At 67.3% G+C, this 53,709-nt stretch carries 52 protein-coding genes and 1 pseudogene; 35 read left to right on the top strand and 18 right to left on the bottom strand.

What is annotated here, in order from left to right; all coding sequences use genetic code 11:
• Window positions 1-256: 256 nt before the first annotated feature.
• From AC5P9F_RS18205 to gspH, 3 genes are read right to left on the bottom strand one after another with little or no spacing between them, the layout of a single operon-like run.
• The gene (locus AC5P9F_RS18205; protein WP_495232013.1) at window positions 257-871 is read right to left on the bottom strand and encodes a prepilin-type N-terminal cleavage/methylation domain-containing protein; all 615 of its coding nucleotides are present in this window, start codon (window positions 869-871) and stop codon (window positions 257-259) included.
• Window positions 868-1,218, bottom strand: coding sequence for a type II secretion system minor pseudopilin GspI (gspI, locus tag AC5P9F_RS18200; protein WP_171974439.1), 351 nt, complete (start codon window positions 1,216-1,218; stop codon window positions 868-870). The genes AC5P9F_RS18205 and gspI overlap by 4 nt, the downstream gene beginning before the upstream one ends.
• An 8-nt stretch (window positions 1,219-1,226) precedes the next feature.
• Window positions 1,227-1,673, bottom strand: coding sequence for a type II secretion system minor pseudopilin GspH (gspH, locus tag AC5P9F_RS18195; RefSeq protein WP_274849869.1), 447 nt, complete (start codon window positions 1,671-1,673; stop codon window positions 1,227-1,229).
• Window positions 1,674-1,788: 115 nt separating this feature from the next.
• Here gspH and AC5P9F_RS18190 point away from each other — a divergent pair, with 115 nt between their 5' ends.
• Complete coding sequence (locus tag AC5P9F_RS18190) at window positions 1,789-2,238, top strand: general secretion pathway protein (RefSeq protein ID WP_108269890.1); 450 nt, start codon at window positions 1,789-1,791, stop codon at window positions 2,236-2,238.
• Between the two features lie 130 nt (window positions 2,239-2,368).
• On the opposite strand, the gene AC5P9F_RS18185 is transcribed toward AC5P9F_RS18190, so the two are convergent.
• Window positions 2,369-2,704: a hypothetical protein gene (locus tag AC5P9F_RS18185; protein WP_308678777.1), complete on the bottom strand. Its 336-nt coding sequence runs from the start codon at window positions 2,702-2,704 to the stop codon at window positions 2,369-2,371.
• A 201-nt stretch (window positions 2,705-2,905) separates the two neighbouring features.
• Between AC5P9F_RS18185 and AC5P9F_RS18180 the strand changes: the two genes are divergently transcribed.
• The 6 genes from AC5P9F_RS18180 to AC5P9F_RS18155 all read left to right on the top strand — a co-directional run bounded on the left by AC5P9F_RS18180 (window position 2,906) and on the right by AC5P9F_RS18155 (window position 9,686).
• On the top strand, window positions 2,906-4,522 hold the full coding sequence (locus AC5P9F_RS18180) for a ShlB/FhaC/HecB family hemolysin secretion/activation protein (protein ID WP_044570317.1): 1,617 nt from the start codon (window positions 2,906-2,908) through the stop codon (window positions 4,520-4,522).
• 38 nt (window positions 4,523-4,560) lie between these two features.
• Window positions 4,561-6,345 (top strand): DUF2341 domain-containing protein, encoded by a 1,785-nt coding sequence (locus tag AC5P9F_RS18175; protein ID WP_308678776.1) that lies wholly within the window; start codon window positions 4,561-4,563, stop codon window positions 6,343-6,345.
• Window positions 6,346-6,355: 10 nt separating this feature from the next.
• A complete protein-coding gene (locus AC5P9F_RS18170) occupies window positions 6,356-6,769 on the top strand; it encodes an ExbD/TolR family protein (protein WP_005409874.1) in 414 nt (137 codons plus the stop codon).
• Window positions 6,770-6,808: 39 nt separating this feature from the next.
• On the top strand, window positions 6,809-7,471 hold the full coding sequence (locus tag AC5P9F_RS18165; RefSeq protein ID WP_308678775.1) for a TonB family protein: 663 nt from the start codon (window positions 6,809-6,811) through the stop codon (window positions 7,469-7,471).
• A 42-nt stretch (window positions 7,472-7,513) separates the two neighbouring features.
• Complete coding sequence (locus AC5P9F_RS18160; RefSeq protein WP_062607220.1) at window positions 7,514-9,259, top strand: putative porin; 1,746 nt, start codon at window positions 7,514-7,516, stop codon at window positions 9,257-9,259.
• A 97-nt stretch (window positions 9,260-9,356) separates the two neighbouring features.
• Complete coding sequence (locus AC5P9F_RS18155; RefSeq protein WP_005409871.1) at window positions 9,357-9,686, top strand: hypothetical protein; 330 nt, start codon at window positions 9,357-9,359, stop codon at window positions 9,684-9,686.
• A 42-nt stretch (window positions 9,687-9,728) separates the two neighbouring features.
• On the opposite strand, the gene AC5P9F_RS18150 is transcribed toward AC5P9F_RS18155, so the two are convergent.
• The 4 genes from AC5P9F_RS18150 to AC5P9F_RS18135 all read right to left on the bottom strand — a co-directional run bounded on the left by AC5P9F_RS18150 (window position 9,729) and on the right by AC5P9F_RS18135 (window position 12,526).
• On the bottom strand, window positions 9,729-10,127 hold the full coding sequence (locus tag AC5P9F_RS18150; RefSeq protein ID WP_005413631.1) for an OsmC family protein: 399 nt from the start codon (window positions 10,125-10,127) through the stop codon (window positions 9,729-9,731).
• An 84-nt stretch (window positions 10,128-10,211) separates the two neighbouring features.
• Window positions 10,212-10,853, bottom strand: coding sequence for a hydrolase (locus tag AC5P9F_RS18145; protein WP_065183962.1), 642 nt, complete (start codon window positions 10,851-10,853; stop codon window positions 10,212-10,214).
• 53 nt (window positions 10,854-10,906) lie between these two features.
• Window positions 10,907-11,587 (bottom strand): hydrolase, encoded by a 681-nt coding sequence (locus AC5P9F_RS18140; RefSeq protein ID WP_005409868.1) that lies wholly within the window; start codon window positions 11,585-11,587, stop codon window positions 10,907-10,909.
• A 72-nt stretch (window positions 11,588-11,659) separates the two neighbouring features.
• Window positions 11,660-12,526, bottom strand: coding sequence for a pirin family protein (locus tag AC5P9F_RS18135; RefSeq protein ID WP_005409867.1), 867 nt, complete (start codon window positions 12,524-12,526; stop codon window positions 11,660-11,662).
• Between the two features lie 151 nt (window positions 12,527-12,677).
• On the opposite strand from AC5P9F_RS18135, the gene AC5P9F_RS18130 reads away from it, so the two are divergent.
• From AC5P9F_RS18130 to AC5P9F_RS18080, 11 genes and pseudogenes are all read left to right on the top strand, one after another.
• Window positions 12,678-13,604 carry a LysR family transcriptional regulator gene (locus AC5P9F_RS18130; protein WP_329750843.1) on the top strand — a complete coding sequence of 309 codons (927 nt, stop codon included), beginning with the start codon at window positions 12,678-12,680 and terminating at the stop codon, window positions 13,602-13,604.
• A gap of 185 nt (window positions 13,605-13,789) precedes the next feature.
• Window positions 13,790-14,293 (top strand): RNA polymerase sigma factor, encoded by a 504-nt coding sequence (locus AC5P9F_RS18125; protein ID WP_044570308.1) that lies wholly within the window; start codon window positions 13,790-13,792, stop codon window positions 14,291-14,293.
• A gap of 82 nt (window positions 14,294-14,375) precedes the next feature.
• Window positions 14,376-15,331 (top strand): annotated as a pseudogene (locus AC5P9F_RS18120) (FecR family protein).
• A 182-nt stretch (window positions 15,332-15,513) separates the two neighbouring features.
• Entirely contained in the window at window positions 15,514-18,636 is a 3,123-nt protein-coding gene (locus AC5P9F_RS18115) for a TonB-dependent receptor (RefSeq protein WP_065183961.1), read from the top strand.
• A gap of 53 nt (window positions 18,637-18,689) precedes the next feature.
• Window positions 18,690-19,454, top strand: coding sequence for a Slam-dependent surface lipoprotein (locus AC5P9F_RS18110; protein ID WP_024956511.1), 765 nt, complete (start codon window positions 18,690-18,692; stop codon window positions 19,452-19,454).
• 90 nt (window positions 19,455-19,544) lie between these two features.
• Window positions 19,545-20,999: a surface lipoprotein assembly modifier gene (locus tag AC5P9F_RS18105; RefSeq protein ID WP_308678773.1), complete on the top strand. Its 1,455-nt coding sequence runs from the start codon at window positions 19,545-19,547 to the stop codon at window positions 20,997-20,999.
• A gap of 136 nt (window positions 21,000-21,135) precedes the next feature.
• A complete protein-coding gene (locus AC5P9F_RS18100; RefSeq protein ID WP_024956513.1) occupies window positions 21,136-21,540 on the top strand; it encodes a response regulator in 405 nt (134 codons plus the stop codon).
• Window positions 21,541-21,549: 9 nt separating this feature from the next.
• Window positions 21,550-23,145 (top strand): sensor histidine kinase, encoded by a 1,596-nt coding sequence (locus tag AC5P9F_RS18095; protein WP_308678772.1) that lies wholly within the window; start codon window positions 21,550-21,552, stop codon window positions 23,143-23,145.
• 70 nt (window positions 23,146-23,215) lie between these two features.
• Window positions 23,216-23,557 carry a type II toxin-antitoxin system prevent-host-death family antitoxin gene (locus AC5P9F_RS18090; RefSeq protein ID WP_005413623.1) on the top strand — a complete coding sequence of 114 codons (342 nt, stop codon included), beginning with the start codon at window positions 23,216-23,218 and terminating at the stop codon, window positions 23,555-23,557.
• A gap of 3 nt (window positions 23,558-23,560) precedes the next feature.
• The gene (locus tag AC5P9F_RS18085) at window positions 23,561-24,187 is read left to right on the top strand and encodes an ATPase (RefSeq protein ID WP_024956515.1); all 627 of its coding nucleotides are present in this window, start codon (window positions 23,561-23,563) and stop codon (window positions 24,185-24,187) included.
• Between the two features lie 105 nt (window positions 24,188-24,292).
• Window positions 24,293-24,907, top strand: coding sequence for a hypothetical protein (locus AC5P9F_RS18080; protein ID WP_005409856.1), 615 nt, complete (start codon window positions 24,293-24,295; stop codon window positions 24,905-24,907).
• Window positions 24,908-24,991: 84 nt separating this feature from the next.
• Here the strand turns inward: AC5P9F_RS18080 and proP are convergent, their stop codons facing one another.
• Window positions 24,992-26,479 (bottom strand): glycine betaine/L-proline transporter ProP, encoded by a 1,488-nt coding sequence (gene proP, locus AC5P9F_RS18075; protein ID WP_308678771.1) that lies wholly within the window; start codon window positions 26,477-26,479, stop codon window positions 24,992-24,994.
• Window positions 26,480-26,959: 480 nt separating this feature from the next.
• Between proP and AC5P9F_RS18070 the strand changes: the two genes are divergently transcribed.
• From AC5P9F_RS18070 to AC5P9F_RS18060, 3 genes are all read left to right on the top strand, one after another.
• Window positions 26,960-27,376 (top strand): host attachment family protein, encoded by a 417-nt coding sequence (locus AC5P9F_RS18070; protein WP_308678770.1) that lies wholly within the window; start codon window positions 26,960-26,962, stop codon window positions 27,374-27,376.
• Between the two features lie 5 nt (window positions 27,377-27,381).
• Window positions 27,382-27,705 carry a thioredoxin family protein gene (locus tag AC5P9F_RS18065; RefSeq protein ID WP_012480421.1) on the top strand — a complete coding sequence of 108 codons (324 nt, stop codon included), beginning with the start codon at window positions 27,382-27,384 and terminating at the stop codon, window positions 27,703-27,705.
• A 96-nt stretch (window positions 27,706-27,801) separates the two neighbouring features.
• Window positions 27,802-30,153, top strand: a complete 2,352-nt coding sequence (locus tag AC5P9F_RS18060; RefSeq protein WP_495232014.1) for a GH92 family glycosyl hydrolase — start codon at window positions 27,802-27,804, stop codon at window positions 30,151-30,153.
• Window positions 30,154-30,405: 252 nt separating this feature from the next.
• Here AC5P9F_RS18060 and AC5P9F_RS18055 read toward each other — a convergent pair whose 3' ends face one another.
• Window positions 30,406-31,788, bottom strand: a complete 1,383-nt coding sequence (locus AC5P9F_RS18055) for a sensor histidine kinase (protein WP_308678769.1) — start codon at window positions 31,786-31,788, stop codon at window positions 30,406-30,408.
• On the bottom strand, window positions 31,781-32,455 hold the full coding sequence (locus AC5P9F_RS18050) for a response regulator (protein WP_005413615.1): 675 nt from the start codon (window positions 32,453-32,455) through the stop codon (window positions 31,781-31,783). Before AC5P9F_RS18050 ends, AC5P9F_RS18055 begins: the two co-directional genes overlap by 8 nt.
• A gap of 62 nt (window positions 32,456-32,517) precedes the next feature.
• Here AC5P9F_RS18050 and AC5P9F_RS18045 point away from each other — a divergent pair, with 62 nt between their 5' ends.
• Genes AC5P9F_RS18045 through AC5P9F_RS18035 form a run of 3 tightly spaced genes read left to right on the top strand, consistent with a single transcriptional unit; the run spans window position 32,518 to window position 38,008 of the window.
• Window positions 32,518-33,765: a TolC family protein gene (locus AC5P9F_RS18045; RefSeq protein ID WP_099561433.1), complete on the top strand. Its 1,248-nt coding sequence runs from the start codon at window positions 32,518-32,520 to the stop codon at window positions 33,763-33,765.
• Window positions 33,762-34,934: an efflux RND transporter periplasmic adaptor subunit gene (locus AC5P9F_RS18040; RefSeq protein WP_227843222.1), complete on the top strand. Its 1,173-nt coding sequence runs from the start codon at window positions 33,762-33,764 to the stop codon at window positions 34,932-34,934. The genes AC5P9F_RS18045 and AC5P9F_RS18040 overlap by 4 nt, the downstream gene beginning before the upstream one ends.
• Complete coding sequence (locus AC5P9F_RS18035) at window positions 34,931-38,008, top strand: efflux RND transporter permease subunit (RefSeq protein WP_111687339.1); 3,078 nt, start codon at window positions 34,931-34,933, stop codon at window positions 38,006-38,008. Before AC5P9F_RS18040 ends, AC5P9F_RS18035 begins: the two co-directional genes overlap by 4 nt.
• Before the next feature lie 100 nt (window positions 38,009-38,108).
• Here the strand turns inward: AC5P9F_RS18035 and AC5P9F_RS18030 are convergent, their stop codons facing one another.
• On the bottom strand, window positions 38,109-38,852 hold the full coding sequence (locus AC5P9F_RS18030) for an SDR family oxidoreductase (RefSeq protein WP_043033339.1): 744 nt from the start codon (window positions 38,850-38,852) through the stop codon (window positions 38,109-38,111).
• Window positions 38,853-38,958: 106 nt separating this feature from the next.
• On the opposite strand from AC5P9F_RS18030, the gene AC5P9F_RS18025 reads away from it, so the two are divergent.
• Window positions 38,959-39,912: a LysR family transcriptional regulator gene (locus AC5P9F_RS18025; protein ID WP_495232012.1), complete on the top strand. Its 954-nt coding sequence runs from the start codon at window positions 38,959-38,961 to the stop codon at window positions 39,910-39,912.
• 19 nt (window positions 39,913-39,931) lie between these two features.
• Here the strand turns inward: AC5P9F_RS18025 and AC5P9F_RS18020 are convergent, their stop codons facing one another.
• From AC5P9F_RS18020 to dkgB, 4 genes are read right to left on the bottom strand one after another with little or no spacing between them, the layout of a single operon-like run.
• Window positions 39,932-40,255 carry a MoaF-related domain-containing protein gene (locus AC5P9F_RS18020; protein WP_049471694.1) on the bottom strand — a complete coding sequence of 108 codons (324 nt, stop codon included), beginning with the start codon at window positions 40,253-40,255 and terminating at the stop codon, window positions 39,932-39,934.
• On the bottom strand, window positions 40,252-41,190 hold the full coding sequence (locus AC5P9F_RS18015) for a cyclase family protein (RefSeq protein WP_005413604.1): 939 nt from the start codon (window positions 41,188-41,190) through the stop codon (window positions 40,252-40,254). Before AC5P9F_RS18015 ends, AC5P9F_RS18020 begins: the two co-directional genes overlap by 4 nt.
• A gap of 19 nt (window positions 41,191-41,209) precedes the next feature.
• The gene (locus tag AC5P9F_RS18010) at window positions 41,210-42,157 is read right to left on the bottom strand and encodes a TIGR03571 family LLM class oxidoreductase (RefSeq protein ID WP_274849861.1); all 948 of its coding nucleotides are present in this window, start codon (window positions 42,155-42,157) and stop codon (window positions 41,210-41,212) included.
• Window positions 42,158-42,168: 11 nt separating this feature from the next.
• The gene (dkgB, locus tag AC5P9F_RS18005) at window positions 42,169-42,972 is read right to left on the bottom strand and encodes a 2,5-didehydrogluconate reductase DkgB (RefSeq protein ID WP_012480407.1); all 804 of its coding nucleotides are present in this window, start codon (window positions 42,970-42,972) and stop codon (window positions 42,169-42,171) included.
• A 118-nt stretch (window positions 42,973-43,090) separates the two neighbouring features.
• On the opposite strand from dkgB, the gene AC5P9F_RS18000 reads away from it, so the two are divergent.
• Window positions 43,091-43,993, top strand: a complete 903-nt coding sequence (locus AC5P9F_RS18000; protein WP_005409836.1) for a LysR family transcriptional regulator — start codon at window positions 43,091-43,093, stop codon at window positions 43,991-43,993.
• A gap of 268 nt (window positions 43,994-44,261) precedes the next feature.
• On the opposite strand, the gene AC5P9F_RS17995 is transcribed toward AC5P9F_RS18000, so the two are convergent.
• Window positions 44,262-44,735: a MerC domain-containing protein gene (locus tag AC5P9F_RS17995; RefSeq protein ID WP_049469593.1), complete on the bottom strand. Its 474-nt coding sequence runs from the start codon at window positions 44,733-44,735 to the stop codon at window positions 44,262-44,264.
• A gap of 32 nt (window positions 44,736-44,767) precedes the next feature.
• Between AC5P9F_RS17995 and AC5P9F_RS17990 the strand changes: the two genes are divergently transcribed.
• The 8 genes from AC5P9F_RS17990 (at window position 44,768) to AC5P9F_RS17955 (ending at window position 51,390) form a co-directional block, all read left to right on the top strand.
• The gene (locus AC5P9F_RS17990; protein ID WP_099523628.1) at window positions 44,768-45,301 is read left to right on the top strand and encodes a ZrgA family zinc uptake protein; all 534 of its coding nucleotides are present in this window, start codon (window positions 44,768-44,770) and stop codon (window positions 45,299-45,301) included.
• Window positions 45,298-45,993, top strand: coding sequence for an ATP-binding cassette domain-containing protein (locus tag AC5P9F_RS17985; protein WP_308678766.1), 696 nt, complete (start codon window positions 45,298-45,300; stop codon window positions 45,991-45,993). Before AC5P9F_RS17990 ends, AC5P9F_RS17985 begins: the two co-directional genes overlap by 4 nt.
• Window positions 45,986-47,239: an ABC transporter permease gene (locus tag AC5P9F_RS17980; protein ID WP_308678765.1), complete on the top strand. Its 1,254-nt coding sequence runs from the start codon at window positions 45,986-45,988 to the stop codon at window positions 47,237-47,239. Before AC5P9F_RS17985 ends, AC5P9F_RS17980 begins: the two co-directional genes overlap by 8 nt.
• Before the next feature lie 2 nt (window positions 47,240-47,241).
• The gene (locus AC5P9F_RS17975) at window positions 47,242-47,793 is read left to right on the top strand and encodes a DUF3299 domain-containing protein (protein ID WP_308678764.1); all 552 of its coding nucleotides are present in this window, start codon (window positions 47,242-47,244) and stop codon (window positions 47,791-47,793) included.
• Window positions 47,783-48,397 carry a DUF3299 domain-containing protein gene (locus tag AC5P9F_RS17970; protein ID WP_308678763.1) on the top strand — a complete coding sequence of 205 codons (615 nt, stop codon included), beginning with the start codon at window positions 47,783-47,785 and terminating at the stop codon, window positions 48,395-48,397. The genes AC5P9F_RS17975 and AC5P9F_RS17970 overlap by 11 nt, the downstream gene beginning before the upstream one ends.
• Window positions 48,397-49,143, top strand: coding sequence for a hypothetical protein (locus tag AC5P9F_RS17965; protein WP_088610748.1), 747 nt, complete (start codon window positions 48,397-48,399; stop codon window positions 49,141-49,143). The genes AC5P9F_RS17970 and AC5P9F_RS17965 overlap by 1 nt, the downstream gene beginning before the upstream one ends.
• A gap of 152 nt (window positions 49,144-49,295) precedes the next feature.
• Complete coding sequence (locus tag AC5P9F_RS17960) at window positions 49,296-50,828, top strand: MFS transporter (RefSeq protein ID WP_111193758.1); 1,533 nt, start codon at window positions 49,296-49,298, stop codon at window positions 50,826-50,828.
• A gap of 4 nt (window positions 50,829-50,832) precedes the next feature.
• Window positions 50,833-51,390, top strand: a complete 558-nt coding sequence (locus AC5P9F_RS17955; RefSeq protein WP_005409827.1) for a TetR/AcrR family transcriptional regulator — start codon at window positions 50,833-50,835, stop codon at window positions 51,388-51,390.
• Between the two features lie 677 nt (window positions 51,391-52,067).
• On the opposite strand, the gene AC5P9F_RS17950 is transcribed toward AC5P9F_RS17955, so the two are convergent.
• Window positions 52,068-52,964, bottom strand: coding sequence for an AraC family transcriptional regulator (locus tag AC5P9F_RS17950; RefSeq protein WP_165710494.1), 897 nt, complete (start codon window positions 52,962-52,964; stop codon window positions 52,068-52,070).
• A gap of 106 nt (window positions 52,965-53,070) precedes the next feature.
• Here AC5P9F_RS17950 and AC5P9F_RS17945 point away from each other — a divergent pair, with 106 nt between their 5' ends.
• Window positions 53,071-53,607: a carboxymuconolactone decarboxylase family protein gene (locus AC5P9F_RS17945; RefSeq protein WP_164173659.1), complete on the top strand. Its 537-nt coding sequence runs from the start codon at window positions 53,071-53,073 to the stop codon at window positions 53,605-53,607.
• Window positions 53,608-53,709 lie beyond the last annotated feature (102 nt).

Genomic DNA, 53,709 nt, shown 5'->3' with positions numbered 1-53,709 from the left:
GGCGGTTCAGGGAGAATCCGGCGTGGGGACCCAAGCTACTTCTCGGTCGCAAGACCTGGATCCACACGGTCGCCCACGCCGGGCTCTCGGCACCCAAGGTGCCAGATTGGCAAGAGATAAGATCCACGCCATGCGTGGATGGCTGGGCCAGCTTCAGTGCCGACCGACGGTCGCCACCCACCAGGGCAGGCCCGGCAGTAGAAGCCACTCGGCAGTAGATCCACGCCATGCGTGGATGCTTTGCCCGGGAGGAATCCTAAAGCTCCAGCACGCGCCGGTAACTCAACGGCCCACGCCCATCGCGCAGTCCCAACCGCAGCTCGAGTCCGGTGGCCGGTAGCACTTCACCGTCGCTGGGCAACATCGCCCACCCGGCGCCCGGCTGCCAGGCGCGTACCTCGAATCGCTGCACATCCTGCGCCACCGCGATCCCCTTTGACGGATCCGGTGCGGGCAAGGGGTAGCGATCCGTCGCAGCGCCACTGGCCCGCCACAGCGTGCTTCCCTGTCGCCACCAGCGAACACGTTGCCAGCGCAACCCGTCGCTGCCCAAGCTGCGGGTGATCTCCAGCGCGAAGATTCCATCCGGATGCCGTTCGCTCACCAGTGAAGGGGGTAGCAGGCGCTGAGGCTGATCCGCCGGGCGCACTGCGCCGTTCATCAGCGCGTCGTCGGCACGCATCTCGATGTCGCGCTGGAACTGCTGCAGCACGCGCAGCGCCGTCGTGGTCTCGGCATCGGCCCGGCGCAGGCGTTGGTCGCTGCTGGCCACGCTGTCCAGCGCACGCCAGCAGATCAGTGCCAGCACGCCCATGATGGTGATCGCGATCATCACCTCGATCAGTGTGAAACCTGCTGCGGTACGCTTCATTGCGCCGCCGTCCACGGCAGCTGCATCCGCGCCAGCGATTGCCGCGGTGCATCTTCGGCCACCACGCTGAGTTCCAGTTGCGGCTGTCCGTCACTCCCTGTGCCGATATGCTGCAGCACCAGGAAACTGCTGCGCCCCTGCACGCAGCGCTGCCGTGCATCCTGCGGCGGCTGCCCGGCCAGGCGCAGCTCCTGCCAGCGGTCCTGCGCACACATCAGTGCCAGCCGACGGTCGCGCAGGCGCGATTGATCATCGGTCGCCACCGCCACCGAACGCATCACCGCCGCCAGCGCAATCGAAACGATCGCCAATGCGATCAGCACTTCGATCAGGGTGAACCCGCGCATGTTCCGCTTCACTGCACGACCTGCAACTGTCCGCTGCCATCATCACGAAGACGCAGCTGGCGGCCCTGCAACGACAACCTCAGCTCCCACGCCATGCCGATCCACTCCGGGCTCAGTTCAATCGGCGTGGTCGGTTGCACCGCGATGCCCGCCGGTTGCCATTGCTGCGGACGCAGAAGGTCATCGCGCTGCACGTCAACCCAGCGGGTGCCTTCGCGGCGGCTGAAGCGGTAGCCGGCGGCGTCGGCCTGCCAGCGCAGGGGGCGGCCATCGATGCGCGCCTGGTCGCGCGCCACCTGCAGGCGCTGCGCCAGCCGTTCAGCTTCCTGCCGCAGCTGGCGCGCGGGGTCGAGCAGGCTGCCCAGGCCAAGGCCGATGCCCGCCGTGCAGATGCCGATGATCACCAGCACCACCATCAGTTCCAGCAGGGTAAAGCCACGCGGCACGTGCTGCATCGACGTTGCCTCCTGTCCAGGTCGATGCCTGCCAGCGTAGGCCCGCATGATGAAACAAAAGCGTCAGCCACAGCTGCTAGCGTAGGCGGACACGAACGTGGCGATGGTGCGGAACATGGATGGCAGGCGCTGGGATCGCAATCGCATACTGACCCTGCTGGCGGCGACGCTGCTGCTGGCGGTGGTGGCCTATTGGGGCGTGACACTGTCTGCGGTGGCGCCGACGGCGGCGGCCAGCGAAACGCACGCAGAGGCCCCTGCACGCCCCCTGTTCGATGCAGTGGCCAGCCTGCCGCTGGTGCGGTTGCTGTCCCCCGGTGCGGTGCAGACCGAGGTGGTCGTGCTGGGCGTGATGGCCGGCGACCACGCGCCACTGGCGCTGCTTTCGGTGGATGGACGCCCAGCGGAAGCGTATGCGCCCGGCCAACGACTCGGACCCTGCACGGTGCTGGCCAGCATCAGTGCCAGCGCGGTCGAATTGAACCAGGCCGGGCAATCGCGCAGCCTGCCGGTGCCTGAGCTGCCGCCGGTGCCGAGCGATGGCATCGTGCCCGCGGCACCGTAGTGCCGAGCCTACGCTCGGCTGCGTCTGGAAGAACAGTCGAGCCTGGCTCGACTCTACAGAATCCTGCCGAGCGATAGCTCGACCCTTCAAATCCTGCCAAGCGTGGGCTCGGCCCTACGGCCGCGCAGGCTCATCGCGCCGGACGCTGCGGTACCACCGAACGACCAAAGGCATCGCCCATGCGCTGTCGCGTGCCTTCCAGGTTGTACTGCATCAGCTGGTTGCCCGGCTGCCGCATCAGCCGTTCGGCCTCCGGCAGTGCCGGTGACTTCGCCGCTTTCGATGCCGGCGCCAACTTGCGTTGCAGGCAGTCCCAGGCCGGAATGCGCTCGCCATTGACCTGTACTTCGATGCAGGGCGCGGCGTCTTCCTGCTTCTTCGTCTCGTCGGCGCGCACCGGGGCCAGCACCAGCAGCAACGCAAGGATGAGGGCAGCGCGCAGTTCCACCATCAGTGATTCACGCATCTCGAATCTTCCGCAGCAATCGACGTTCTGCAATGAAGACGTGTGGAGATGGCAGGGTCCGCCTGCGTGCGTTGCGGTGCCGTCAAAAGATGACAGTGCTGTCACAAAACTGTTGGCGGTTTTGACGCGACGTACACGTCCTGTTGGTAGACCCGCGCGCCGCTCCATGGCCCTTTCCTTCGATACGACGCGATGCCTTCGATGACTCCTGTTCCGTGCCGAGCCGTCCGCCTCCCGCTGCGCCTGCATCCGCTGGTGCTGGCCCTGGCGGCGCTGCCGCTGCCGCTGTTCGCGCAGGAGGCGGCGCCCGCGCCCAGCGTGAACATCAATGAGTACATCGTGCGCGGCAACACCGTGCTCGATCCGCGCCAGATCGAACGCGCGGTCGAGCCCTTCCTCGGACCGGGAAAGACCCTGGCCGATGTCGAGAAGGCACGCGATGCGGTCAATGCGCTGTACCAGCAGGCGGGCTACCAGTCGGTCTACGTGGAGCTGCCCGAGCAGCAGGTCAGCGGCGGCGTGGTGCTGCTGAAGGTACAGCAGACACCGATTGGCCAGCTGCGGGTCGTGGGAACGAAGCACGAATCGCCCGAGCGCATCCGCGAACGCGTGCCGGCACTGGCGGAAGGCAAGGTGCCGGACTTCGACCAGGCGCAGAAGGAACTGACCGCGCTGAACGAAGGTGGCCGCCGCCAGGTGATGCCGCTGGTGCGCGAGGGCCAGGTGCCGGGCACGATGGATGTGGACCTGCAGGTCGAAGAGAAGTCGCCGTGGCGTGCCAGCGCGTCACTCAACAACGACCACAGCGCAGACACCGAGAAGCTGCGCCTGAGCGCGTCGCTGGCCTACGACAACCTGTGGAAGCGGGGGCACAGCGCCAACATCGGCGTGTACCTGGCGCCGGAAGATGCAAAGCAGGCCAAGGTGTTCTCGGCCTCGTACACGATGCCGTTCGAAGGCACGCCGTGGAGCCTGGAAGCCTCCGGCTACAAGTCCGACAGCCGCGTGCTGAACGCGGGCGGACAGGTCGGTACCGGCACCGGAACCAATGTGATCGGCAACGGCCATTCGATCGGTCTCAAGCTCAACTATCGACTGGCCGGCAGCAGCCAGTGGTGGCGCCAGCTCAGCCTCGGCGTGGACTTCAAGGACACCGAGGAAGACACGCAGATGGGCAAGGAGAGCCTGAAGACGCCGCTGAAGTACGCGCCGATCACCCTGGGGTTTGTCGGTGTGCGCCAGGGCGAGAAGGATCAGTTGAGTATCAACACGCAGCTGGTGGCCGGTACCCGTCGTCTGTTCGGCTATGGCAGTGATGCCATCGGGTTCGGGCAGAAGCGCTACTGGGCAGACCCCAGTTTCGTCGCGTTCAAGGCGGACGTCGCCAACACGCACACGTTCAGCAGCGACTGGCAGTGGTATGCACGCGGCTCGTTGCAGGTGACCGATGCGCCGCTGGTGTCGGCCGAGCAGTTCGCCGCCGGTGGCATGTACACCGTGCGCGGCTATCTGTCGGCCGAGGCGATCGGCGATTACGGCGGCCTGGCCAGCCTGGAATGGCGCACGCCTGCGTGGTCGCTGTGGAGCGGCACCGACCTGCGTGTCTACAGCTTTGCCGACGCGGCCTACCTGCGCCTGCGCCAGCCGCTGCCCGAACAGCGCGACAAGTACAACCTGGCCTCGGTCGGCCTGGGCGCGCAGCTGCGCCTGGGTGAACACCTGCAACTGCGCCTGGACTACGCCTGGCCCTACGCCGATGGCCCGGTCACGCGCAAGGACGACCCACGCCTGCATTTCAACATCAGCACCAGTTACTGACCCTTCCCTTGAACATGCGTTCTCCGGAGACCCTTCGCATGGACCGTTTGCTTTCCCGAGTGTTGTTGCTGCTGGCCGCGCTGGTTGCGCTGCCGGCCGCTGCGGCCGATGCCAATTGGTGGCAGGCCGAATGGAAGTACCGCAAGCCGATCACTGTCGACGCCGGCCCGCAGGGCGCGGGCCTGGCCGGTGATCCGGGTCGCACGCCGCTGCTGCTGCGCCTGCACACCGGCAACTTCGGCTTCGACGGCACCCAGGATGCGGGCAACGACCTGCGCTTCGTCTCGGGTGATGGCCGCACCGTGCTGGCCCACCAGATCGAACAGTTCGATCCCAAGCTGGGCCTGGCCCTGGTCTGGGTGGACGTGCCGGCGGTCAGCGCTGCGGCACCGCAGAGGATCTGGATGTACTACGGCAATGAAAAGGCCCCCGCCAGCGGCAACGGCCAGCAGGTGTTCGATCCGGACTATACGCTGGTCTACCACTTCGCCGAGGCCAATGCGCCGGCACGCGACACCACCGCTTATGGCAACAATGCCGGTGCCGTGGTGCCGCCATCGGAAGGCTCGGTGATCGGCCGCGGCGTTCAGTTGGGTGCAGCCCCGCTGCCGCTGCCGGCCAGCGCATCGCTTGCGCAGGAGGCGGGCGCGCCGCTCACTGTTTCGGCCTGGATCAAGCCAGGCAGCAACAACGCTGCACAGGCGATCTACGCGCGTCGCGACGGTGCGTCCGAACTGGTGCTGGGTATCGAAAACCGGGTGCCGTTCGTGCAGCTCAATGGCCAGCGCAGCACGCTGGCGCAGCCGATTCCGGAAGGGCAGTGGGCGCATGTGGCGCTGACCGCAGAGAAGGGTGCACTGCAGTTGTACCTCAATGGCCGCGTGGTCGCCCAGCTGAGCGGCGAGCTGCCGGCGCTGACCACCGCGCCGGTGGTGGGCGCCGATGCGCCGGGCGCGGTGCAGCCGCTGGCCAGCTTCGAAGGCGCGCTGGATGAGTTGCGTATTTCGCGCGTGGCACGACCGGCCGCGCTGCTGCTGGCCGATGCCACCGCGCAGGGCGCCGACTCGCGCCTGATCAGCTACGGCGCCGACGAGCAGTCCGCCGGGCAGAGCCACTTCGCCTTCATCCTCAAGGCGATGCCGTTCGACGCGTGGGTGGTGGTGGCCATCCTCGGCCTGATGATGCTGCTGTCGTGGGCGATCATGATTGCCAAGAGCCGCCACTTCGGCCGCACCAGCAAGGCCAACGCGGTGTTCACCGAGAGCTTCGGCAAGCTGTCCGGTGTGCCGCTGCGCACCCTGTCCGACATGGATCGCCAGGGCAAGGCACCCACCGCGATGCACGACGGTTCGCTGTGGCGCATCTACCAGGTGGCCATCGATGAAATGCAGCAGCGTCACCAACGCGACGGCAATAGTGGCTATCTCAGTGGTGCCACCATTGCGGCGATCCGCGCCTCGATGGATGCGGTGATGGTGCGCGAGCAGGAAGCGATGGCCCGGCGCATGAACTGGCTGTCGACCACCATCGAAGGCGCGCCGTACGTGGGCCTGTTCGGTACCGTGATCGGCATCATGCTGGTGTTCGTGGTGGCGGCAATGGCTGGCGCGGTGGACATCAATTCGGTGGCGCCCGGCATGGCGGCGGCGCTGCTGTGTACCGCTGCCGGCCTCGGCGTCGCGATCCCGGCGCTGTTCGGCTACAACTACCTGGGCGCGCGTGCCGAAGCGATCGGCGCGGACATGGCGGTGTTCATCGACGAGTTCGCCGCACGCCTGGCCGAAGAGCAGGACGGGCGCGGCCCGGCCGCGGTCCAGGGCTGAGGGGCGCACCATGGGCCAGAAGGCGAAGTTCGGCATCAAGAAGCGCGAGAAGGGTATCAACGTGACGCCCTTCGTCGACGTGCTGCTGGTGGTGCTGGTGATCTTCATCCTGACCAGCAACGCCTCCATCCCCGGCATCGAGGTCAACCTGCCAAAGGCCAGCAACAGCGTCGCGCTGGAGAAGCCGAAGACCAAGGCGATCACCATCGACCCCAGTGGACAGGTGTTCCTGGATGCCTACCCGGTGACGATGGCCGAACTGGAAGACCGGCTGCGCACCGAGCGCGCGACCACGCCGGATTTCCCGGTGATCGTGCGCGGTGATGCGCAGGTGCAGTACGCCCGCGTGGTCGAGGTGCTGGACCTGCTGCGGCGGCTGGAGCTGGCCCAGGTCGGCCTGGTCACCGGCAAGGCGCAGGGCTGAGGCATGACGGCCCATCAACCCCCTCGGCCGGAGCCCGGCATGCGCGGCCGCCAGTTGCTGGTGACCGTCGCGCTGGTGCTGGCCGCGTTGCTGGTGCTCGGCATCGCCGTGTGGTGGATGCTGTTCAGGGACACTGCCAGTACCCGTCGGCCGGTGGTGCAGCCGCCGATGCTGGCGCTGCCGCCGCCCCCTCCGCCGCCGCCGCCACCGGAAAAGCCGCCGGAACCCGAAACGCCGCCGGAAGAGACCATTCCCGAGCCGGAGCCGCTGGATCAGCCGACGCCGGCCGAAGAGCCGACCCCGACTCCGGACAATGCCGACCCGGTAACGATGGATGCCGATGCGCAGGCCGGTGGTGACAACTTCGGTATCCAGTCCGGCAGTGGCGGCGGTTCGTCCGGCGTTGGCCGTGGTGGCGCCGGCAACGCTACCTACGGCCGCTACCTGGGCTACCTGATGCAGCAGGCGATCTCGCGCGACGACAAGGTCAAGCGCCTGGCGTTCCAGCTGCAGGTGAATGTGTGGCTGGCCAACGACGGCCGCCTGGAAAAGGTCGAACTGGTGCGTGGCAGTGGCAACGAGGAGGCCGACGCGGCCGTGCTCGATGCACTGCGTCGCATCGGCAAGGTCGACCAGGCACCCCCAGCGTCGCTTGATTTCCCCGCCCGCGTGCTGATCCAGGGCCGCCGGCCCGGGGCCTGATTCCCGACCTCCGTGATTTCCCTTCTTTCGATGAGAACCGTGATGAACGACCACGTCCGCGCACGAACCGACTCCCGCCGCCCGCGGCCGGCCCGACGGGCGCTGCTGTGCTGCGCCGTGCTGCTCAGCCTGGCCGCCCCGGCCGGTGCGATGGCCGCCGAAACGACCATGGTCAAGCTGATCAAGGGCCTGATCGCCAGCGGCGCGCTGAAGCCCGAAGACGGCCAGGCATTGCTGGTGCAGGCCGAGGCTGAAGCAGCGGCCGCCCAGCGCGGTGCAGCCACCGCACCTTCGGCCGCCAGCGGTGGCGTGGCCCTGGAGGCTGGCGACGTGCGCGTGCCCTACGTGCCGCAGAGCGTGCGCGACGGCATTCGTGACGAAGTGCGCCAGGACGTGATGGCGCAGGCCAGGTCGGAAGGCTGGGCGGCACCGAACGAAGTGGCCGAATGGACCAAGCGAATCAAGGTCACCGGTGACATGCGCGTGCGCAGCGAGTCGCGCTTCTTCTCCGAACGCAACAGCGACATCGTGAGCAACTGGTCGTCGATCAATTCCGGCAACGGCTTCGACACCAACACCAACACCAACCTGCAGCTGCCGCCACTGCTGAACACCCGCCAGGACCGCCGCAACCTGTGGCGCATCCGCGCCCGCCTGGGCATCGAGGCAACCATTGGCCAGCACACCACGGCCGGCGTGCGCCTGGCCAGCGGCAGCAGCAATGGCCCGGTGTCGACCACCGAGCAGCTGGGTGGCGGCCTGAGCAAGAAGGACGTGTGGCTGGACCAGGCCTGGCTGGCCTACAGCCCGGCTGACTGGGTGACGGTGCGCGGCGGCCGCTTCGGCAATCCGTTCTGGACCAGCGACACGCTGTTCTCCAACGACCTCAACTTCGATGGCCTGGCCGCGAACCTGAAGTATGACTTCGACGATGGCGACCTCGACCTGTTCGGCAACCTCGCGGTGGTGCCGCTGGAGTACACCTCCGACAGCTCGCCGAGCCAGAGCAAGGTCAAGACTCCGAACGAGAACAAGTGGCTGTCCGGTGCCCAGGTAGGTGTGAACTGGCGCTTCAATGACGAGAATACGTTGCGCGCTGCATTGGGCTACTACGACTTCAAGAACATCAGCGGCCGCCTGTCCTCACCGTGCGCCCTGTACGCGGGTGCGGTGGGCTGTGACACCGACTGGTCGCGCCCGGCGTTCATGCAGAAGGGCAACACCCTGATGCTGATCCGCGACATCGCGCGCAATCCGCTGGACCCGGCCAACACGCCGACCCCGCAGTACGTCGGCCTGGCCTCGGCCTTCCGCCTGGCTACCTTGAACCTGCGTTGGGACACGCAGCTGGCACAGGGCGTCGGTCTGCGCCTGGACGGCGATTACATCCGCAACCTGGCCTACGACAAGCAGGCCATGTTCAGCCGCGCCCAGAACGGCATCGTCAACAACTACGGCGCCGGCGGTACCGCCAGCATCGACACCTTCCGCAGCGGCGACACCGCCTGGATGGTGCAGGCCACCTTCGGAGCCACCGAGCTGAAGGAGAAGGGTCAGTGGCAGGCGCTGCTGGGCTACAAGCACATCGAGGCCGATGCGCTGCCGGACGCCTACAACGATCCGAACTTCCACCTGGGCGGTACCAACGCCCGCGGCTACTACGTGGGCGGTGCCTACGCGCTGGACGCGCGCAGCTGGATCAGCGGCAAGTGGATGGCGGCCAAGGAAGTGTCCGGTGCGCCGCTGTCGATCGACGTGTTCCAGCTGGAGTTCAACACCGGCTTCTGAGTGGCGGCGTGATGCGGATCACGTAGTGCGTGGCGGGGGCGCAGCGATGCGCCCGTCTAAGGAAAGGAGACCACGCGTTGTTCAAAAGGAGGAGTGGATGAGCCGTCGCAAGCTGTTCGAGAGTCCCGAACCGTCCAGCCAGATGCTGGGTGTTGGGCCGGCCTATGTTTCCGTCGAGGGCCTGCGCCAGCACCTGGCCGAGTTCCTGCTGTATGCAGGCCGGCCGGTGGTGATCATGCGCGGGCGCAGCGAGGTGGGCTATTTCCTGCCGGCGCGCTGCTGGCGCCAGCGTGACGATGATCCGCTGGCCGCCGCTGCCGCCGACCAGCTGCTGGATGCGGCCGGTTTCCAGGCCGAAGACATCCAGCAGGTGGAGCAGGAATTCAACGCGATGCGCCAGCGCACCGTGCTGCATTCACGGCGCTGAGCTTTCGCCTCTACAGTAGATCCACGCCATGCGTGGATGGGGTTACGCTGCAGCCCCACGCTCACTGGTGATGCGCGCACCCTCGCGCATCACCAGGGTCACCGGGGTCTTTTCCACCACCTCCAGCAACCGCTGCCACTGCGCATCGCTCAGCTCGGCGCTGGCATGCAGCACGCGGTGCACATGGAAGCGACCATCCGCGTCACGTTCCGAACGCAGCTCGGCATGGAACTCGCCCAGTTCCCAGCCCTTGCGCTGCGCGTACATGCGCAGGGTGATGGCGGTGCACGCCGCCAGCGAGGCCAGGTACAGGTCGAACGGTGCGAAGCCCTTGCCCTGGCCGCCCAGTGAGGCGGGCTCGTCCGCATCCACAGCGAATGTGCCATTGCTGATGTGGTGCAGGTAGTTGTCGGCGGTTGAAACAATGCGTGCGTAGGCCATCACGTTCTCCATCTGTCTGTGGCGTCGAGCCATGCTCGACTGCTCCAAAAGGCGGCGCTAGCCGGGACCGGCGCCGCCACCCAATCACTCGGTACGATCGTACGAGAACTGGATGCCTGCCGTACCACCGGTTTCAATGAAGAGGTTCATGAAGGCCGGCACCGTTTCCGAACGGGCCCAGTCGCGCTGCAGCTCGCAGAACAGCTGCGGCACGCTGATCAGCTGGCCACCACCCTGTTCGATGCGGCGCAGCGCCGCATCGTGCGCGACCAGCGAGGTGCCGCCGACGGCGTCGACCACCACATACACCTCATAGCCTTCCTTCAACGCATCCAGGGCCGGGAAAGTCAGGCACGCCTCGGTCCACAGCGCGGTCATGATCAGCTTGCGGCGGCCGGTGGCTTCCACCGCCTTGCGGAACTCGACGTCCTCCCAGGAGTTGATGGTGGTGCGGTCGTAGGTGGGGTAGTCACCCAGTACCTTGCGCAGCTGCGGAATCGGCGGCTTGTTCAGGCCGGTCTTGACGTTCACCGTCGAATGCACGATCGGCAAACCATAGGCGACGGCGGCTTTCGCGGTGCCGACGATGTTGTTGACCAGCAGCTGGCGGTCCATCGAGGCGATGGAGTTCACCTGCACCGGCTGGTAGTCGATGATGATGAAGGCGGAATTCTGCGGGGTCAGCAGATGATCGCTGACCGGGTCGCGGATCGGTTCACTGGACATGGTGGGTCTCCTGTTCAGGGGGGGAGCCGGCGACTGGCCGGCACGAAGGCCACTCAGCTGCGCTGCGAATCCAGCTGTTCGTGGTTCTTCTGCACGTCCTGCGCCTTCAGGTAGCTTTCGATCAGCAGCTGGTAGTTCGGGAAGATCTTCGTGTAGACCTCGGCCCACTGCTGGGCATCGTCGCGGTTCCAGGTGCGCTGGATCTCCGAGGCCACCGCGGCGGTGTCCATCGGCACCACGCCTGCCTGCACCACGCGGGCCAGGGTGATCTCCTCGGCCATCTTCGAGTAGGTGCCGGACGCGTCGATGACTGCGAACACCTGGTAGCCATCGGCAACGGCGGCGATCGACGGGAAGGCCATGCACACGCTGGTGATGGTGCCGGCAATGATCAGCTGCTTGCGGCCGGTGGCCTTCACCGCGGCAACGAATTCCGGGTTGTCCCAGGCGTTGATCTCACCCTTGCGTGCCACGTACTGGGCATGCGGGGCCGCGTCGTGGATCTCCGGGATCAGCGGGCCGTTCGGGCCCTGCGGAACAGAGGCGGTGGTGATCACTGGCATCTTTGCCAGCGTGGCCATCTTCGCCAGCGCGGTGGCGTGGGCGCGCACGCTGGTGAACGGCATGTCACCGATGGTCTGGAACAGGCCGCTCTGATGGTCGATCAGCAGCATCGCGGCGTTGTCCGGATCGATCACCGGGCGGGCACCGTTGAAGTTGGCGGGGGTACTCATGGTCAGTCTCCTGGAGAAGGTGGGCGATGGCCCGGAAGGTGCGGCGGGCCAATGCCCGCCGCATTGAAACGATCAGTGCGCGATCTGGCCGAAGCGGCCGCTGTTGAAGTCGTTGACCGCCTGCGCGATCTCGGCTTGGCTGTTCATCACGAACGGGCCATAGCCCACCACCGGCTCGTCGATCGGTTCACCGCTGAGCAGCAGCACGGTGGCGTCGCTGTCGGCGTCGACGAACACGTCCTCGCCGCTGCGGTCGAAGGTGACCAGCTGTGCCTCGCCGACCGGCTGGCCGCCGTTGATCCGCACCGTGCCCTTCAGCACCACCAGCGCCAGCGTGCGGCCATCGGCCACCGGCAGTTCGGCGTGGTGGCCCTGCCGCAGGCGGATGTCCCAGACATCCATCGGCGTGTGGGTGCGGGCCGGGCCGGCATGACCGTCGAAGCGACCGGCGATGACACGCACCCGGCCGGCGCCTTCAGGCAGTTCAACCGAGGGGATCTGTGCGTCGAGCAGGGTCTGGTAGCCCGGTGCACCCATCTTGTCCTGCGCCGGCAGGTTCACCCACAGCTGGACCATGTCCAGCGTGCCGCCGCGCTTGCTGAACTCCGGTGTGTGGAACTCCTCGTGGAGGATGCCGGAGGCCGCGGTCATCCACTGCACGTCACCCGGGCCGATGGTGCCGCCGGCGCCGGTTGAATCGCGGTGGGCGACCTCGCCCTCATAGACGATGGTGACGGTCTCGAAACCGCGATGCGGATGCTGGCCGACCCCGCGCGGGGTATCGCTGGGGGCGAAGGTATAAGGGCCGGCGTAGTCCAGCAGCAGGAACGGGCTCAGGTGCTGGCCGTGGGTGTTGTAGGAAAACATCGAGCGGGCGGGGAATCCGTCGCCCACCCAGTGCGGGCGCGGGGCGCTGTAGGTACCGGTGACACGCTTCATGGCGATCTCCTGGCCGGGGCTGCCGGCCGCTGTTCTTCGTTGCAGGAGACGATATCGCCGCGACAATTGGGCCGGTAGACGCTAATATTTGCCGTCATAGTCCTATCTGGTGAACAATGGGTGCGCGCCTTGCGCCACAGGAGATCGCCCCGTGTTCATCGCTGATATCCGCCGTTGCGACCTCAACGACCTGTTCTACTTCGCCATGGTGGTCGAGCACGGCGGCTTCTCGCAGGCCGGCCGGGCGCTGGCCATGCCGAAGTCGAAACTGAGCCGGCGCATCGCGCTGCTGGAGGAACGGTTGGGCGTGCGCCTGATCCAGCGCTCGACCCGGCGTTTCTCGGTCACCGAGGTTGGCCAGAACTACTACCGCCACTGCAAGGCGATGCTGGTCGAAGCCGAAGCGGCCGAAGAAGCGATTGCGATGTCGCGCGCCGAGCCGCGCGGCACGATCCGTCTGGCGTGCCCGATCGCGATCCTGCATGCGCGCATCGGCACGATGCTGGCCGACTTCCTGGCCCAGCACCCGCAGGTGACGGTGCAGCTGGACGCCACCAACCGGCGCGTCGACGTGGTGGGCGAGGGTGTGGACGTGGCGATCCGCGTGCGGCCGCCGCCACTGGAGGACAGCGACCTGGTGGTACGCGTGCTGGCGCGTCGGGTCTGGTGTACCAGTGCCAGTCCGGCGCTGCTGCAGCGGCTGGGCACGCCGCAGGTGCCGGCCGACCTGGCGATGATGCCGACCGTCGATCTGGCATCGCCCAGCCAGCAGCATGTATGGGAATACACCGGGCCGGGCGACGTGCTGGCCAGCGTGCATCATCGCCCGCGGCTGGTCAGCGATGACATGATCGCGTTGCGCACCGCTGCGGTGGCCGGGGTGGGGTTGCTGATGCTGCCGCGGATGATGATCAGTGACGAACTGGCCAGTGGCGCGCTGGTGCCGGTGCTGCCGGAGTGGGTGCCCAAGCACGGCATCGTGCACGCGGTGTTCCCGTCGCGACGCGGCCTGTTGCCGGCGGTGCGTGCACTGATCGATTACCTCGCCGAACGCTTCGAGGCGCTGGAGGAACCCTAGCTCTTCCATCCACGCATGGCGTGGATCTACTGGATCCGCCACCGCCTGGTAGATCCACGCCATGCGTGGATGATCCTGGTGCCGCGCGACGGGCCTTCGCTTGCCGCCTGCGGCCGTGCAGCCCACAATCCACGTCCGGACCGTCGCCATCACGCCCATCATTCCCCGGTCCGGCCTTGGCACCTATGTCTCCCAATGCCCTGGCGCTGGTCGAGCTGCTGATCCGCGAGCGCCGTGCGTTGTCTCGCTTCATCGCGCGCTATCTCGACCCGGCCAGTACCGAGGACACCCTGCAGAACCTGTACCTGAAGGCCAGCAGCGTGCCCGGCGATCCGCCCATCCTGGAGCCGCGCGGCTATCTGTACCGGATGGCCTACCATCACGCGCTCAACCGCAGCCAGTCCGACGCCCGCGAGCGGCGTGCCATGGCCGAGTACGCCCTCGACATGGCCGAGGCGGGCCACGACGGCGAGGCGCAGGCGCTGGACCAGGCACAACTGCGCGAGATCACCCGGACCATCCTCGCGCTGCCGGCGCAGGTGCGTGAGTGCTTCGTGCTCAACCGCTACCTGGGCCTGAGCGAGCGCGAAATCGCCGCCCGGCTGGGTATCTCCAAGAGCCTGGTCGGCAAGCACGTGCTGCGCGCGGCGCTGTTGATCCAGCAGCACCAGCAGGGACTGCATCGATGAGCGGCGATTGCCGTGGGCAGATCGCGCCCGCCGTTGTCACAACAGGAAGGCGCACCCGTTCGTGGTGCGGCAGGCCACAACCATGACCACGTCCGAACCCTCGCCGCGTCAGGCCAGGCAGGCGTTGCGCTGGGTGATCCAGTGCAGTGCAGGCCCGCTGCCGGAACGCCAGCAACGAGCCCTGCAGCGCTGGCTGCAGGCCGATCCGCGCCATGCGCTGGCCTGGCGCCAGCAGCAGGCCTTCTGGCAAGGGTTGGATGCCGCCGGGCCCGACGTGCTGGCCGCGCTGCCCGGGCTGACCGCAGATCGGCAGGGGTTGCGCCCGATCGCACCGCGCCGCCGCCTGCCCTGGCTGCTGGCCAGTGCCGCGGGGGTGGTGCTGATGGTTGCCGCTGCGCCACACGCGCTGCTGCTGGCACGCAGTGACCTGCGCAGCAGCGATGCACCGCGCGTGGTGCAATTGGAGGACGGCAGCACCGCCGTGCTCGATGCGGGCACCGCACTGGCGGTTGCGTTCGATGGCCAGCAGCGGCACCTGCGCCTGCTGCGCGGCCAAGCCTGGTTCCAGGTGGCCCATGAGGCGCGACCGTTCCAGGTCGAGGCGGCGGGCGGCCTGGTCCGTGACATCGGTACCGCCTTCAGTGTGTCGATGCTGGATACCACGGTCACCACCGAGGTCAGCGAGGGTGTGATCGACGTGCGTCCGGGCGATGGAGCGTACAGCGCCTGCATGCGGGGCAGTCACGCGTGTTCCGTGACGGTCGCTGGCTGCAGCCAATGCAGCTGGAAGATGCCGAGACCATGGCGCCGTGGCGGCGTGGCGAGGTAGTGATCGACGATCAGCCCGCCGCGCAGGCCATCGCCGATCTGGCGCGCTACCGCCGTGCCCCGGTCTGGGTACTGGGCGGGCAGGGCGCAAGCGTACGGGTCAGTGGCCTGTTCCACCTGCAGCAACCGGAGACGGCCATCGACGCGGTGGCCTCGCAGGCAGGACTGCGCGTGCAGCGCTTGCCCGGCGGCGCGCTGGTGCTGTGGTGAGGCCCGCGCAGCACCCGGATGAACGGGTCGCATGAAAAAAACATGAAAGAACCGTGGGCAACTGCAGTGCCCCGCTGTCTATAGAGGTATAGCCAGAGCGAAACACCGTTTCTCCTCAAGCCAGACATGCCACCGGCACCGGATGTGCCCGTGGTTCCGCCACGCTTGAGGAGTTCCCGTCCATGCCGTCCACGGCAGCCGCCTGTCATCGTCGCGCCACCGCTCTGGCCCTGGCTGTTTCCACCGCATTGCTGCCGCTGGCCTGGGTGCCGGCCGTGCAGGCGCAGCCGGCGATCGTCGCGCCGGTGCGGCAGTACACCATTCCGGAGCAGCCGCTGGCTGATGCCGTACGCGCCTTTGGCCGCCAGGCCGATGTGCAGGTGGTGTTCCGCAGCGACCTGGTGGAAGGCCGCCGCTCCAGCGCAGTGAAGGGTGAGTACAGCCAGATGCAGGCGCTGCAGCAGCTGTTGCGCGGCAGCGGCGTGCGTGCACAGCGCGGCATGGACGGTACCTGGAGCCTGCGGGCCGCAGCGGAGGCGGGTGAGGGCGAAGGGGTGCGGGTGACCGAAACACTGGACGTGGCCGGTCGCCTTCAGTCGGAAGGGGGGGAGGCCCGCGATCGGCGTGGCTACGACGATGTGTTCGCGCTGGACCTGACCACGGCGTATTCGGGGCGCGACCGGGTGGAGCGTTACCGAGGCTCCAATCCGGCCGACGTGGTCAAGGATCTGGTCGGCGTGTTCAGTGGCGATGCGCGCAACAGCGGCGCGCTGGACGTCAACATCCGTGGCATCCAGGGGCCCGGGCGGGTGCCGGTCAGCATCGACGGCGGCGAACAGGCGCTCACGGTCTGGCGTGGCTACAACGGCGTCAGCAATCGCAACTACATCGATCCCAACCTGATTGGTGGCATCCAGGTCATCAAGGGGCCAGGGCTGGTGCGCGATGTGCACAGCGGGATCGGTGGCGCGCTGGTGATCAAGACCATCGACGTCGATGACGTCGTCGCTGCCGGCGAGCGCTTCGGCGGGGAGCTGAAGATCGAAGGCAGCAGCAATGCGGTGGCACCGCGCCTGCCGCGGCTGCACACCGGCGAGGACTACCGCACCGTGCCGGGTTTCCCGCAGGGCTCGCCGAACTCACCCTACGACGACCGCACCCTGGTGGTGCCGGTGAAGTCGCGCAGTGGCAACAATCCCTTCGATGGCGAGGACCAGGCCTGGCGCCTGGCGCTGGGCGTGCGTGGCGACAACGTCGACCTGATGGCCGCCTACGCCTGGCGCAAGCGCGGCAACTACTTCTCCGGGACCCAGGGCAGCGCCTACTACGAACAGGACCAGCGCGAGCAGTTCGAGTACCAGGGCATCGACTACATCACCACGCTGGCGCGCTACTTCAAGCCCGGCGATGAAGTGCCCAATACCTCCAGCGAACAGGAGTCCTGGCTGGTCAAAGGCAGCTGGCAGATCAACGATGACCAGCAGTTGAAGGCGACCTGGCGGCGCACGCTGTCGCACTACGGCGAGATCATGCCGTCTCGCATCCTGTCGGCCCCCGACTACGGCCGCATCCAGTGGCCGCTCAGCCGGGTCGATTCGGATGCGTGGAACCTGGAATACCGTTTCCAGCCCGCCGGCAGTCGTTGGCTGGACCTGTACGCCAACCTGTGGCGCACGGAAACGGAAAGCGATACCTACAGCGCTGGCGGCTTCCCGAACTTCGCAGTGGGTAATCCGGCATGGAATCCGGACGCCAGCCCGATCCTGCGCAATACCGCGCTGGCCAACGCGCGCAATGACCGCACCGGCCTGATCCTGAGCAACCGCTTCGCGCTGCATTCGACCTTGGACCTGACCGTGGGCGGCAACTGGCAGTACGAGAAGCTGGGGTCCCGCGATCCGTACTTCGGCACCACCGATGGCTGGCGCATGTTCCCGCGTGCCGGGCGCCGCCAGGAGGGTGAAGGCTACCTGACCCTGGAGTGGCGGCCGGTCGAATTCCTCACCCTCAATGCAGGCGTGCGCTACAGCCGCTACTGGGCCTTCGACGATTTCCTCGAGGCGCACCCCGAGCTGCTCACCAAGGGCGTAGGTGGCAAGGAAGCGCAGTACACCGTGAACGAATTGCCGCCCCGTCCCGCCAATCTGCAGGCCCGCATCGACGCGTTGGAAGCACGCCGCGCAGTATGGGAAAAGCGCGGCATGGGCTGGTTCATCGACGACAGCATCCGTGCGTTGCTGGCACCGTACGAGACGCCGCGTCCGGTCCGGTACACGCGGCCCTGGCTGCCCGATGCCGATGGCAACTACACCCGCGCCGGCAATCCCTGCCTCAATGGCGAAGTGGCGGCCATTCCCGGCGTGCAGCCGGTGTTCGCCGGCAGCGACCAGGTCTGCAACATCGGCAACAGCGTACAGTCGCAGCCGGTCGATGGACGCAACAGCCGCCGCCGCGACCATGCCTGGCTGCCGACCTTCTCGGCCACTGCACACCTGTCCCCGGCCGCCCGTGCCTACGTGCGTTACAGCGAAGCGGTGCGCTTCCCGAGCATGTTCGAAAGCACCATCGCCTTCTCCGGCAGCCTCAATCCGCTGCATGCGCTCAAGCCCGAGCACGCCTACAACTACGAGGTGGGCTACGTGCACAACCTGTCGGCCCTGTTCGGCAACACCGCCGATGCCGACGTCAAGCTGGCGTACTACGTGCACAAGACCCGTGACGTGATCGAACGCGATGGCAACTTCCTGTTCGACAACATCGACAAGCAGACCATCCGTGGTATCGAACTGCAGGCCCGCTTCGACAATCGGCGCTTCTTCACCGATCTGGGCATCACCCGCACGCTGGAAAACGAGGTGTGTGACGAGAGCACGGCGGTGCTCCTGGACGCGAACCGCGGCCTGGTTCCGAACTGCGTGCAGGATGGTTTCGTCGGTGGCTACCTGCTGACCCAGGCCATCCCCAAGCTGTCGATCAACGGGTCGCTGGGCACCCGCCTGTTCGATGAGCGCCTGGAGCTGGGCAGCCGCATCGTGCACTACCAGCGGCACGAGAACCCTGACCTGCAGGCCTACCGTGATCGCCTGCTGAGCGGGGGCAGCGGCCTGCTCTGGCAGAACGTGCCGTTCACCTGGGGAAACATCACCACTGTCGATGCCTATGCGCGCTGGCGCTTCAACGAGCATGCCAACGTCGAACTGGTCGGCAGCAACCTCGGCAACCGCTACTACGTCGATCCAGCCACGCGGTCCACGCTGCCAGCCCCGGGTCGCACCCTGAAGCTCGGCGTCACCGCGCGCTTCTGATCTCCCACCTTCAAGCGTTGTACCCGTAGTTCCCTCAACCAAGGAGCAATACCATGAAAATGATCTCCCGTTCGGTGCTCGCCGTTGCCGCCTCGCTGGCTCTGGTCGGTGCCGCGCATGCTGCCGATATCGTCGGTGCCGCCAGTGCCAGGACCGATGCCGAGCTGTACGTGGCGGTTGGCGAATCGCAGGTCAATGGCGGCCCGCACCGCGCTGGCAAGGCCGGCATCGGTGTCGGTACCGTGTCCCAGGCCAAGCCGGTGGACTTCCAGGGCCTGAGCGCCTACTCGGCACCCACCACCGTCAATGGCGTGACGGTACGTACCCTGGCCATGCCGATCACCGGCGCACCGGGCAGCCACGCCGGCATGGGCCACTTCAACTTCGTCAAGGTCGGCAGTGGTGATGTCTGGTTTGGCGAATGGTCCAAGGATGGCGCCGCCGGTGGCTTCAACAACCGCCAGGTCTACTTCGTTGGCGACCGCGCCGGCACCACGCTGCCCGCCGGCGTGGCGTCCTACACCGTGGCCGGCCTGAACAAGTTCAACGGCAGCAACCTGCTGAGCGGCACCTTCGACGCCGACTTCGGCGCCGGCACCCTGGATGGTGCGCTGTCCGGCAATGGCCTGACCCTGGCCATCGTTGCCAACATCAACAGTGCCGATGCATCGTTCGCCGGTTCGGCCAACGTCAATGGCAGCGTCAACGGCACCACCCAGGGCCAGTTCTTCGGCGCCAACGCCGCCACCCTGGCCGGCATCGCCACCTTCGCCGGCAACAGCCAGTACGACACCGCCTTCGGCGGCAGCAAGAACTGATTGCCACGCCCCTGACGGGGCAGGGCAGGGACAAGCCGCGATCTGCCAGTCCCTGCTTCGGCCCGCTGCATGCATCACCACGGATTGACCATGCGCCATCCCATCTTCCTTGTGATCCTGTTGCTGGCGGCTACCGATGTGCGCGCCCAGCAGGATGATCTTCGTCGTGTGCTGGAGCAGGGCAGCGAGCTGCGCCACCAGCAGCAGGACCAGCAGCGCCTGCAGCAGGCCGAGTCGGCGCGACCGACCATCACCATCGACGGTCAGACCCTGCGCGTGGAGCGCACGGTCGACGATCTGGGCCAGGCGCTGTACCTGTCGCTGCAGCATCAGCAATGGGGCGCAGCGCAGCGCTTCCTGGACGAATACATCGAACTGCCCGGCCACGACCCGCTGCTGCGCCACTACGCGCAGGGCGGCCTGGCGCGGGTGGCCGGCAATCACCGCCGCGCGGCCAACGAGTACGAAGCACTGCTGGCGGCGCAGCCGGATTTCCTGCCGGCCCGCCTTGAGCTTGCACGTGTCCATGCCGAGGACCAGCGCGACCGCGATGCGGAGGCGTTGTTCACGGCCATCGCCGGTGGCATCAATGCCGACGACCCCACTACCGCAGGTGTACGCGGACGGGTGGACGCCTACCTGGCCGCACTGCAGGCGCGCAGGCGTTGGAAAGGAGCGCTGGCAGCCGGCCCGGCATGGAGCGACAACATCAACCGCAGCTCGGCCAGCCGCACCTGCCTGTTCGGGGTGGGCGACACCTGCATCATCCAGCGCAATCTTCCCGATGCCCAGCGCGCCATGGGCCTGGACTACGACGGCAACCTGGAGCGTCGCTGGGCACTGGCCGGTCATCACGGCGTCTATGTGCGCGGGCTTGCGTTCGGCCAGGCATGGCGCGGGCATAGCGCCTACAACGAGCTCAATGCGAGCGTGCAGGCGGGCTATAGCTGGCGCAGCGCTCGGCATACCCTGCAGATCGCGCCGAGCTATGACTACCAGAGCCTGGGCAACCGGGCCCTGCAGGGCGGCAGCGGGCTGCATGGCGAATGGCAATATGCATTGGATGCGCGCAGCCTGCTCAGGCTGGAGGCCGACTGGAAGCGCCAGCGCTATCGCCAGCGCGGCCTGGCCGCCAATTACGACGGTGAGCTGGCCGCGGTGTATGCCACCTGGTTCCGTGCGCTCAACCCGCGCTGGACCCTCTTTGCCGGGCTGGACCTGAGTGACAGCCGCGCCGCCAATCCGGCCAACGGTTACCGCCAGCGTGGACTGCGCCTGGGGGCGGCGCGCCAGTGGACGGGCACCACCGCCACCGTGTTCGTGTCGTTGCGCGAGCGCGACTACGATGCGTGGAGCCCGCTGCTGGAGGCGCGGCGTGAGGACAGCGAACAGAACCTGATTGCTGTCGTGCGCAGCGAGCACCTGGCGGTGGCCGGGCTGGTACCCAGCCTGAGCCTGCGCTACGCGCGCATCGACAGCAACGTCGGCTGGCTGTACAGCCACGACCGCAGCCTGCTCAGCCTGAAATGGGAACGGGCCTTCTGAACGCGCCGCTGCGCTGCCACGGTGAACGCGCCGTGGCCGCGATCTTCATTCATCATCACGCGCTCTTGTAGCCCGTTTCGCGCATCCTTCGGGTGTTGCGGCAGAGCTGGGCCGCGTGTATCGAGGAGCGCCGGTCGTGCTGGAAGCGGGCAACAAACCAGAGGGCCTGAAAGGGCTGCGTGTACTGGTGGCGGAGGATGAATTCGCCATCGCGATGTTTCTGGTCGACTATCTGGAGCTGAAAGGCGCACAGGTGGTGGGGCCTGCCGGTGACCTGCAGGCGCTGGGGCGGCTGGTCGATACCCATCCCATCGATGTGGCATTGCTGGACATCAACCTGGGCGGTGAGCAGGTCTATCCGCTGGCCGATCGGCTGGCCGAGACGGGTATCCCCTTCCTGCTGACCTCCGGTTACGACGACAACCTGCCCAGCCGCTTTGCCAGCGCGCCGCGCTGTACCAAGCCTTATCACATCGAAGCGCTGGTGCAGCAGCTGGCCGCGCTGGTGGCGGCGCCGCAGGTCTCTGCGGGCATTGCCTGATTGCGCGGCATGTCGCGCCGTCCTGAAGACATCCACGCCGCCAAGCTGCGTGGCCAGATGCCACCTGCACCGCAGCTGCATGTGCGCCACGATGGCATGGCCGCGCGCATCGCCCGCCACGACTGGTCATCCACGCCGTTGGGTGCCTGCGAGCAGTGGCCGCCCCACCTGCGCGCCACCGTCGACCTGATGCTGGCCCATGGTTTCCCGATGATCGTGCTGTGGGGTGAGCAGCTGGTGCAGCTCTACAACGATGGCTATGCCGAGATTCTGGCCGACAAGCATCCCGGCGGGCTCGGCCAGCCGACCCGCGAGTGCTGGCCCGAGGTCTGGCATATCAATGGGCCCATCTACCAGCGCGTCTGGCAGGGCGAAACCATCACCTACGAGGACAAACTCTATCCCCTGGCGCGACGCGGGCGGTTGGAGGATGTCTGGTTCACCATTACCTACAGCCCGATCCGTGGCGAGGAAGGGCGCATCAACGGCGTGCTCGTGACCATGTTCGAGACCACAGCGGCGCATGTGGCCCAATCGGCACGCGAGCGCGAAGAGCAGAAGCGGCGGGAGGCGGACCGGCGCCTGGCATTGGCCTTCAAGGTGCTGCCGGTGGGCGTCTGCATTGTCGACACCGAAGGGCGCCTGCAGCTGTCCAACGACCAGATGCGTGCCTACCTGCCCAGCGGCAAGGTGCCCTCCACGGATGAGGTGAACCTGCATCGCTGGCGTGGCTGGCATGCGGACGGCAGCGCCATCGGGCCGGAGGATTTCGCCATCGCCCGTGCGATGCGCGGCGAGACCGTGGTGCCGGGGCTGGAGTTCCAGTATCTGCATGACGATGGACGCGCGCGCTGGACCCGGGTCGCGGCCGCGCCCCTGCGCGATGGCGACGGTGAGGTCAGCGGCGTATTTGCCATCGCCGTGGACATCGACGATCTCAAGCGTGCCACCGAGCGCCAGTCTGTATTGCTGGCCGAACTGCAGCACCGGGTGCGCAACATCATGTCCACCATCCATGCCATTGCCTGGCGGACCCGCGAGTCGGTCAGCAGCGTGGATGAATACGCTGAACGGTTGTGCGGGCGACTGATGTCGCTGGCGCGCACGCAGAGCCTGCTGACCCGCGGCGCCAATGCCGGGGTCTGCCTGCGTGGCATGCTCGATGAGGAGATCGCGGCGCAGACGCCGGCAGCGGCGGCCTACCGCCTGCAGGGCGAGGATGTGCTGCTGCCGCCGAAGGCGGCCGAAGTACTGTCCCTGGCGATCCACGAGCTGGCGAGCAATGCCCTGCGGCATGGCGCACTGACCCATGAGGATGGCCGGATCGAGGTGACCTGGGATCTGCAGGTTCAGGCCGGCCAGCCATGGCTGGGTCTGCACTGGTGTGAGCGCCATGCCGTAGTGGAGGACTGGGAGCAGCCCCGGCAGCGTGGCCTTGGCCGGGCGCTGATCGAGCAGCGCGTGCCCTACGAACTCGCCGGCAGCGGCGAGCTGCGCTTTGGCCCGCAGGGCCTGGACGCCTGGATCCGCTTTCCGCTGCGCGAGCGAGACAGCCTGCTGCAGACTGATGCTCCCGGCGCGGCGGCGGGCGGTTCCGGCAGGTAAAAGTCCATTTATTCCCAATTGGGCCAAATTGGGCATAATGGCCTCAACTGTCCCCGTCTGGAGCCGTGCCATGACCCTGCCGCTGGATCTGCCTGGCCTCGAAAAGGCCCCCGCGTCGTCGGTGAAGACCCGTGGCTGGCCGAGCCTGATGCGCACCGTGCGCGAGAAGCAGGCGCTGGTCATCACCAACCACAACCACCCCGAAGCGGTGATCGTGGACATCCGCACCTACCAGGAACTGCTGGCCAAGGCCGCTGGCGGCGATGCCGGTGAGCGCAGCGAAGAACTGCTGCGCCTGCGCGGTGAGTTTGACCAGACCCTGGCCAGCCTGCAGCGCGGGGAGGGGCTGGGCAAGGTGCTGGGCCAGCCGATCCGCCGCGGTCGCAAGGTCACCCTCGGCCGCCCGCTCTGACCGATGGGGCGGATCCTGGTGCTTGCCGGCGTCAATGGCGCCGGCAAGAGTTCGCTGCTGGGTACCTGGCTGGAAGCCGAAGGGCTGGGCTGGTTCAACCCCGATTCGTTCACCCGGCGCCTGGTGGAGGCCGGCTGGCCGCTGCCCGATGCCAATGCGGAGGCCTGGCAGGAAGGCACCCGCCGCCTGCGCCAGGCCATGGCCGATGGCACGGACTTCGCCTTCGAGACCACGCTGGGCGGCAACACCATTCCAGGTCTGCTGCGCGAGGCCTGTGAGCAGCATCATGTGGCGGTATGGTTCTGCGGCCTGGCCAGCGTCGAGCTGCACATCGCCCGCGTCGCTGCGCGGGTAGCGGCCGGTGGCCACGATATTCCGGTGGAGAAGATCCACGCCCGCTTCGATTCGGCGCGCGAGAACCTGCTGGACCTGCTGCCACACCTGGCCGAGCTGCATGTCTACGACAACAGCGCTCCCGCCGACGCCGACGGCTGCGTCGAGCCGCTGCCGGTGCTGGCAATGGCGCATGGCCAGCTGCAGTACCCGGTCTCGGTGGCCGAGCTGCTGCATACGCCGGATTGGGCCAAGCCCATCGTGATGCGTGCGATGGAATTGAACACCTCGGATTAGAGCCACGCCATATGTGGATACCTTTCACACATCGCGCGAAACCGCGCCGTGTACGACTGCCACCGGAGCTGCGGTTAGACTGACCGCACACTCAAGGAGGATGACATGCACGGACCTGCGACGTTCCGCTTCAGTTCTATCTGCCTGGTGCTTGCCGCGCTCGCGCTGTCCTGCATGCCGACGATGGCCGCGTCGCCTGCAGCCAAGCGACCATCGCCGCCCAGCCTGGTGCAGGCCTTCCACGCCGCCGAAGCCAACCTGCGGCTGATTCCCGGCGGCGACATTGAATCCGGCTTCCGCCCGGTTTGGACCGCTGTTGCCGATCTCGATGGTGATGGCCGTGCCGAGGTCGTGTATTTCTACACGTCCGACTATTCCGGCGGCAGCTTCGCCCAAAGCAACGTTGTTGCGGTGATGACGGCGCTGACGGCAAACGATCCGCGCGGCCGGGAGAACCCGAACAGCCTGTCGCCGGTGGAAGCAGAGGACTATGCCGCCATCCGCAGGTATGGCTATGCTGACGACGCGGCTGAACAGATTCCAGGCGCCATCCGTGCCATCCGCATCCAGGGTGATCGCATCGTTGTCGATTTCACTGTCAGTGCCGGCGCGACGGTCTGCGAATGGAAGAGCCCGAACCGCCACGTCTGTCCGCCGGACGGAAACTACACATGGACGCTGCGTTGGACGCCGGGGAAGCTGACTCACATCAGGAAATAGCGCCAGGGAGTGCCGGGCGTATTCGCCCGGCGCCACTGGCCCCGTAGGTCCACGCCAAGCGGGGACCGCGTTCTGCGGCCGGCCTCAGGCCGGCTTCACCTGCTCAGGCTCCGCAGCCTCCGGCAGTGGTGGCAAGGTCGGGTCCACCGTTACCGGTACATCGCTCTTCAACAACGCAGCGGCTTCCCTGTCGCTGCCCACTGCCGGCGGTGAGCCACGCAGCGGCAGGCCGGCGGTCTCCTTCACGAACAGCATGGTCACCAGCCCGATCACCGCCGCGCCCATCAGGTAATAGGCCGGCACCAGCGGGTCGCCGGTACGTTCCACCAGCCACGCGGTCACCAGTGGCGTGGTGCCACCGAACAGCGACACCGACACGTTGAATGCGATCGACAGCGCGCTGTAGCGCACCGGCGTATAGAACAGCGCCGGCAGCGTGGACGGCATCGAACTGGTGAAGCACACCAGTGCCAGGCCCAGCAGCATCAGGCCAAGGAAGATCAGCCCGTCGTCGCCGCTGCCGACCAGCAGCAGGCACGGAATCGCCAGCACCAGCAGCGCGATGCAGGCACCAATGATCATCGGTCGGCGGCCCAGCCTGTCACTGAACAACCCGCCGACGATGTTCAGCGGCATCATCACCAGCATCACGATGATGATCAGCAGCAGGCCCTTGCTCTCGGCATAGCCCATGGTGACGCTGAGGTAGCTGGGCATGTAGGTCAGCAGCATGTAGTCGGTGACGTTGAACACCAGCACCAGGCCCATGCACACCAGCAGTTGGCGACCATGCACCTGGAACAGTGCGCCCAGCCCCGGCCGGTCGTGCTCGCGCTTCTCGGCTTCTTCGGCGAACGCGCGGAACGCCGGGGTTTCCTCCAGCTTCATGCGCATGTACAGGCCGAGCAGGCCCAACGGGCCGGCCACCAGGAATGGAATGCGCCAGCCCCAGTCCAGCATCTGCTCGCTGCTCAGCAGCATGTGCAGCGCAGTGACGGTACCGGCGCCTGCGATGTAGCCGCCCAGCGTGCCGAACTCCAGCCAGCTGCCCATCAACCCACGGTTGCGGTCGGTGGAATACTCGGCGATGAAGGTGGCCGCACCGCCGTACTCGCCACCGGTGGAGAAGCCCTGCACCACGCGCGCCAGCAGCAACAGCACCGGCGCCCAGATGCCGATGCGCTCGTAGGAAGGAATCAGGCCGATCGCAAACGTGCCCAGCGCCATCAGGATCATGGTGAACGCCAGCACTTTCTGGCGCCCATAACGGTCGCCGAGCGGGCCGAACACAAGGCCGCCGAGCGGACGCACCAGGAACGCCACGGTAAAGGTGGCGAAGGCAGCGATCACCTGCGCGGTGGGGTTGCTGGACGGGAAGAACACCTGGCCGATGGTGACGGCCAGGTAGCCGTAGACACCGAAGTCGAACCACTCCATGGCATTGCCCAGTGCGGCGGCACCGACGGCGCGCTTGAGCATGGGCGTGTCGACGACGGTGATCTCATCGACCTTCAGGTGGCGGCGGCGCTTGAACCAGCCGAAATGGGCATGTGCCTCGGGTGTGTCCTGCATGGGGGCTCCCTGGGAGGTTTGAAATGGAGAAAACGGCCGCATGCGTGGATGCACGCGCACGGCGTGGCACCGCCGTTTCGGCGGAAGCACGGCAACGGGATCACGACGGCCGCGCGGTCAGCGGCCGGGAGTCACAGCGATGCGGGGGATGCAGGCGAAGTGCCTGCGGGCGTCATCCGCCAGGATCCAGCGCGAGGCGATGGATGGGCGGAGCAGGAACATGCGTGGCAAGCGGAGCGCCGGTCGGCAGTGCTTTCCACGTAACAGGTGCGCCCGTCACGTAGTGGGTCGTGTCGATCATCCGTTCATCATAACGGCACGCGCGTGAGCGTGCAGCGAAGCGCAGTTGTCTGCACGCTGTGTTCCATCATGCCTGTTCATCTGCAAAGCAATGATGACGTGCGTTGAACGGAATCTGGTCGTGCTGCTCACATGCCGCCCTCTACGTTGTGGGCGAACGCAACAGAGAAGGAGCATCGCATGACCCGTCGCATTCCCGAAGGTACGCTTGTGGTTGTCGCCGATGGCGGTTCGGCCCGTGTATTCACCAATGTCGGCAGCGATCACCAGCTCGCCTTGAAGCAGGAAGGCGAACTGCGCCTGCAGGACACCAGCGAGCAGGGTGTATCCTGGCAGGGGCCTGCGGGTGCAGTGCCGAAGGACATGTCGGTATCCCAGCTCAACGAGGCGACGTTCGCCAAGCAGGTGGCGGAACAGCTCAATGAGGATGCGTTGAAGAACCGCTATGCACACCTGGTGTTGATCGCTGATCCGACCACGCTGGGACGCATCCGTCCGCTGCTGCACAAGGAAACCCAGGCCCGCCTGCTGGGCGACATCGCCAAGGACCTGACCAACGCGCCGTTGGCGGATATCCAGAAGGCGCTGGCGGCGTAGCGCGGATGCCATTCATGCGCGATCACCTGTCGGCGGAGCCCGACCGCTTGGATGTGGAGGCGCAGGTCGGCTGGCTGCTTCTCGAGTTTGGCGCGCCCTGGTGTGGCCACTGCCAGGCCGCGCAGCCCGCGTTGCAGGCCTTTGTCGAAGCGAACGATCTGCCGCACTGGAAGATCGAGGATGGCAAGGGCAGGCCCCTGGGCCGAGCGTTCAAAGTGAAGCTGTGGCCGACGGTGGTGCTGCTGCACGATGGAGACGAGGTCGCGCGGGTAGTGAGGCCGCTGGACAGCGCGGATCTCATGTCGTTGCAGGGCGCGCTTCCCGATTGAGGAGTGAACCGGGCGTTGCACGCGGGGCAGTCGCACTGCAGCATGCGGCGTGACAGGCCCGGTGCTAGCATCCGGCTATCACCTGAATCGATCCAAATTCCGATGCCCACGCTGGACCGTCGTCTCCTGATCGCTGTCGCCGCCACGGCGATGCTCGCTTCCGGGCTGGCTTCGGCCGCGCCTGCCAGAACCGCCGCCGACAAGGCCTACGCATCGGTGGACCCGTTCATCGGCACCGGTGGCGAAGGTCACACCTATCCGGGTGCGACGGTACCGTTCGGCATGGTCCAGCTCAGCCCGGATACGCGTATCCAGCCGCGCGAGAAGGCCTACGGCTGGGCGGCCGGCTACCGCTACGACGACAGCAGCATCGTCGGCTTCTCGCACACCCATTTTTCCGGCACTGGCCATTCCGATCTGGGCGACATCCTGCTGATGCCGTTCACCGGCAGTCCCGGCCTGGAGCGTGGCGATCCCGAGAAGCCGCGCAGCGGCTATGCCTCCCGCTTCCGCCATGATGACGAGAAAGCGGAGCCGGGCTACTACGCGGTCACGTTGGACGATTACAAGGTGCGTGCCGAGCTGACCACCAGTACCCGCGTGGGCGTGCATCGCTATGCGTTCCCCAAGGGCACCGACGCCAAGGTGCTGCTGGACATGCGCACCAGCATGTACGACTACCCGGGCAAGGTGCTGTGGTCGCGGGTGCGGGTGCGTGCCGACGGCACGGTGACCGGCTTCCGCGAGACGCGCGGCTGGGCGCCGGGCCGCCAGCTGTATTTCGCGATGCGCTTCTCGCGCCCGCTGGCCGGGCATGAGCTGCACAACACCGAGCAGGACATCGTCTACAAGGGCTTCCCGCCGCCGGGCGAGAAGGATCCGTCCCAGCGCGCACAGATCGAGGGCCGTCAGCTGGTCGGTACCTTCGCATTCGGCAAGCTGGACGCACCGCTGGTGGTCAAGGTTGCCATCTCGCCGGTCAGCGAGGCCGGCGCCATTGCCAACCTCGACGCGGAAGTGGCCGACTTCGATTTCGACCGCGTGCGTGCGCAGGCGAAACAGGAATGGACGCAGGCGCTGTCGGTGCTCGACATCGATGCACCCGAGCACGCTCGCCGCAGCGCCTATACCGCGCTGTACCACACACTGTTGGGGCCGACGCTGTTCATGGATGCCGATGGCCAGTATCGCGGTTCGGACAATGCCGCGCACAAGGCCGATGGTTTCACGAATTATTCGACTTTCTCGCTGTGGGATACCTACCGTGCGTTGCATCCGTTGCTGACCCTGGTGCAGCCGGAGAAGCGCAACAGCGACTTCGTCAATTCGATGCTGGCCCACCATGAGCACAGCCCCTACGGCATGCTGCCGGTGTGGTCGTTCCATGGCCTGGAAGACTGGTGCATGATCGGCTATCACGCCGTGCCGGTGATCGCCGACGCCTACGTGAAGGGCATTCGTGGCTTCGACGCCGACAAGGCGCTGAAGGCGATGGTCGAGACCGCCAATTACGGCCCCTATGACGGTATCGCACAGTACCGCGAGCTGGGCTACGTACCGATCGACGAGGAAGGTGAAGCGGCCAGCAAGACGCTGGAATACGCCTTCGATGACTGGACCATCGCACGCATGGCGCAGGCGATGGGCAAGGGCGATATCGCGGCGACCTTCGACAAGCGCGCGGCCAACTGGCGCAATGCGTTCGACAAGGACACCGGCTTCATGCGCGCACGCAAGCGCGACGGCAGTTTCCGCACCCCGTTCGACCCCAGCGCCAGCGGCTACGGAACCGACTACACCGAGGGCAACGCTTGGCAGTATTCCTGGTATGTGCCGCAGGACGTGGCCGGGCTGGCGGCAGCGCACGGTGGCAGCGACAAGCTGCTCGCGCGCCTGGACGAGGTGTTCAACGCCAAGGTGGATCCGTCCATCTTCGAGCACATGGAAGACATCACCGGGCTGATCGGCTGGTACGCACATGGCAACGAACCCAGCCACCATGTGGCCTACCTGTACTCGTACGCTGGCCAGCCGTGGCGCACCCAGGCGCGCCTGAAGCAGATCATGGACACCCAGTACGCCGACCGTCCGGATGGCCTGGCCGGCAACGATGACGTCGGCCAGATGTCGGCGTGGTATGTGTTCACCGCGCTGGGCTTCTACCCGGTGGCACCGGGCTCGGGCGAGTACATCCTCGGTCGCCCGTTCCTGCCGAAGACCGCGATGCGCCTGCCCAACGGCAAGACGTTCACCATCGTGGCCGATGGCCTGGATGACAGGCACACCTATGTGGGCAGCGTGAGCCTCAACGGCAAGCCGCTGCAGCGCACCTTCCTGCGCCACGACGAGATCCTGGCCGGTGGCGAGCTGCGCTTCAGCATGCAGGCCGAGCCGAACAAGGACTGGCCGGGGCAGGGCGCGCAGGCACCGTACTCGATGAGCCGGTGATGCGGGCGGCGCCGCATTGCCGCCGTCATTGCCCCGCACCTGGTAGGTGCCAACCTTGGTTGGCACGCGGGAGGTCAACGGTGCCCACCAAGGTGGCCGTCTACCGGAATCCGTGGGTCGCGGCGCTTTTGGTAGGTGCCAACCTTGGTTGGCACGCAGGACATCAACGGCGCCCACCAAGGTGGGCGTCTACCGGAATCCGTGGGTCGGGGTGCTTTTGGTAGGTGCCAACCTTGGTTGGCACGCAGGACGTCAACGCGAACGGAACCGCACCCCCACCCGCGCGCCACCGAGCGGCGCCGTTTCGATCTTCAACATCGCACCATGTCGCTGCGCGATCTCCGCCACAATCGCCAACCCCAGCCCGCAGCCATCGCCTTCGCTGCTGGCCCGGTAGAAGCGTTCCGTGACGCGCGTGCGTTCGGCTTCGGCAATGCCGGCGCCGTCATCGTCAACCCATGCCTGCACGCCTTCGGCCTCCTGCCGAACGCCGAGGGTGATTACGCCGGGCACGGCACCGTAGCGCAGCGCGTTGTCCAGCAGGTTGCCCAACGCTTCGCGCAGCAGCTGCGGATCGCCCTGCACCTGCACGCCGTCGTCTGGCCCCTCGTAGCCCAGGTCAACGCCCGCCGCCAACGCACGGTCGGCGTAGCGCTCCACCACCCCGCGTGCCAACGCAGCCAGGTCCACCGGTTGCAGTGGCAGTGCGCTGCCATGCGGATCTTCCGAGCGGCTGAGCATCAGCAGCTGGTTGACCAGATGCTGCAAGCGGGCCAGCCCGGCCAGCGTGCCGGACAGCGCCAGCTGCTGGGCCTGCGGGTCGTGCTGGCGCAATGAACTCTCCAGCTCCACCTGCATCGCTGCCAGCGGTGTGCGCAGCTGGTGCGCGGCATTGCTGACAAAGCGCCGCTGCGCATCCTGCATCGCATCCAGACGCTGCAGCAGCGCGTTGTAGGCCTCTACCGCCGGCCACAGTTCGCGCGGCGCCTCCTGCGCGGGGTCCAACGGTGCCAACGGATCCGGCCGCGGGCTGGCCAGCTTCCGCGCAACCAGGTTGGCATGGCGAGCGGCAGCGCCTGTACCGGACCAGGCCAGCCACGCCGCCAGTGCCAGGATCGCGGCCTGGAAGGGAACGCTGGTCAGCAGCAGCTTGCGCTCCAGCCGGTGGCGTTTGCGAAGCGTCTCAGCCACGCGCAGCCGGATGTCATGGCCCGGTCCGGCGCTGACCACCACCTCGACCATGCGCACGGCCTGACCACGCACACGTGCATCGTAGTAGATGGCGTCGTCATCATTTCCCGCTGCGATTGCGGGGCGGGGCAGGGCTTCGGGCAGGTCGCCATACAGACGCCCACCCTCGGCATCGACCACCTCGCCATGCACTTCGTCGGCGGTGTCCCAGCTGAACATGCGCGAGACGGCTGGGGTGATCTCGATCGAAGCGCGACCATCCTGCACCGTCACCAGTTCGGACAACGACATCGCTGAATCCAGCAGCCAGCGGTCGTAGACCTGGCCGGCATAGAACCGGGCCAGCGCAAATGAACCCACTGCGCTGCACAGCAGCAGCACCAGCAGCGGCAGCCACAGGCGCCTGAGCAGCAGGCCACGCAGGCTGTGCACGCGCTCAGTCACCCACGGCCTCCAGCCGGTATCCAAGCCCACGCAGCATGCGGATGCCGACGCCGGCGCGCGCCTGTTCCAGTTTGCGGCGCAGGCGGCTGACATGCACCTCGATCACCGACAGGTTGGCCTCGTGGTCCCAGCTGTACAGCGCATCGAACAAGCGCTGCTTGGTAACCGTGCGGCCGGGATGCTGCATCAGTGCCTCGACCAGCGACAGCTCGCGCGCGGTCAACTCGATGCGCTGGCCTTCAACCTGCACTTCATTGCGGATGCTGTCGAAGCACAACCGGCCCAATCGCTTCTGCGCCGGTGCATCGCTGCGGCGGCGCGACAGTGCACGCAGGCGGGCTTCCAGCTCACCGAGTGCGAACGGCTTGGCCAGGTAATCGTCGCCACCGCGGTCGAGGCCGAGGATGCGGTCCTCCACACCATCGCGTGCGGTCAGGATCAGCACCGGCAGGGTGGCGCCGTCGTTGCGCAGGCGCGAGAGCAGGTCCAGGCCATCGACGTCGGGCAATGAAAGGTCCAGCACCATCACGTCATACGGTGCGCTGGCCAATGCCGCCGGCGCGTGCAGTCCACGCGAGAGGTGGTCGCACAGATGACCGGCACCCTGCAGGGCGCGGATCAGTCCATCGGCCAGAGCGGCGTCGTCTTCGATCAGCAGGATTCGCATTGCAAGCTTCGTGCAAGGTTGGGGCAAGTTTGGCGCAAGTGCATCACCTTACCGTGACGTGCATGAATTTCTCCTCTCGTCTTGCGGCTGTGCTGGCCACGCTTCTGTGCGCGCCTGCGGCTTCGGCGCTGTCCCTGCAGGAAGCGCAGCGCGCAATGGAAGCACACAACCCGGACCTGCGCGCGGCCGCACTGGAGCTGCGCGGTGTGCAGGGCGATGCGCAGACGGCGGCATTGCGCCCGGCCACCGAGCTGTCGATCGGCACCAGCAAGATCAGCCCCAAGCATGGTATCGGCCCTGGGCGCTGGCAGGACAAGCGGGTGGACAGCACCGTGGGCCTGGGCTGGACCTGGGAACGTGGTGGCAAGCGCGCACTGCGCATCCGCCAGGCCGACGCGCTGCTGGAAGTGGCCGGGCTGGAGATGCTCGATACCCGGCGCCGCCAGCAAGTGGCGCTGCATGAAACCTATTTCGGCCTGAAGGGCGCGCAGGAGCGGGCGCAGATTGCCGAGGCCAACCGCCAGAGTTCGGCCGAGCAGATGGCGGCGGCGGACAGGCAGGTCGCGACAGGGGCGATGGCACCGGTGGATCGCGCGCGGCTGGCGGTGGACGATCTCGCCGTAGCCGACGCGGCGCGCGAGGCGGCCCTGGATCTGCGCGATGCACGGCATGCGCTGGGGCTGCTGCTCGGCCGCGACGACAGCCACGACCTCAGCGCCGATGATCCGTGGCCAGACCCCGCGGGCAGGGTCGATACGCGTGCGTTCGACCCGCAGCAGCGTGCCGATCTGCGCGCGGCACGTTCGCGCCTGGCCGCGGCCGACGCCGGTGTGGCACTGGCGCGCAGTGAGCGCCATCGCGACATCCAGCTGGGTGTGGAGGCCGAGCGCGAGCCGACCGACATCAGCGGCGTCACCTGGGGTGTGTCATTGACCATTCCGCTCGGCGGCCCGTCACGTGCACGCGGCGCGATCCAGCGTGCCGAGGCCGACCGTGACAGCGCGGCGCTGGAGCTGCAGGTACTGCAGCGCGAAGCACGCGCCGAACTGGACCAGCTGCAGGCCAGCGCGCAGTCCGCCGCACAGCGCCGCAGCGACTATGAGGGACTGCAGTCCGACGCCGCACGCAAGGCGGTGCAGGGCATCGAACTGGCGTACCGGCGCGGCGCCGCCAGCCTGACCGATCTGCTGGATGCGCGCCGCAGTTGGCGCGACTTCGAGGCCGCGCTGATCGAGGCGCGCGCCGACCATGCCATTGCCCTGGCGCGCTGGGAAGCGGCCACATCCGTTGCTGAAGGAGAGTCCCGATGAAGTCCCCCGTCGCCCATCGCCCGCGGGCGCGACACGGCGTGCTGCCGGCCTTGCTGGCGCTGGCCCTGCTGGTCGGCTGCGGCCGTGAGCCGGCGTCCTACACCGAGGATGCGCCGCAGATCAGTGCCGGCCAGATCCAGTTTCCTGCCGGCAGCCGCCAGCTGGACGTGCTGCGCAGCGAGGCGGTGACCGCCGGCGCCAGCGCCAGCCTGCAGCTGCCGGGCCGGGTGGTCTGGGACGAGACCCGTTCCAGTGCACTGCGCACGCCGTTGCCGGGGCAGGTGGCGCGCATCGAGGCGCAGCCGGGCCAGAAAGTGAAGGCCGGCCAAGTGATTGCCTGGATCACCTCGCCCGAGTTCGGCCAGGCCCAGGCGGAGGGCGTGCGTGGCCGCGCCGGGCTGCAGCAGGCGCGCAGGGAGCTGGAGCGCACCCGCGAGCTGCATGCGGCGGGTGTGGCGTCGGGCCGCGAACTGGACGAGGCCGAGGCCAACTTCGCCGGCAGCCAGGCCGATCATGCGCGTGCAACCGCGTTCGCAAGGGCGTATGGCAACGGCCAGCGCGTCGACCAGCGCCTGCCGCTGCGCGCGCCCATTGATGGCGTGCTGGTGGAGCGGCGGATGAGCCCGGGCATGTCGGTCAGCCCGGACAGCGAACAGCCATTGGCGGTGATTGGCGATCCGGACCGCCTGTGGTTGCTGCTGGATGTTCCCGAGAGCCTGGCCGGACGCATGAAGGCGGGCATGCAGGTGAGCGTACCCGGTGCCGATGGCCAACTGCTGCAGGCGACCCTGCAGCACGTGGATGACTTCGTCGACAGCGAACGGCGCGTGGTGCAGGCGCGCGCCGAGCTGGACAACCGCGCACGCGGCTTCAAGGCGGGGCAGTACGTGCGCGCCCAGGTGGCGTTGCCGGCCGAGGGCGGTGTCTCGCTGCCCGATGCGGCCGTGCTGCTGATCGACGGCAAGCAGGTGGTGTTCGTGGAGGAGGGCAAGGGCCGCTTCGTGCGCCACGCCGTGCACGCCGAGGAGCTGGGTGACGGCCGGCTGTGGGTGCGTGACGGCCTGGCGGTTGGCAGCAGGGTGGTGGTCGAGGGCGGCCTGCTGTTGCAGCAGCTGGTCGACAGCGCGCCAGCCGCCGCCAGCACCGGCACGGGGCACGCCGCGCCATGATCGATCGCCTGATTGCCTACTGCCTGCGCCAGCCCTTGATGGTGATGCTGGCGCTGCTGTTGTTCATCGGCGCTGGCATTGCCGCGTTCCGCGTGCTGCCGGTGGAGGCCTTCCCGGACGTCTCCGATACTCAGGTGACGGTGGTGTCGCTGCACCCGGGCCGCGCCGCCGAAGAGGTGGAACGCGAAGTGACGATGCCGCTGGAAGTGGCCTTGTCCGGCATTCCGCATTCGGTGCGGGTGTTCTCGCATACCCAGTTCGGCCTGTCGATGATCATCCTGACCTTCGACGACAAGGCCGATGACTACTTCGCACGGCAGCAGGTGCTGGAGCGCCTGCAGGGCGTGGAGCTGCCGGAAGGGGTGACCCCGGAACTGGAGGCGATGAGCTCAGCGGTAGGCGAGATCTACCGCTACGTGCTCAAGGGCCCGCACATGACGCCGACCCAGCTGCGCACCGTGCAGGAATGGACGATGGAGCGCAGCCTGCGCACCGTGCCGGGCGTGGCCGATGTGATCAGCTTCGGCGGCTTCGCGCGCACGTTCCAGGTCAAGCCGGACCTGGACAAGCTGCGTGACCGCGGCATCAGCTTGGGTGAGTTCGCCGAGGCGCTGGAAAAGGGCAGCTCCAATGCCGGCGGCGGCTACGTGGAACGCGGGCAGCAGCAGTTCCTGATCCGCGGCGTCGGTCTGATGCGCTCGCCCGCCGACATCGGCAATGTGGTCGTGGAGCAGCGCGGGGGCACGCCGGTCCTGGTGCGCGACCTGGCCAGCATCGCCGATACCGGCCTGCCCCGGCAGGGCCTGGTCGGCCAGGACGGCAATGACGATGCGGTGTTCGGCATGGTGCTGATGCGCAAGGGCGAGAATCCGTCCGACGTGCTCGGCGCCCTGCATGCGCGCATCGCCGAGATCGAAGCCAACCAGCTGCCGCACGGGGTCAGCATCGAGCCGTTCTACGACCGGTCGTGGCTGGTCTCGACCACGCTGAAAACCGTCTTCAGCAACCTGCTGGAAGGCGCGGTGCTGGTGTTCCTGGTGCTGTGGCTGTTCCTGTACAACGCCCGCGCCGCACTGATCGTGGCGGCGATGATGCCGCTTGCGCTGCTGTCGACCTTCCTCGGCCTGCACCTGTGGGGCGTACCGGCCAACCTGCTGTCGTTGGGTGCGATGGACTTCGGCATCATCATCGATGGCGCGGTGATCGTGACCGAGCACATCGTCTCGCGATTGTCGAAGCTGCCACCTGGGGCCGACCGGAAGACACGGTTTTCAACCATTCTTTCGGCAGCGTCGGAAGTGGGGCGGCCGACGTTCTTCTCGATGCTGATCATCATCGCCGCGCATATCCCGATCTTCACCCTGCAGCGCCAGGAAGGCCGCATGTTCGCGCCGATGGCGTACTCGGTGACCTCGGCCCTGATCGGTGCGTTGATCCTGGCGCTGACCGTGGTGCCGTTGTTCTGCTACTGGTGGTTGCGGCGCGACCGCATGCGCGACGGCAATCCGCTGATGGACCGCCTGACCGGCTGGTACCGGCCGATCCTGGAGCGCGCTCTGGCCCGCCCGCGTGCGGTGGTACTGACCGCGATTGCGCTGCTGGTCGGCACGCTCGCGCTGGGCACGCGGCTGGGTTCGGAGTTCCTGCCCGAGCTGGACGAGGGCTCGATCTGGCTGACCGCCACGCTTGACCCCAGCACCAGCCTGGCCGAGGCGCAGCAGCAGTCGCGGCGCATCCGTGAGCTGGTCGGCACCTTCCCGCAGGTATCGACGGTGGTGGCCAAGCTGGGGCGCCCGGAAGACGGCTCCGATGCCAAGGGCGCCAACCAGATCGAGGCGCTGGTGGCGTTGAAGCCCGAGAAGGAATGGCCGAAGGGGGTGGACAAGCGGCAGCTGGTCAGTGATCTGCAGCGCACGCTGGAGCAGCGTATTCCAGGGCCGGAGTTCTCGATCTCGCAGCCGGTGCGCGACAACATCCTGGAGAGCATCTCGCAGATCAAGGGCCAGGTGGTGATCAAGGTCAGTGGCTCGGATCTGGACGTGCTGAACCAGCAGGCGCAGGCGATCCTGGGCCAGGTGCGTAGCGTGGAGGGCGTGGAGAGTGCCTTCATCGACCGTGACGGCTCACTGCCGCAGCTGCAGATCGAAATCGACCGCGACCGTGCTGCGCGCTATGGCTTGAACGTGCGCGATATCGACGAGGTGATCGAGACCGCACTGGGCGGGCGCCAGGTCGGCGAACTGTGGGAAGGTGACCGCAGGTTCCCGATCACGTTGCGCCTGGACGACGCCGACCGCGACCTGCAGCGGCTGCGCACGGTGCCGGTCGGCATCGGCGATGGGCACACGGTGACACTGTCCGACGTGGCCGACTTCCGCATGGCCAGCGGCGCGATCAACATCTCGCGCGAGAATGCACAGCGGGTCAAGGCGGTGAGCATCTTCATCGCCGGGCGTGACATGGGCAGCGTGGTGGCCGACATGCGCAAGCGCGTGGACGCCAGCGTGCAGTTGCCGGAAGGCTACCGGCTGGAATGGTCCGGGGAGTTCGAGAACCAGCAGCGTGCGATGAAGCGGCTGGGCTGGGTGATCCCGCTGTCGGTGCTGATCATCTTCGTGCTGCTGTTCGATGCCTTCAAGGACATCAGCAGTGCGGCGCTGATCCTGGCCAACGTGCCACTGGCGATGATCGGCGGCATTCTCGCCCTGTGGTTGACTGGGATTCCACTGTCGGTGTCTGCGGCGATCGGTTTCATTGCATTGTTCGGGCAGGCGGTCTTGAACGGGGTGGTGATGCTCAGTCGATTTGCCCAGCTGCGCGAGCAGGGCATGGACCTGCTGCAGTCGGTGGTGCAGGGCTCGCTGCAGCGCCTGCGCACGGTGCTGATGACCGCACTGCTGGCGATGTTCGGCCTGCTGCCGATGGCGACCTCGCATGCCATTGGCGCCGAGACCCAGAAGCCGCTGGCGGTGGTGGTGATCGGTGGCCTGCTGTCGGCGATGCTGCTGACCCTGCTGGTACTGCCCACGCTGTACTACTGGGTGCATCACCGTCGCGAGGCCCGCACGGGCTGACGGCGATATCCGGCTCTCCGCCCGGTAGAGGCCAACCTTGGTTGGCAGACGGCGAAGCGCCCACCAAGGTGGGCGACTACCGGTGTGCGATGGCCGCGAACTACACCATCCCGCCATTGGCGCGCAGCACCTGGCCGTTGATCCATCCGCCATCGGCACCGGCCAGGAACCCCACCGCACCGGCGATGTCCTCCGGCGTACCCAGCCGCTCCAGGGGATTCAACTTCGACAACCGCTCGATCAGTTCCGGCGACTTTCCGTCCAGGAACAGGTCGGTAGCGGTCGGCCCGGGCGCCACCGCGTTTACGGTGATGTTGCGCCCGCGCAGCTCCTTGCTGAGGATCGCGCCCATCGTCTCCACCGCCGCCTTGCTGGCGGCATACACGCTGTAGTTCTCCAGCTTGATGCCAACCACGCTGGTGGACAGGGTGATCAGGCGGCCACCGTCGCGCACCCGTCGCGCGCTCTCGCGCAGCACGTTGAAGGCGCCTTTCAGGTTGATCCCGATCACCCGCTCGAACAGGGCGTCGTCGGTATCGGCCAGCGGCGCCAACTGCAGCACGCCGGCACTGTTCACCACTACGTCGATACCGCCGAAGCGCGCCTCGATGGCATCGAACAGCTGCCGCACCGCCTGAGGATCGGCGACATCGGCCTGCAGCGCGATGGCCTGCGCGCCGGCCGCGCTGAGTTCGGCCGCCAATGCATCGGCGTCGTCGCGGCGGCCCGCATAGTTGATCGCGACCGCGTGGCCTTCAGCGGCCAGGCGGCGGGAGATGGCGGCGCCGATGCCACGGGAGCCGCCGGTGACCAGGGCGACAGAGCGGGCGGGGGAGGGGGTCATGGTGGCTTCCACTGGGGAGCGCCGGAGTGGCGCAGGGCTATCTTCGCGAGATTGTCCTTTCGGATAGTCCTGCATAATCCGTCAACATCATCCGGACAGCCGAACAATGGATCGTTTCACGGCCATGCGCGCCTTCGTCCGTATCGTCGAGCGCCGCAGCTTCACCCGGGCCTCCGAGGACCTGGGCCTGCCACGGGCCACGGTGACCGACGCGATCAAGGCGCTGGAACAGCGGCTGGGCGTGCGCCTGCTGCACCGGACCACCCGGCTGGTGGTGCCGACGCTGGAAGGCGAGGCCTTCTATGGCCGTTGCCTGCGCCTGATCGCCGACATGGACGATGCCGAGGCTGCGTTCCGTGATGCCCCGCCACGCGGGCCGCTGCGCATTGAAGTACATGGCACGCTGGGCCGACACCTGCTGTTCCCGCACCTGCCGGAATTCCTGCAGCGCTACCCGGAGATCGAGCTGGACGTCAGTGAAGGCGACCGCTATGTCGACCTGCTGCGCGAAGGCGTGGATGCGGCGTTGCGGGTGGGGACGCTGGCCGACAGCGATCTGGCGGCGCGCCGGTTGACGATGCTGCGCGAGGTCACGGTGGCCGCTCCGGGTTATGTGCAGGCGCACGGCCTGCCCGATACCATTGAATCGCTGGAGCAAGGCCATCAGATGATCGGCTACCGCTCCAGCGCCACTGGCCAGCTGATCCCCCTGGAGTTCCAACAGGCGGGACAGGTGCGCTACGTGCCGCTGCCGGCGCGGGTGCGTGTTTCCGGCGCGGATGCATTCCTTGGGGCCGCGCTGGCGGGCCTCGGCATCATCCAGGCGCCGCGCTACCGGATGGACCCGTATATCGCGCGCGGGCAGCTGGTCGAGCTGTTGTCTGAGACGCCGCCGACTGCAAGCCCGTTGAGCCTGGTCTACCCGCGCAACCGCACGCCGTCGCCACGCTTGCGGGTGTTCATCGACTGGGTGGCCGGGGTGTTCGAGCAGACCGGGGTTGCCGGCCAGCGGCCGGCACTACCGGAGCGGCACGCGAAGCTGTCCGGCCGCAGGGGGTAGCGCCGGCCGCTGGCCGGCATCACAGTGCTGCCAACGGCCCCTGCATGCGATGGAAACTGCCATCGGTGGCGGTGAACCAGGCCAGTGAACGCCCGCCGACGAAGTCATCGACATGCACGACCGTTGCGCCATCGGCTTCCTGCCACGAAATGGCATAGACCCCTTCGCTGATCTGCTGCCACTCGCAGGCGGCTTCGCCCTGCGCACCGGCATAGGCGCCGGAGACGATGGCGTACTGCACGTGGCGGCCATCGGCGCTGTAGACATTGTCGGCGGCCAGCCCGTCATAGCTGACGCGGAAGCGGCGGCCGGCGAACAACGGCAAGGCGGGGGCAGTGTTCATCGTATCGCCACCGGGTTGATGTTGACCTGGGTCGAGCCGACGTAGAGCGGCTGGCCGAGCACGAACAGGAATTCCCAGGCCTTGTCGCGCACCAGGGCACGGCTGTCGATCAGCTCCAGGTTGTAGATGCCGCGCTTGGCCAGCATGTACTGGTTGATCGGGAACTCCTCGGCACCGTTCGGGTTCGGGTAGACCTCCGAGGCCCAGGTGTCGCCACCGAAGGCGACGATGCCCTGGTCGGCCAGCCACTTCGCGGCCTCCATGCCGATACCCGGCTCCACTTCCAGGAACTGCGTGTTGTCCTTGCCGATCAGTTCCAGCCAACCGGTGTTGAACAGCACCACATCGCCCTTGCGCAGGCTCAGTCCCTGCTTCTTCAGCACGGCCTGGATGTCGGCCACGGTGAACTCGGTGCCGCCGGGCACGATCGCCTTGCCGTAGTACGCGGTCATGTCCAGCACGACGCCGCGGGTGACCATCGGCGGCACCTTCTCGACGCCGAGCTTGCGCACGCCGTCCACGGTGACGAAGTCAGCAGCCTTGTTGCCGTTGTAGTAGACGTTGTCGATGCCGATATGGCCGATGCCGTTGAGCTGGGTGCCAACGCCGGTCCAGGCGTTCACCAGTTCATCGTTGAAGGTGAACTTGTTGGGGCCCAGCGACTTGCCGGCCTGCTGGCCGACCTGCACGTTGTACAGGCGGAAGCTGCGGTGGCGGAACGCGGGCAGGTTCTTGTCCACCGGCACCGCCAGCGGATAGGTCTTGCCGGTCCTGACCAGCGAGACCGCGTGCTTGACCACGTCAGCGGTGAGCAGGTTGGCCGCGCCGATCTCGTCGTTGGCGCCGTAGGCAGAGGGATACCACTCCTCGGCGGTGGCCTGGAAGGACAGCGGCAGGGTGGCCAGCGCAAGCGCGGCCAGGGTCTTCATCTTCATGGCAAAGCTCCGGTAACTGTCAGGCCGTCGCGGCGGCGCCGGCATGGGCCGGGAAGTGCGGGAGCACGTACTCGGCGATTTCGTGGAAGGTTTCGGCCAACGGCCGTTCGTTGCGGCGGAACTGCAGGCCGATGTGGTCGACACCGGCCGCCTGCATGGCGTGCAGCTCGGCCAGCAGGGCGTTGCGGCCGCCACGCAGGCCGAAGCGCCAGCGCTGCAGGGGGGCATCGGCATCGGCCACCAGGTCCAGGTGGATGAAGCTGGCATAGGGCTTGTTGCCGGCCACGGCGCGCCAGGCCGCCACGCGTTGTACATGGTCCTGCGGCGTGCCCGGGTAGGCCAGGCAACCGTCCATGTGCTGGCCGATCCATGCTGGTTGCTGTTGGGCCAGGCCGGCCACGAACAACGGCAGGGCCGGGCCATCGGCGGGCAGCACGTCCAGGCCCTGCGGCAGGTGCGCGGTGGCGCCTTCGCGCAGCAGCGCGATCTGCTCGCGGAAACGGCTGCCACGGCTGTCGAAGTCGCGGCCAAACAGCGGGTACTCCACCGGGCGGTCGCCACTGGCCACGCCCAGCAACAGGCGGTCGCCGCTGAGCCGCTGCACGCTGCGCGCCGACTTCAGGGTCAGCAACGGCTCACGGATCGGCAGCACCACCGCACCGGTGCCCAGCAGGATGTCATTGGTGATGCCGGCCAGGTAGCCGAGGTAACTGAACACTTCGAACACCTGCGCCGCATCGCCGAAGGCCGGGTCGTACACCGGCACGTCGCGCACCCACAGCGCACGGAAGCCGAGGCGGTCGGCCAACCGTGCCAGTTCCGCATGGCGCTGCAGGTCCGGTTCACCGGGCAGGCGTCGTGCGGCGCGTCGTGCCTGTTCGCCCAGCGGCGTCCAGTCATTGTCCAGCGGTGCTTCGATGCCGATGCTAAAGCCACCGGCCTGCAGCCGCGCCAACGCACTGCCCATGGCCAGGCTCCTCAGTCCCAGGCCGGGGCCAGACCCGGCGGATCGACTTCGCGGCCGTTGCGGTCAAGTGCAGCGATCGCGGCCATGTCATCGGCATCCAGGTGCAGGTCTTGGGCGAGCAGGTTGCTGGCCAGGTTCTCGCGCTTGGTCGAGGACGGAATGACCGAGTAACCCCGCTGCAGCGCCCACGCCAGCGCGACCTGGGCCACGGTGGCCTGGTGCTTGTCGGCGATGGCGGCCAGCACCGGATCCTTCAGTACCTTGCCGTAGGCCAGGGTCATGTAGGAGGTCACGGTGATGCCCTGGTCCTGCAGGAAGGCGGTCAGTGCCGGGTTCTGCAGGTAGGGGCTCAGTTCGATCTGGTTGGTGGCGATCTCGCCGGCACCGACCACCTCGATGGCCTGCCGGGTCAGCTCGATGTTGAAGTTGGACACACCGATCTGGCGGGTCAGGCCCAGCGTCTTGGCTTCGGCCAGCGCGGTCATGTACTCGCGCAGTTCAACGCCATTGCCCGGCGCCGGCCAGTGGATCAGCAGCAGGTCGACGTAGTCGGTGCGCAGCTTCGCCAGGCTGTCGCGCAGGCTCGGGATCAGCTTGTCGGCAGCGTAGTTGTCCACCCAGATCTTGGTGGTCAGGAACAGCTGGTCGCGCGGAACGCCGGATTCGGCGATGGCCTGGCCGACTTCGGCTTCGTTGCCATAGATCTGCGCGGTATCGACCGCACGGTAGCCAACCTCGAGGGCGTTGCGCACCGAGTCGATGACGGTCTGGCCGGTCAGGCGGAAGGTGCCGACGCCAAAGGAAGGAACGCTCATGATGGACTCCAGGGACTTCGTTGAGAGCCGGTGGGCTCGGGGCAGGGCGAAGTGTGGGCGCTTTACATTTGTTGATTAAGCCGTGTATACGGGAAACGCTTTTGCGTCGAGGTAAAAAATGAAAACCACCCTGGATGAGCTGAAGGCCTTCGTGGCCGTGGTCGACAGTGGTTCGATCACGGCGGCGGCCGAGGCGCTGGAACTGACCATCTCCGCCACCAGCCGCACACTGGCGCGGCTGGAGGACAAGCTGCAGACCACGCTGCTGCGACGGACCACGCGACGGCTCGAACTGACCGAGGAAGGCGCGGCGTTCCTGGAGTACGCGCGCACGATCCTGGCCACGGTGGACGAGGCCGAGGAACAGATGGCCGCGCGGCGGCTGCAGCCGGTCGGGCGCCTGCGCGTGGACGCCGCCACGCCGTTCATGCTGCACGTGATCGTGCCGCTGCTTGAGGGGTTCCGTGAGCGCTACCCGCAGGTGGAGCTGGAGCTGAATTCCAATGAAGGCATCACCGACCTGATCGAGAAGCGCACCGACGTAGCATTCCGCATTGGCGTGCTGCGCGATTCGACCCTGCATGCGCGGCCGATCGGCCACAGCCGCATCCGGGTGGTGGCCAGCCCCGAATACCTGCGCCGCCACGGCACGCCCACGCGCGTGGAGCAGCTGCGCGAGCACGACCTGCTGGGCTTCACCCAGCCCAGTTCGTTGAACGAATGGCCGCTGCAGGATGCCGATGGCGGGCCTTTCGTGATCGAGCCCGCGATCGCTTCATCCAGTGGCGAAACACTGCGGCAGATGGCGGTGGCCGGGCTGGGCATTGCCTGCCTGTCCGACTTCCTGACCCGCCAGGACCGGCGTGATGGCCGCCTGGTGCAGCTGTTCGCCAGGCAGACGCAGGAAGTGCGGCAGCCGATCAACGCGGTGTACTACCGCAACACCGCGCTGGCTGCACGCATCACCTGTTTCGTCGACCACGTGACGCAGACGCTCGGCCAGCGTCCGTTTGACGAATAGAGATCGGTAGAGCCGGCCGCTGGCCGGCTGCCGGGTCCTTGGGGCTGCCGGCCAGCGGCCGGCACTACCAAATGCGTATCACCTGATGCGTGGCCCATGTACGGATGGGTAGAGCCGGCCGCTGGCCGGCTGCCGGGTCCTTGGGGCTGCCGGCCAGCGGCCGGCACTACCAAATGCGTATCACCTGATGCGTGGCCCACGTACGGATGGGTAGAGCCGGCCGCTGGCCGGCTGCCGGGTCCCCGGGGCTGCCGGCCAGCGGCCGGTGTCAGCGGGTGCGCAGCGCGCGCCGGTTGCCGATGTGCGCGCATGCCAGCAGCACGCCACCACTGGCTGTCGCCACGCCATGCCAGAGCAGCGATTCCTTCAGCGGCAGGTACAGCGAGGCCGACAGCAGCAGGATGGTGCCGGCGCAGGCCAGCCGCACCGGCCGCCAGCGCCCGTGCCGGTGCACCCCGGCCGAGGTACTCGCCAAGGCCAGCGACGAGGCCAGCAGCGCGAACAGCCATTCCCAGCGCGACATCATCAACAGCAATGTCATCGCGCCATGGCCGGGATGCTGGAACGAGCGCAGCGCCATCATCGCAGCCGGCACGAAGGCCAGCAGCAGGGGCAGGGCGATGCAGTGGGCGGCGCAGGCCAGGGACAGCCAGGCCCCGGCAAGATCGAAGCGGGGGTGCCAGCGTGCCGAAGTTGGCGGCTGGGCCAGGGCCCTTGCGGGCGTCGTGGGGATGTGGTCCATAATGTTACATAGTAACAATTGGAGCCTCCCCCATGAAGCGTTCTGCTGCTCTTTTCCTGCTGCTGGCTGCCAGTGCCGCGCAGGCCCATGACATCCGCCAGCACGCACCGCACGTGCACGGCCAGGCGACCGTCGATGTTGCGCTTGACCGGCAGACGCTGGAGTTCGCCCTGCAGGCCCCCGGCATCGGCATCCTCGATTACGAGCGACCGCCGGCCAATGCAGCCGAGCAGGCCGCGCTGGCACGGGCTACGACAGTGCTGAAGGGCGGCAGCTGGGTCACCTTGCCCACCGCCGCAGGCTGCCGCCTTTCAGGCAACGATGCCAAGGCCGAGGGATTCGACGCGACGGCCGCCGCGCCGCCGCCGGGACAGCACCGTCACGCAGGTTTCAGCGCAACGCTGCAGTACCACTGTGCCAAACCTGCCGCGCTGCGCGCCATCGTCGTGCGCCTGCCCGTACTGTTCCCGGGTCTGCACGAAGTCATCGTCAACAGCGCAACCGCCAACGGCCAGAATCGCAGCGTGCTGACGCCCGACAGCCTGCGCGTGGTGCTGGCACCGTGAGCGCGGCACCGGTGATCTCGCTGGAAGACGTGCAGTTCGGCTACGGCATGCAGCGGGTGCTGGACATCCCGCGATTATGGGTCGAGCAGGGCAGCAGCGTGTTGCTGCGCGGAATCAGCGGTGGCGGCAAAAGTACCCTGCTGGGCCTGCTGGCGGGAGTGCTGCTGCCCGGCAAGGGCCGTGTCGAGGTGGCCGGGCACGCGCTGCAGGCGATGCGCGGTGCCGCGCGGGACCGCTTCCGCGCCGACCAGCTGGGCGTGATCTTCCAGCAGTTCAATCTGCTGCCGTTCCTCAGCGTGCGCGACAACATCGCACTGGGCCTGCGCTTCTCGCGCCTGCGAAGTGCGCGCATCAGTGGGCCACTGAATGCCGAGATAGCCCGTCTGCTGCAGGCCCTGCAGCTGGATCCGGCGCTGATGCAGCGGCGCGCAGGCACGCTCAGTGTTGGCCAGCAGCAACGCGTGGCGGCGGCACGCGCCCTGATCGGCCGCCCGGCGTTGCTGCTGGCCGATGAGCCGACCTCGGCGCTCGACCGCGACGCGGCGACCGCGTTCCTGAAGCTGATGTCGGCGCAGTGCGAGGCGGCCGGCACCACGGTGCTGGTGGTCAGCCATGACGACAGCCTGCAGCCCTTGTTCGACCGCACCATTTCACTGTCCGAGATCAACCAGGCAGGTGCCGGCCATGCTTGAGCTTGCCTGGGCCAGCCTGCGCAGCCGCGCCTTGAGTGTCGGCCTGACCGTGCTGGTCATCACCCTCAGCGTGGTGCTGCTGCTGGGCGTCGAGCGTGTACGCACGCAGGCGCACGAGGGGTTCGCCAGCACCGTATCGGGCACCGACCTGATCGTCGGTGCGCGTTCGGGACCGGTGAACCTGCTGCTGTACTCGGTGTTCCATATCGGCGACCCGACCAACAACGTGTCCTGGCAGTCCTACCAGGAGCTGTCTGCATTGCCGCAGGTGAAGTGGTCGGTGCCACTGTCGCTGGGCGATTCCTGGCGCGGCTACCGTGTAGTGGGTACCACTGGCGGCTACTTTGAACACTATCGCTATGGTTCCGGCCACGAGCTGGCCTTTGCACAGGGGCGGCCCTTTGATGATCTGTACGACGCGGTAATCGGCGCGGAGGTGGCGCGCGCGCAGAAGGTCGGCCTCGGCGATGAGATCGTGCTGGCGCACGGCACGGGCGCGGTCACGCTGGCCACGCATGCCGACAAGCCATTCCGTGTTGCCGGCATCCTGCGGCGCACCGGCACGCCGGTGGATTCGTCGCTGCTGGTTTCGCTGCCGGCCATCGAGGCGATCCATGTCGACTGGCGATCAGGCGTGCAGCTGCGCAGCCAGCGCGTCAGCGCCGAGCAGGCGCGCCACCTGGACCTGACTCCGACCAGCATCACCGCCTTCATGCTCGGCCTGAACTCGCGCATTGCCACGTTTTCGGTGCAGCGCAGGATCAACGAGTATCCGGACGAGGCGATGCTGGCGATCCTGCCCGGTGTGACGCTGCAGCAGCTGTGGCAGTCGCTGGGCACCGCCGAGCGCGCACTGCAGCTGATCAGCGCGATGGTGGTGGCACTCGGCATGGTCTCGCTGGTGGCGCTGTTGGTCTCGACCCTGCAGGAGCGGCGGCGCGAGATGGCGATCCTGCGTGCCACCGGGGCACGGCCGGGTTACATCGCCGGCCTGCTGGTGGTGGAGGCGGTGGCGACCAGCGCGGCGGCCTGCGTGCTGGCGCTGGTGCTTCTGGTGGCCGCCAGCGTTGCCGGGCGCGGCTGGGCCCTGGCCACCTTCGGTCTGTCGATCACCCATGTCTGGCCGGACGGCCGCGAGCTGGCGTGGGTGGCAGGGGTGCTGGCGATCAGTGCGGTGGCTGGGCTGGTGCCGGCATTGCTGGCCTACCGGCGAACGCTGGCCGATGGCCTGTCGCCGGGAGGCTGAGCATGCGCTGGATGCTGTCGCTGCCGATGGTGCTGGCCCTGGCCGCCTGCGAGCGGCCGGTGGATACCGGTGTGCAGGCCCTGCCGCCCGCGCCGGTTGTCGACCGCGCTGACGCTGCGGATGCGGCAGAGCAGGAGCTGGACTGGCTGCAGATGATGCCCAAGGACGAGCTGGCCGCGCTGGAACGCGGCGAGGGCCCGGAAGTCGAACACAACGGCAACCGGCGCATGCCGCAGTTCGGTACCTTCCGCACCGTGGACACGGTGCTGCAGCGACCGGTGCGCCTGCCGGGCTACATAGTGCCGCTGGCCAACGCGCAGGACGGGCGGCTGACCGAATTCCTGTTCGTGCCGTACTACGGCGCCTGCATCCACGTGCCACCACCGCCGCCGAACCAGATCGTGCACGTGGTGCTGCCGCGCCCGATCGACATGCCTGACATGTATTCGCCGTTCTTCCTGGCCGGCACCTTGCATGCCGAACGCTTGGACGACGATCTGGCCGGTTCGGCCTACACCATGCGTGACGCACAGCTGAGGCCGTATGAACCGTAGCCACCTGTTGCTGGCGTTGGGATGCCTGGGGTTGGCGGGCTGTACCGCGCCGGGCGGCGATGCCGTGGGGGTCACGCCGCAGGAAAAGCCGGTGCCCTCCGCCGAAGCCCCCATCGACCGTTGGGACGCGTTGCGACCCGACGAAGTGACCTACCAGCGACCGCCGCCGCAGATCGGCCTGTCACGCAATGGCATGGACGGCGTGGGTGGCCTGATTGACGACACTGGTTCGGGCACGCCGCCGGGGCAGGAAATCGACCATTCCAGCCCCGACCGCGCCAAGCAGTTCGGCTCTTCGCGGGTGGTCGATGCTGTCGATGGTCGCGCGGTGGATCTGGATGGCTACGTGGTGCCGCTCGGCACCAACGATGCAGGACTGGTGGATGAACTGCTGTTCGTGCCGTTCTACGGCGCGTGCATCCACGTGCCGCCGCCGCCACCCAATCAGATCATCCACGTAGCCCTGGCGACACCGATCGCGCTGGGCGATCTGTGGGATCCGTACCGGCTTGCCGGCCGCCTGCGGGTGAAGCGTTTCGACGCGGACATCGCCAGCGCGTCCTACGATGCCGCGGCAGCCACGCTGACGGCGATCCGCAACTGATGCGCAGGCGATGGATCATGGCTGCCGGGGTGCTGCTGGGCGCAGTCGTGCTGCTGCTGTGGTGGCAGCGGCAGCGCGCACCCATCGCGCCGCCTGCGGTCGCGTTTCCGGCACCTGCGTCCGGCGCCAGCCAGCGCATCGAACAGCGCCTGGGTGACGACCACGCGTTTCGCAACGACGTGCTGTTCCTGCTCGCGGCAACATTGCGTGACCGCTGCCAGCCGGCGCAGGCGGGAGTGCTGGCGCGCATGGCCAATCGTGCATCGCTGCCGGTGCTGGCGGCAGTCAGCGCGGTGACCCAGCAGGATCCAACGCTGGACCGGCCGATCTACCAGTACATCCAGCATCGCGCCGATGCGACGCCGTGCGGGCAGACGCTGCAGATGCCGTTGGCCGGTGGGCGCCGCATGGCCGTGGACATCGAACAGTACGCACGCACGTTTCCGGACAGCTACTTCGACCCGCAACGCAGCAGCGAACCGCGGGATTTCGGCGGACTGTCGTTGCAGCAGCGCGCCGGCAACGCCTGCAACAGCGTGGTGTATTCGGTGCTGCCGCTGGGTGGCACCGACTGGCGGTGCAGCAGCCTGCGCGCGAACGCCCGTGCGCGCGTGCGCGGGCTGTGCGAGGACGAACTGCGGCGCCAGCATGGGGGCATCGGCGGCGAACTGGACGCCGCCGTGGGGCAGGGCATGCAGGCGGCCGTGGTATCGGCCATCGCCGCGCTGCCGGAAGACTGCCGGTGAGCGTCTGCCAGTAGAGCCAGGCCATGCCTGGCTGGCGGCCCCGTCGAGCATGCCTGCCTCTACAAAAACTGAATCGGCTGGCTCCGACGACCATAACTGTACAGGACATCCTGTATAGTTATGGTCGTAATCCACCCCCACCAGGTTCTCCCATGGCTTTGTCCCAGCCCTCGGCCGGTGCTCCGGCCTTGTCGCGTGCCCGCCGCTGGGCACTGTTGTTTACCGTCGCCGCTGGCCTGCTGCTGGTTACGCTCGACAACTCCGTGCTCTACACCGCACTGCCGACGCTGACCGAGGAACTCTCGGCCAGTGCCGGACAGGCGCTGTGGATCATCAACGCCTATCCGCTGGTGATGGCCGGCCTGCTGCTGGGTGCGGGCACGCTGGGCGACCGCATCGGCCATCGCCGTATGTTCCTGATCGGCCTGGTGGTGTTCGGCGTCGCGTCGCTGGCAGCGGCATTCGCCGACACCGCAGCGCAGCTGATTGCCGCACGCGCGTTCCTGGCGGTCGGTGCCGCAGCGATGATGCCGGCCACGTTGGCGCTGATCGGCCTGAGCTTCCACGAAGAGCGCGAACGCAACATCGCCATCGCGATCTGGGGTTCGGTGGCCATCGTCGGTGCGGCGCTCGGCCCGATCATTGGCGGTTGGTTGCTGCAGCACTTCTGGTGGGGCTCGGTGTTCCTGATCAACGTGCCGGTGGTGGTGGTCGCGTTCGTGGCCACGCTGCTGCTGGCGCCGGAAGGCCAGCGCGACACCTCGCGGCCATGGGACCTTGTGTCCTCGGTGCTGGCATTGGCGGCACTGTCCGGCCTGGTGCTGGCGATCAAGTCGCTGATCGCTACGCCGCCGTCGTATGCGCTGGGCGCGGGCGCGCTGCTGCTGGCCGTCATCAGCGGTGCGGCGTTCGCGCGCCGCCAGCAGCAGTTGCCGTACCCGCTGCTGGACTTCGCGATCTTCCGCAACCCGGCGTTCCTGGCCGGCACGCTGTCGGCGGTGTTCACCCTGTTCGCGATGGCCGGCCTGCAGCTGGTCACCACCCAGCGCTTCCAGCTGGTGGCAGGCTTCACGCCGCTGCAGGCGGGCCTGCTGGTCTCGGTAGCGGCACTGGGCAGCCTGCCCAGCGCACTGCTGGGCGGCAGCATCCTGCACCGGGTGGGCCTGCGTCCGCTGATCTGTGGTGGCCTGGCCGCAGGTGCGCTGGGCGTCGGCGTGGTGGCGTTCGGCTTCCCGCACGGCCTTGGCTGGGTGGTGGCTGGTATGGCCATCACCGGCTTCGGCATGGGCTCGGCCATCTCGGTGGCATCCACCGCCATCCTCAACAATGTGCCGGCACACCGCGCGGGCATGGCCTCGTCGGTCGAAGAGGTGTCCTACGAATTCGGCGGCCTGCTGGCGGTGGCGATGCTGGGCAGCCTGAGCGCCGCGATGTACAGCGCCTTCTTGCCAGTCTCGGTGGACATGCCCGCACTTGCCCGCGAAGGCTTCACCCAGGCGCTGCACGTGGCACGCGAGAGTGGGCATGGCGAGTGGTTCGCACTGGCTGCGGCCGCGTATGATCGTGGCTACCAGATCGTGCTGCTGGTGATCACGACGGTACTGGCCGTGGGCGCGGCGATCATCGCGCGCCTGCTGCGCGGCCGCGTCGGAAGCCGCGAGGGTGCGGCCGATCGCGTAAAATGAAGCGATGAGAACCAGCAAGCGCGACCGCATCCTCGACGCCGCCGTCAACGTGATCAATCGTGATGGCGTGCGAGCGGTGACCTTCGAGTCGGTGGCGGCCGAGGCCAAGCTGACCCGCGGCGGCCTGCTGTACCACTTCCCGTCGCGCGAGGCACTGCTGCGCGGCATCGACGAGCACCTGGTGCAGGCCTGGGAAACGTCGATGGAAACGCTGCTCGGCAAGCGCGCGGATGAAGCGACGGCACTGGAGCGCTACCAGACCTTCGTGCGTGTCTCGGCGCAGAGTGCCACCCGTGCCGAACTGATGTTCATGCTGGAATCGGCCGACCCGGACGCCGATGAGCGTCCGTGGGGACCGGCGGTACGGCGCTGGGCACCATCCGCGCCGGAGGCTGGGAATGTCGATCCGACGACGCTCGACAATTTCGTGGCGCGCCTGGCCGCCGATGGCCTGTGGATCTACGAGGCAATGTACGAAGGCCAGCTGGACGAAGGCGTGCGCGCCCGTGTTGCCGAGCGCATCGCCGGGTTGTTGGCGAAGTCTGACGGAACGTCCAGTTGAGCGGCCAGCCGGCGCGCAGACATCGCCCGTGGTAGAGCCGACCGCTGGTCGGCTGCCCTTCGGTCAGGCCACGAAAATGCTGCTTCGGTAGAGTCGACTGTCAGTCGACTGCTCTTCGGTCAGACAACGAAAACCCCGCGCTTCGCGCGTTAGTCGACTGACAGTCGACTCTACCCCTCGCGCGTCTGCCCAGCCTGGCCCCCAACCGCTTGCGGAACGCCTTCGACAGCGAGAATGACGGAACGTCCAGTTGAGCGGCCATCCGGCGCGCAGACATCGCCCGTGGTAGAGCCGACCGCTGGTCGGCTGCCCTTCGGTCAGGCCACGAAAATGCGCTTCGGTAGAGTCGACTGTCAGTCGACTGCTCTTCAATCAGACAACGAAAACCCCGCGCTTCGCGCGCTAGTCGACTGACAGTCGACTCTACCCCTCGCGCGTCTGCCCAGTCTGGCCCCCAGCCGCTTGCGGAACGCCTTCGACAGCGAGAATGACGGAACGTCCAGTTGAGCGGCCCGCCGGCGCGCAGACATCACCCGTGGTAGAGCCGACCGCTGGTCGGCTGCCCTTCGGTCAGGCCCCGAAAATGCCGCTTCGGTAGAGTCGACTGTCAGTCGACTGCCCCTCGGTCAGATCACGAAAACCCCGCGCTTCGCGCGCTAGTCGACTGACAGTCGACTCTACCCCTCGCGCGTCTGCCCAGCCTGCGCGGCGCTCGCGGCCAGCCACGCCCTCGGCGACGCTCCCAGCCGCTTGCGGAAGGCCTTCGACAGCGAGGCGGTATCGGCAAACCCCAGCTCGATCGCCACTTGCTTGACCGCCACGCCTGCCCGCAGCTGCGCGCAGGCCAGGCTCAGCCGCCAGTCCAGCAGATAAGCGGCCGGCGTCGCCTGCATCACCTCCTTGAACACGGCCGCGAACGCGCTGCGCGACATGCCGGCAGTCGCAGCCATGCGCGGCAGCGTCCATTCGACCTGCGGCGCCTGGTGCATCGCCACCAGCGTACGGGCCAGCCGCGCATCGGACAGCCCGCGCATCAGCCCATGGCTGACGCCCGCCGCATCCGGGTGGTCCACCACCCAGCGCAGGATCTGGATCAGCGCCACCTCGAACAGGCGGTTGGTCAGCAGCCGGGAACCGCAGCGCTGGCGATCGGCCTCGGCGAACAGCAGGTGCAGGGTGTCATCCAGTTCGCCGATCGCCGCCAGCGGCACCACCATCACCGGTGGCAGCGACTGCACGATCGGATTGCGCGCGCCGCCATCGAAGTCCAGCGTGGCGCAGGTGAAATCCGGGCCATCCAGCGGTGCGTTGAAGAACACATGGTGCAGCGGCTGCGGATACAACAGCAGGCTGGGTGTGTCGATCTTCAACCGGGGCAGCGCGATATCACCCCCGGGATGACGGACCTCCATTTCACCCTGGCGCAGGATGTGCAGGAAGGCACGACCGGGCTGCGGCTCGAAGACGTGGCGCCCGCACAGCGGACCACTGTGGAACAGCGCGGCCTGCACCCGGAAGCGTTCCAGCAGGGAGGAGAGGCGGTCGGGTGAGGAAGTGTCGGCGGACACGTTCATGGATGAATGGACAACATGTGTGGTTTATTGCGCCTGATTCGTCCGGGGAGTCTACCTAGGATGAGCGGGTCGTCCAATTCCGGGCGCTTTCCCAAGGAGATCCACCATGTCCCGTGTCCCCCTGATCGATGCCGCCAACACCACCGCCGACCGTCAGGCCCTGCTGGGCCAGGTCCACGCCGCCTTCGGCGCCACCCCGGCCATGTTCCGTGCCGTAGCCAACTCGCCGGCCGCACTGCAGAGCATGTGGGGTGCGTTCGGCGCGATGGGCGGCGGTCGCCTGTCGCCGCTGCTGGGCGAGCAGATCGCCGTGGCCATTGCCAACCGCAATGCCTGCGAGTACTGCCTGGCCGCGCACACCGCGCTGGGCCGCAAGGCCGGCGCCAGCGGCGAGCAGATGGTCGCCGCGCAGATCGGCCAGTCCAGCGATCCGGCTACCGCCGCTGCACTGGACTTCGCGCTGAAGGTAGTCGAGCAACGAGCGCAGATTGCCGATGGCGATGTGCAGGCGTTGCGTGCGGCTGGCTTCGATGATGAGCAGATCGTTGAGATCCTCGCCCACGTCGCGCTCAACCTGTTCACCAACTACGTCAACGTAGCGTTTGACGTGCCGGTGGACTTCCCGAAGGTCGCGCTGCGCTGAGATCTGGCCTGGCCCGGGTGGCAGTGGTCGCCCGGGCCGGTCTGAATGGAGCCGACCGGGTAGAGTCGACTGTCAGTCGACTATCGCGCGCAGCGCGGGGTT

The organism is Stenotrophomonas sp. YJH_SMC_4 (assembly GCF_059371575.1).
The sequence above is the reverse complement of the archived record's forward strand: the minus strand, read 5'-3'. Positions and strand labels throughout refer to the sequence as shown.

Bases quoted from the DNA above. Each gene is read 5' to 3' on its own strand.
- AC5P9F_RS18205 (WP_495232013.1), bottom strand. From the start codon at position 871: ATGAAGCGTACCGCAGCAGGTTTCACACTGATCGAGGTGATGATCGCG.
- gspI (WP_171974439.1), bottom strand. From the start codon at position 1,218: ATGCGCGGGTTCACCCTGATCGAAGTGCTGATCGCATTGGCGATCGTT.
- gspH (WP_274849869.1), bottom strand. From the start codon at position 1,673: ATGCAGCACGTGCCGCGTGGCTTTACCCTGCTGGAACTGATGGTGGTG.
- AC5P9F_RS18190 (WP_108269890.1), top strand. From the start codon at position 1,789: ATGGATGGCAGGCGCTGGGATCGCAATCGCATACTGACCCTGCTGGCG.
- AC5P9F_RS18185 (WP_308678777.1), bottom strand. From the start codon at position 2,704: ATGCGTGAATCACTGATGGTGGAACTGCGCGCTGCCCTCATCCTTGCG.
- AC5P9F_RS18180 (WP_044570317.1), top strand. From the start codon at position 2,906: ATGACTCCTGTTCCGTGCCGAGCCGTCCGCCTCCCGCTGCGCCTGCAT.
- AC5P9F_RS18175 (WP_308678776.1), top strand. From the start codon at position 4,561: ATGGACCGTTTGCTTTCCCGAGTGTTGTTGCTGCTGGCCGCGCTGGTT.
- AC5P9F_RS18170 (WP_005409874.1), top strand. From the start codon at position 6,356: ATGGGCCAGAAGGCGAAGTTCGGCATCAAGAAGCGCGAGAAGGGTATC.
- AC5P9F_RS18165 (WP_308678775.1), top strand. From the start codon at position 6,809: ATGCGCGGCCGCCAGTTGCTGGTGACCGTCGCGCTGGTGCTGGCCGCG.
- AC5P9F_RS18160 (WP_062607220.1), top strand. From the start codon at position 7,514: ATGAACGACCACGTCCGCGCACGAACCGACTCCCGCCGCCCGCGGCCG.
- AC5P9F_RS18155 (WP_005409871.1), top strand. From the start codon at position 9,357: ATGAGCCGTCGCAAGCTGTTCGAGAGTCCCGAACCGTCCAGCCAGATG.
- AC5P9F_RS18150 (WP_005413631.1), bottom strand. From the start codon at position 10,127: ATGGCCTACGCACGCATTGTTTCAACCGCCGACAACTACCTGCACCAC.
- AC5P9F_RS18145 (WP_065183962.1), bottom strand. From the start codon at position 10,853: ATGTCCAGTGAACCGATCCGCGACCCGGTCAGCGATCATCTGCTGACC.
- AC5P9F_RS18140 (WP_005409868.1), bottom strand. From the start codon at position 11,587: ATGAGTACCCCCGCCAACTTCAACGGTGCCCGCCCGGTGATCGATCCG.
- AC5P9F_RS18135 (WP_005409867.1), bottom strand. From the start codon at position 12,526: ATGAAGCGTGTCACCGGTACCTACAGCGCCCCGCGCCCGCACTGGGTG.
- AC5P9F_RS18125 (WP_044570308.1), top strand. From the start codon at position 13,790: ATGTCTCCCAATGCCCTGGCGCTGGTCGAGCTGCTGATCCGCGAGCGC.
- AC5P9F_RS18115 (WP_065183961.1), top strand. From the start codon at position 15,514: ATGCCGTCCACGGCAGCCGCCTGTCATCGTCGCGCCACCGCTCTGGCC.
- AC5P9F_RS18110 (WP_024956511.1), top strand. From the start codon at position 18,690: ATGAAAATGATCTCCCGTTCGGTGCTCGCCGTTGCCGCCTCGCTGGCT.
- AC5P9F_RS18105 (WP_308678773.1), top strand. From the start codon at position 19,545: ATGCGCCATCCCATCTTCCTTGTGATCCTGTTGCTGGCGGCTACCGAT.
- AC5P9F_RS18095 (WP_308678772.1), top strand. From the start codon at position 21,550: ATGTCGCGCCGTCCTGAAGACATCCACGCCGCCAAGCTGCGTGGCCAG.
- AC5P9F_RS18090 (WP_005413623.1), top strand. From the start codon at position 23,216: ATGACCCTGCCGCTGGATCTGCCTGGCCTCGAAAAGGCCCCCGCGTCG.
- AC5P9F_RS18085 (WP_024956515.1), top strand. From the start codon at position 23,561: ATGGGGCGGATCCTGGTGCTTGCCGGCGTCAATGGCGCCGGCAAGAGT.
- AC5P9F_RS18080 (WP_005409856.1), top strand. From the start codon at position 24,293: ATGCACGGACCTGCGACGTTCCGCTTCAGTTCTATCTGCCTGGTGCTT.
- proP (WP_308678771.1), bottom strand. From the start codon at position 26,479: ATGCAGGACACACCCGAGGCACATGCCCATTTCGGCTGGTTCAAGCGC.
- AC5P9F_RS18070 (WP_308678770.1), top strand. From the start codon at position 26,960: ATGACCCGTCGCATTCCCGAAGGTACGCTTGTGGTTGTCGCCGATGGC.
- AC5P9F_RS18065 (WP_012480421.1), top strand. From the start codon at position 27,382: ATGCCATTCATGCGCGATCACCTGTCGGCGGAGCCCGACCGCTTGGAT.
- AC5P9F_RS18050 (WP_005413615.1), bottom strand. From the start codon at position 32,455: ATGCGAATCCTGCTGATCGAAGACGACGCCGCTCTGGCCGATGGACTG.
- AC5P9F_RS18045 (WP_099561433.1), top strand. From the start codon at position 32,518: ATGAATTTCTCCTCTCGTCTTGCGGCTGTGCTGGCCACGCTTCTGTGC.
- AC5P9F_RS18040 (WP_227843222.1), top strand. From the start codon at position 33,762: ATGAAGTCCCCCGTCGCCCATCGCCCGCGGGCGCGACACGGCGTGCTG.
- AC5P9F_RS18035 (WP_111687339.1), top strand. From the start codon at position 34,931: ATGATCGATCGCCTGATTGCCTACTGCCTGCGCCAGCCCTTGATGGTG.
- AC5P9F_RS18030 (WP_043033339.1), bottom strand. From the start codon at position 38,852: ATGACCCCCTCCCCCGCCCGCTCTGTCGCCCTGGTCACCGGCGGCTCC.
- AC5P9F_RS18025 (WP_495232012.1), top strand. From the start codon at position 38,959: ATGGATCGTTTCACGGCCATGCGCGCCTTCGTCCGTATCGTCGAGCGC.
- AC5P9F_RS18020 (WP_049471694.1), bottom strand. From the start codon at position 40,255: ATGAACACTGCCCCCGCCTTGCCGTTGTTCGCCGGCCGCCGCTTCCGC.
- AC5P9F_RS18015 (WP_005413604.1), bottom strand. From the start codon at position 41,190: ATGAAGATGAAGACCCTGGCCGCGCTTGCGCTGGCCACCCTGCCGCTG.
- AC5P9F_RS18010 (WP_274849861.1), bottom strand. From the start codon at position 42,157: ATGGGCAGTGCGTTGGCGCGGCTGCAGGCCGGTGGCTTTAGCATCGGC.
- dkgB (WP_012480407.1), bottom strand. From the start codon at position 42,972: ATGAGCGTTCCTTCCTTTGGCGTCGGCACCTTCCGCCTGACCGGCCAG.
- AC5P9F_RS18000 (WP_005409836.1), top strand. From the start codon at position 43,091: ATGAAAACCACCCTGGATGAGCTGAAGGCCTTCGTGGCCGTGGTCGAC.
- AC5P9F_RS17995 (WP_049469593.1), bottom strand. From the start codon at position 44,735: ATGGACCACATCCCCACGACGCCCGCAAGGGCCCTGGCCCAGCCGCCA.
- AC5P9F_RS17990 (WP_099523628.1), top strand. From the start codon at position 44,768: ATGAAGCGTTCTGCTGCTCTTTTCCTGCTGCTGGCTGCCAGTGCCGCG.
- AC5P9F_RS17980 (WP_308678765.1), top strand. From the start codon at position 45,986: ATGCTTGAGCTTGCCTGGGCCAGCCTGCGCAGCCGCGCCTTGAGTGTC.
- AC5P9F_RS17975 (WP_308678764.1), top strand. From the start codon at position 47,242: ATGCGCTGGATGCTGTCGCTGCCGATGGTGCTGGCCCTGGCCGCCTGC.
- AC5P9F_RS17970 (WP_308678763.1), top strand. From the start codon at position 47,783: ATGAACCGTAGCCACCTGTTGCTGGCGTTGGGATGCCTGGGGTTGGCG.
- AC5P9F_RS17965 (WP_088610748.1), top strand. From the start codon at position 48,397: ATGCGCAGGCGATGGATCATGGCTGCCGGGGTGCTGCTGGGCGCAGTC.
- AC5P9F_RS17960 (WP_111193758.1), top strand. From the start codon at position 49,296: ATGGCTTTGTCCCAGCCCTCGGCCGGTGCTCCGGCCTTGTCGCGTGCC.
- AC5P9F_RS17955 (WP_005409827.1), top strand. From the start codon at position 50,833: ATGAGAACCAGCAAGCGCGACCGCATCCTCGACGCCGCCGTCAACGTG.
- AC5P9F_RS17950 (WP_165710494.1), bottom strand. From the start codon at position 52,964: ATGAACGTGTCCGCCGACACTTCCTCACCCGACCGCCTCTCCTCCCTG.
- AC5P9F_RS17945 (WP_164173659.1), top strand. From the start codon at position 53,071: ATGTCCCGTGTCCCCCTGATCGATGCCGCCAACACCACCGCCGACCGT.